This is a genomic window from Ruegeria sp. YTSC199, assembly GCF_059609725.1.
On record NZ_JBXWMF010000005.1, the window covers coordinates 114,122 to 171,320 of the forward strand.

Consider the following 57,199-nt stretch of genomic DNA (forward strand, 5'->3'; position numbering starts at 1 on the left):
AAAAACGGATATCTTCAGCCGACGCCAGTCAAATACGGCGAATGGCTGGGCGTTCTGCCCTCCTATCGGCACACAAATGAGGACGGCTCAGTTCAGGGCAGATGCATTCTACCGGGTGAATCCGCAGAAGATTCCCCGAAATTCTGCGGCATTCTGCAAGGGTACTGGGGCTATTCCTCTGTCTTCAAAGAGGAAGTTTCGACCGTTGTCGGAACCCGTCTGGGCCTGACAGGCAGGCTGATGTTCTGGGTGATGTTGCTGATGGTCCCTTCAGCGCTGATCCTTGGCGTTCTTGCTGGTATGAAAGAAGGATCCGCCACTGACCGGACCCTATCGACCTTTGCGATCACCACCACGGCGACACCTGAATACGTGTCGGGCGTGATTTTTATCGCCATTTTCACCTCGTCCGCGGTGGGCCTGAAATGGTTCAAGGGCACAGCGACGCAGGCGATGGAGAACCCGACCTTTGAGAACTTCTTCTTACCGGTTCTAACGATTGCGCTTTACGGGATGGGCTACATCGCCCGGATGACCCGAGCGTCGATGACCGAGGTGATGACGGCACAGTACATCCGGACTGCACGCCTCAAAGGTGTGTCCTTCTCGAATATCGTGATGAAGCACGCGCTGCGCAACGCGTTAATCGCACCGTTTACAGTGATCATGCTGCAGTTCCCGTGGTTGCTGAACGGTGTCGTGATCGTCGAGACCCTGTTCAACTACAAGGGCTTTGGCTGGGCACTGGTTCAGGCGGCGGGCAACAACGACATTCAGTTGCTGCTGGCGATTTCGGTCGTGTCGGTCTTTGTAGTGCTGGTGACGCAGCTGATTTCGGATATCGGCTATGTCTACCTCAACCCGCGCATTCGTATTTCGTAAGGAGAGATAGATCATGGAACCACTTACCTGGACCGGCTCTATCGCCCTCCTGAACCCGTTGCTGATGATCGCGTTGGTGGCACTTCTGGTGTCGATCGTCGTCTGGATCGTAGGCAGCATCGTGCTGCCGGAAACCCCGGTCAGCGTGAATATCGATGGCACGATCAGCTCAGGTTCGGGCATTCGTGGACTAACACAGAAGGCATTGCAATACAGCTTTGCCGCCTGTGTAGCATTGGCGCTGGCCTATATCGTGCTGGGTATCCTCATGGGCACCAGCGCGGGCATCATCGGCGCGATCTCACAGCAGTTCCTGCCGGTCTGGCTGTCGCTCATCATCCTGTTTGCGATGTCGATTGCCTTTAAGCGCAAGCTGGGTCTCTACGGCAAACTGTTCGACAGCCCCATCGGCATGATCGGCTTTGGCCTTGTGATGTTCTGGGTCTTTACAGGCATCTTCGGTGCCATGGACCTGATCATCACCCATGATCCATTGGATCAAGTATCGGGCATGAAAAACAAGGTGCCAGGAACACCCCTGCCGTCCACAGAAGAAGGTGCGTACGCCTGGTACCTGCTGGGCGGTGACAATTTGGCCCGCGATGTATTCAGCCGCATGGTAAAAGGCGCATGGATCGTGGTGCAGATCGCACCCTTGGCGACCATATTTGCCTTCATGGTCGGAATCACTCTGGGGCTGCCCGCCGGGTTCTATGGCGGTCGTCTTGACACGCTCCTTTCGTTCCTTGCCAACCTGATCCTCGCCTTCCCGGTGATCCTGCTGTTTTACCTGCTGGTCACGCCGGAGATCGTGGCAACCGGGGTGCCGAACTATATGGCTGCGGTTCTGTTCGTATTCCCAATCCTGTTCCTGGGCGTTCTGTTGAACTCGCGGTTCTATACAAGACCGAGCTTCCGTACCCCGCTGTTGATCGGAGTATTGGGCATCGCGCTTTGGCTGTATTTGTCGCTGATCACGACCGGTGGCTACATCATCAATACCGACAGCTATCGTATCTGGGGACTGCCGACGTATCTAGACCTGTTCGATATCCCCGGCGGCATTCTCGTGGTGTTCGTTTCGGTGGTCTTCGTGAACTCGCCCACCGTGTTCCGTATCGTTCGGGGCTTGGCCCTGGACATCAAAACGCGGGACTACGTGGCGGCGGCCCAAACGCGTGGCGAAGGTCCGTGGTACATCATGCTGTGGGAAATCCTGCCCAATGCGCGTGGTCCGCTGATCGTCGATTTCTGCCTGCGGATTGGCTACACCACCATTCTTCTGGGGACATTGGGCTTCTTCGGGCTGGGCCTGCCCCCGGAAAGCCCGGACTGGGGCTCGACGATCAACGAGGGGCGTAAACTCTTGTCGATCTACCTGCACCCCGCCCTTCCGCCTGCGCTGGCACTCTTGTCGCTGGTTCTTGGGCTGAACCTGCTGGCCGACGGTCTGCGCGAAGAAAGTCTGAAGGACTGATGTTATCGAGGCCGGGGGGGCAGCCCCCCGGTTCCCCGAGATTTTTAGCCAGATGATGGGGCATCCCTGACTCTCGCGAGGAGAAACACAGATGAGCAAACTGGCGGAATATGACGGGCCAATTCTTGAGATCGACAAGCTGTCGATTTCCTTCTTTACCCGCCTGCGGGAAATCCCTGCGGTGATGGATTTCTCGGTCAGTGTGCAACCCGGCGAAGCCGTGGGATTGGTTGGAGAATCCGGTTGTGGCAAGTCCACCGTCGCGTTGGGCGTCATGCAGGACCTTGGCAAGAACGGACGGATCGTTGGTGGCTCGATCAAGTTCAAGGGGCGCGATCTGTCCGAGATGACAACCGAAGAACTTCGCGACATTCGCGGCAATGAAATTGCGATGATCTACCAGGAACCGATGGCCTCGCTGAACCCGGCGATGAAAATCGGCAAGCAACTGATGGAAGTGCCCATGATCCACGAGGGCGTGAGCACTGAAGAAGCCTACAACCGCGCCCTCGAAGTCGTAACTGACGTGCGCCTGCCCGACCCCGAGCGGATGCTGAACTCCTTCCCGCACCAGTTGTCGGGTGGGCAGCAGCAACGGATCGTCATCGCAATGGCGCTGATGTCGAAACCGGCGCTGTTGATCCTGGACGAACCAACCACCGCCCTGGACGTGACCGTTGAGGCTGCCGTGGTCGAGTTGGTCAAGGACCTGGGTAAAAAGTACGGCACCTCGATGCTGTTCATTTCACACAATCTCGGGCTGGTTCTGGAAACCTGCGACCGGCTTTGTGTGATGTATTCAGGTGAGGCGGTCGAGCGCGGCTCGATCCACGATGTATTCGACGAGATGCAGCACCCCTATACGCAGGCGCTGTTCCGCTCGATCCCGTTGCCGGGGGCAGACAAGAACGCGCGGCCTTTGGTGGCCATCCCCGGGAACTTTCCCCTGCCTCACGAACGCCCGCCGGGATGTAATTTTGGCCCGCGCTGCGATTATTTCGAGGAAGGCCGCTGCGACGCCCAAAGCATTCTGATGGAGCCTGTGCCCGGCAATGACCGCCACCACACGCGCTGTTTGAAGTTCCAGGAGATCGACTGGAACGCGCCGATCACCTTGGCCGAACAGAAGGATAAAGGTGAAATTGGCCGCGTTGTCCTAAAAATGGACAACCTCAAAAAGTACTATGAGGTCGCTGCCAACGCCCTGTTCGGCGGTGGTGAGAAGAAGGTTGTCAAAGCCAACGAGACGCTCAGTTTTGAGGCTCACGAATCCGAAACGCTTGCCATCGTGGGCGAATCCGGATGCGGTAAATCTACCTTTGCCAAGGTATTAATGGGTCTGGAAACGGCGACGGACGGGCAAATCCTGCTGGATAATCGCAACATTGAAGATGTCCCGATCGAAGAGCGGGATGCCAAGACCGTGGGCGAAGTTCAGATGGTGTTCCAGAACCCGTTTGACACACTGAACCCATCGATGACCGTTGGGCGGCAGATCATCCGCGCGTTGGAAATCTTTGGTATCGGCAAATCAGAGGCCGAACGAAAAAAGCGCATGCTGGAACTCTTGGACCTAGTCAAACTGCCTCGCGCCTTTGCCGAGAGGATGCCGCGTCAGCTATCGGGTGGCCAAAAACAGCGCGTCGGTATCGCGCGCGCCTTCGCCGGGGATGCCCGGATCGTCGTTGCGGATGAGCCTGTGTCAGCTCTGGATGTGTCCGTGCAGGCGGCGGTGACAGACCTGCTGATGGAGATTCAACGCGAACACAAGACGACGCTACTGTTCATCAGCCACGACCTGTCGATAGTGCGCTATCTCAGCGACCGAGTGATGGTGATGTATCTGGGACATGTGGTCGAGTTGGGTACCACCGATCAGGTGTTCTCGCCACCCTACCACCCCTATACTGAGGCTCTGCTGAGTGCAGTTCCCATCGCGGATACGTCGGTTGAAAAAGAGCATATCGTTCTGGAAGGCGACATCCCCTCGGCCATGAATCCTCCTCCGGGGTGCCCATTCCAGACGCGCTGCCGCTGGAAATCCGAAGTACCGGGCGGTCTGTGCGAGAAAGATGTGCCGCCGGTAAAAACTCTGGAGGACGGGCATCAGGTCAAATGCCATCTGTCCGAAGAAATACTGGCCCGCATGGAACCGGTGATCAAGATCGCGGCTGAATAAGCCAGTCAACCGCAGTTCAGGGGCGCCAGAAATGCACCGACGCCCTTGTCATACTTCTTTTCCGTAGCTCAAATAGCGAGCGGAGCTGTCGGTTTGTAATCGGCGGTTACAATTTTACAGCGAGCATTTTATGCCGCTCGTCACCGACGGTCGCGCGAGCTGTATTGGGCCTGCTCCTGCCCGACACGTTCTGCACCAACACGTCGGCCCCCGTTCGTTCCGTTCTACATCGTGCAGGAGTTGGGTCGCCCGCCCTGGAAAACCAGTAATTGCAGCGCCTTGGCCATCTTGCCGACAGTCACGCTCGACCTCAGCTTTGCCGCACGGCTGGGCAGCGGTCAGTGATTTGCGCCGCTGATCCATGCATCCGTCGCAGGGTATGTGGTCGCGTTGCTGTTGGTTCCGATCCGGCCGTCTTACCGAATGCAAATCTCGGTCGGTGGTGCTGGCGTTCACCCTTAGCAACCGTTCGTTATCGATGATGTACGGCTTTGGCCGCATCAGTGCCGGACGCTACGGGTTCGATATACCATCACTCAACGCGCGGCTAAGGACGATGACCTCGCTGGGGTGTATGACAGGTCCGGCGCTGGCTTTTTTGCCACTGGGCAATGGGGCGCGGACTGAGGTGGCAACGAAACCACAACAGCCCGGTTCCGTTGTCGACCGGATATTTTGGCTGGTGGTGACGGCTTGCTTGTTCTTTTCGGCGGCGCATGTTCTGTGCAGTAGCGCCCCGCCCCTGTTTTTAAGTGCGCGAGGCCGACCTGCCCGGACTTGCGTCTGGCCTTTCCTTTTCGATCGATACCACGACCGAGATTGTTAACGTTCTGACGGTGCTGATCTTGCTGCGTTGTGTTGCGCCTCTGTGCGGGCTAACCCTGTCCGGAGGGCTTGGTTAATGCTCATTTCTGGTCTTGTCACAGATCTCGGGGCTGGCCGCGATAGCCGTCGGAGTAGAGCTTGAATAACCTATTTCGGCTTGTTTGCCGGTGCCAGCCTGACCTACGTGCAGAGTTTTGCGAACGGGCACAAGGCGCGGGCCAATGCGCATTGAGTCAACAGCCTGTTTATGGGATCCCACGTCGCCAGACCGTCGGCTGGAATGATCACACAGTTCATAAATTGCCAAGCTGCCATCCTTACGGCTTAGCTGCCCATGTGATTACGGCGAAGCGCCGCAAGCGCAGTGAAGTCGGTGCAACATGATCGAAAAGATCGTTTAGCCGCCCCAGATTACTTTCACGTAGTTTTGGGTTTCTTTGTAAGGGGGAACGCCGCCGTGTTTTTCAACGGCTTTTGGTCCTGCGTTATAAGCCGCCAACGCCAGACGCCAGGATTTGAATTTACGGTACTGCCAAGACAGATACCGCGCCCCGCCCTCCAGGTTCTGCTTCGGGTCATGCGGGTTCACCCCCAAAAGCTGCGCAGTGCCAGGCATCAATTGCGCCAGCCCCAAGGCGCCTTTGTGGGATTTCGCGTGTGGATTCCATCCGCTTTCCTGCTGCACCAAACGCAAGAACAGCTCTTCCGGGACATTGTGTTTGCGCGCGGCCTGCCGGGCCAGGGTCATATACTGCCCCCGGTACTTACCCGTGTAGCGTTTGTTGAAACTGGCACTGGACTTTGCTCTCTTCGGTTTCAACCGCTCTGAGTCGCGATACTGGGTTGCAGCACGCGAATCCAAGACCTTAGATTGTTTTAGGAAAATGTCCTTCCGGCTTTTCGTCGACAACGTCTGCGCGGTCACCGGGACCGAGACCAGAGCAAAGCACGCAATCAAAAAACAACTAACCAGAAATCGCATTAACGCCAGTCTCGCTCGTTCAGGAACTCTGTGGAGTATAGATATTTCAGTTAATAATGAAAGCTTGGTAAACCGAGCCTTGGTATATTCTTGCTGAGTGTTACATACATGAACCGTGTTTCAACCACGACGCAGGCCGTATAGGGTCGCTGGGAAACTCTGCGCCAGATTCGGGCGCGCAAACGTCAATTCAGAACGGGGAAATACATGGCGGGTTCAGTCAACAAGGTCATTCTGGTCGGAAATCTTGGCCGCGATCCCGAGGTCCGGACATTCCAGAACGGCGGCAAGGTTTGCAACCTGCGCATCGCCACGTCCGAGACCTGGAAAGACCGCAACACCGGTGAGCGTCGTGAGCGCACCGAATGGCACTCGGTCGCGATCTTCAACGAAGGACTTGTCCGCGTGGCCGAGCAATACTTGCGCAAAGGGTCCAAAGTTTATCTTGAAGGCCAGTTGCAGACCCGCAAATGGCAGGATCAATCGGGTCAGGATCGGTACTCGACCGAGGTGGTCTTGCAGGGGTTCGGTTCGACTTTGGTGATGCTGGACGCCCGCGGTGAAGGTGGCGGCGGCGGTTTTGGCGGCCAGTCGGGCAGCTACGGCGGCGGTCAGGCCGGTGGCGGCTATGGCGACCCTTATGGTGGTCAATCCAGCGCCCCCGCTCCGGCATCCGGCGGTATCGACGACGACGAGATCCCGTTCTAAGACAAACGGAGAGATATCATGACATGGTCCTTCTCACTCGGCCGGATACTAGGGTCGGAACTGAGGGTCCATGTCACCTTCTTCCTGCTGCTGGCCTGGGTAGGTTTCGCCGCCTACTCCAGCGGAGGGCTACCGGCCGCCATCGAAAACCTGATCTTCGTTCTGGCGCTGTTTGCCTGCGTCGTTGCGCATGAGTTTGGCCACGCACTGATGGCGAGACGCTATGGGATCAAAACTCCCGACATCACTCTGCTGCCCATCGGTGGGCTGGCCCGGCTGGAGCGGATGCCGGAGAAGCCAATGCAAGAGGTCTGGGTCGCACTTGCCGGACCTGCCGTGAACATCGTGATCTGGGTGGTACTGGTCGTGCTTGGGGCCGGGATGCCGCTTGAGACGATGGCGCAGATTGACTCGACCGGCCCCGGGTTGTTGAATCGGCTGGCCTATGTGAACCTGCTGCTGGCGGCGTTCAACATGATACCGGCCTTTCCTATGGATGGGGGGCGCGTGTTCCGTGCCCTGCTGTGTCTGAGGATGGACCGGGTCAAGGCCACCAGAGTCGCCGCCCTTGCCGGACAAATCGTCGCTGTCGCGTTCGGTTTCTGGGGGCTGAGCGTGGGCAACCCGATACTGGTTCTGATCGCGGTTTTTGTCTTCATCGCAGCCAATTCCGAAAGCCACGATGTTGCCATGCGCTCGGTCGCGCGGCGGGTTCTGGCCCGGGATGCGATGATCACCGAGTTTCACGCCCTGTCCCCGACCGACACGCTGGCCACCGCAGCGCAGGCCGTCATTCACACCACTCAGCATGAGTTCCCGGTGCTGGACTCAGCGGGCGCTTTGCTGGGGTTCGTTACGCGCAACGGATTGTTCTCGGCGCTGGCCGGAGAAACTCCGCGCTCGGACCCGGCGACCTCGATCATGGTGACGGATATCCCGCAGGTGCAACTGACCAGCGGGCTCGAGACGGTTCTGGAGGGGCTGCACAAAGGTGCTCCGGCCATTGCGGTCTGTACGCAGGCCGGGAACATGGTCGGCTACATCACCCGCGAAAACATCGGCGAACTGATGGTGATCCGCGGCCGGTGATCAGACCGTCGCCAAGGCGTCTTTCAATACTGAAATCACTGTATCACGCGGGACGTCCGAGGTGACAAAGGCCTCACCGATTCCGCGCGCCAAGATGAACCGCAATTGGCCGTCGACAACCTTCTTGTCCTGCGCCATCAGCTCTACCAGTGCTTCGGCTCTCGGCAAATCGCCCGTAATATCGGCCAGATCGGTTTTCATCCCCATTGCCCGCAGATGAGCACGGACGCGGCTTGGATCTTCCTGCGAGCACAGCCCCAGACGCGATGACAACTCGAACGCCAGCGCACAGCCGATGGCCACGCCTTCCCCGTGCAGCAGACGGTCGGAATAGCCGGTCGCGGCCTCAAGCGCGTGACAGAACGTATGGCCGAGGTTCAGAAGCGCGCGGTCGCCCTGTTCGGTTTCATCACGCGCGACAATATCCGCCTTCATCTGAACCGAGCGCGTCACGGCCCGCACCCGCGCGGCCATGTCACCGCCCGAAACGTCCGTTCCGTTACCCTCAAGCCACTCGAAAAACGCGGCATCGCCCAGCAAACCGTATTTCACAACCTCGCCGTAACCCGACAGGAAATCGCGCTGGGTCATTGTGTCCAGAACTGAGGTATCGGCCAGCACCAGCGACGGCTGATGGAACGCGCCGATCAGGTTCTTGCCCTGCGGCGCGTTGATCCCGGTCTTGCCACCCACCGAACTGTCGACCTGTGCCAGCAGCGAAGTTGGGATCTGCACGAACCGAACTCCGCGCCGCAGCACTGCAGCAGCAAAGCCGACCAAATCGCCGATGACACCGCCACCCAAGGCAACAACCACATCCCGGCGCTCGACCTTCTGCGCCAGCAACCACTCCACGGTACGTTCAAAATGCGGCCAGCTTTTGGTTGCCTCGCCCGCAGGCAAGGCCAGGGACGTCATCTCAATACCGGCGGCAGTCAACCCTTCCCGCAGGGCATCCAAATGCAGCGCGCCCACGTTCTCATCAGTGACAACGGCCACTTTGGGGCGGGGCAGCAATGGCGCAATCCGCGCCCCGGCCTGTGCCAGCAGGTCTGGGCCAATTTCCACGTCATATGAGCGTTCGCCCAGCTCTACATGTACGGTTTGGTGCATTTACTTCCGTTCCAAAACATCAGGGCGTGTTGCCAACGCATTCACCACCCGGTTCACCATATTCTCGATTGAGGTTTCGCCGTCCGATTCAGCGATCAGGTCGGCCTGCCCATAGACCGGCACGCGGTCCTCGTACAAGGCGCGCAAGGTCGCATACGGGTCAGCGGTGCGCAGCAAGGGGCGCGTGTCCTTATGCTTGACCCGGTTCCACAGGACCTCAAGATCGGCCCGCAACCAGACGGACACACCACGCTCGGTGATCATCGTACGGTTCTGCTCGGCCAGAAAGGCGCCGCCACCAGTGGACAGGATGCCTTTTTCTTCATCCAGCAGACGCCCGATAACCTGGCTTTCCTTGGCGCGGAAAAACGGCTCTCCGTCGCGAGCGAAAATCTCGGGGATGGTCATGTTGGCCGCCGATTCGATCTCGGCATCACTGTCGAGGAAGGGAACGCCCAGCCGCGCGGCCAACGCACGGCCCACAGCCGTCTTTCCTGCCCCCATCATGCCGACAAGAACCACTGTTTTGTGCAGTTCAAAGCCTGTATCCGGGTCCACGCCCGAAGAGTTATGCTTAATTTCGCTCATTTCACCGTGAATGACGTGATCTTAGGAAAAATGCTAGCTATAACTATGACAAAAGAGAAAATTGGGGCAGCGTTGAGCAATGGGCCGTCTGATCAAGTTCCTGTTATATCTGATTTGCCTGGGTTTCATCGGGCTGGTGGCATACGCCTATCTCGGCCCGTTCTTCGGCGCCGACTTTTCGGCACCGCAAGACGAGATACGAGAGCCGGTAATCCTGAATGTCGAATAAGGCCGCACTGGTTGCGTTGTTTTTGGCCGGATCGGCGCAGGCGCAGCAGGAACCTCTTTCTGTCATAGATTGGCTGAGCGACCCGCCGGAAAACCTGCCGGGGACCGTGTTGCTGGAACCACCTGTGACGGAGACCGGCGTTCAGCCGGACGTGGAGGTCACGCCGCTTGAGGCGCTGTCGCCGCCGCTTGGGCTGGTGTCGTCCTCCGTGACCGGGCTGCCCGTGGACCTGTGGCAAAACAGCGATCCCGCCCGCCTGGCGCAGCTGATCGCCCGTGTGCCCGTCAAATATAACCCGGCGATGCAGCGCCTTCTGTTTACCCTGCTTTTGACCGAGGCCCGCGCACCTGCGGGCCCGAACGCGCAGGAACCTTTGGTGCTGGCAAGACTCGACCGGCTGATGCAACTGGGTGCTGCTGATCCGGTGCAATCGCTGGTGCAACTGGCCGGCCCCACCGACAGCCGCGAGCGATTTCAACGCTGGTTCGATGCAACGCTACTGACCGGTGATGAGGATCGCAGCTGCACTGCGCTGATCGCACAGCCGCATCTGTCCCAGGACTATGCGGCGCAAATCTTCTGCAAGGCCCGCCGGGGCGACTGGAGTTCGGCCGCGCTGACGCTTGAGGCCGCTCATGCGCTGCAAATTTTACCGCCCGAAGACCTGGACGTGCTGGACCGGTTCCTCAGCCCCGAACTCTACGAAGATGCCGAGTATCTACCGCAGCCTGACGACCCAGACCCGCTGAGTTTTCGACTGTTCGAAGCCATTGGTGAGCGTTTGCCCTCGTCCCCGTTGCCGCGCGCCTTTGCAAATGCCGATTTGCGCGATGTGGCCGGTTGGAAGGCACAGATCGAGGCCGCCGAGCGGCTTACGCGGATCGGGGCGCTGACACCCAACCAATTGCTCGGCTTGTATACTGAGCGATCCCCTGCCGCATCCGGCGCGGTCTGGGATCGGGTCGCGGCAGTGCAAAAGTTCGAAAACGCGCTGGAAACTGGCAAACCGGGCGCGGTTGCCAAGGCGCTGCCCAAAGTCTGGGAACAGATGCGCAGCGTTGGGCTGGAAGTTCCTTTTGCCGAACTGTTCGCAGGCCGTTTGTCGCAAATGAACCTGCCCGATGTGGCCGCCGAAAACCTGCGGTGGCGGATTCTGTTGTTGTCCGAGCTTTATGAAACCGCCGCGCTGTCGCCACCGGATCAGTCGGTGAAGACGCAGTTCCTGACCGCACTGGCGCAGGGCGACCCGGGGCGGGCTAAGTCACCATCACCAATCGCCGATGCAGTAGCCGAAGGCTTTGCCTGGGCCGCGCCAGTTCCGTCAGACATTGATGCGATGCTGGCCAACGGTCAGCTGGGCGAGGCCATTCTGGAAACGATGGAATTGTTCGCCCATGGCGCGCGCGGCAACCTTGTCGATCTGACCGCCGCCGTGGCAACCCTGCGCCGTGTGGGACTTGAGGACACCGCCCGTCGTGCCGCTCTGAACCTTCTTATCCTGCAGGACACCTGACTATGGTGGCCCCGGCAACCTCGGATCTGTGGATATCCACATTCCTACAAGCGCAAGCCGCCGAGATGGGGGCGGCCAACAATACTCTGCTCGCCTATGGTCGCGATCTTAAAGATTTTGCGGCCTGGCTGGAGCGCCGAAAAACCGGTTTCGCCGAAGCCGAGCGGGATCGGATTGAGGCCTATCTGATCGACTGTGATGCACTGGGGCTGGCAAAATCCACCCGCGCGCGGCGGCTGTCGGCGATCAAGCAGATCTATCGTTTCGCCTTCGAGGAAGGCTGGCGCGAAACCAACCCCGCAATTCAGATCAAAGGTCCCGGACGACAAAAACGCCTGCCCAAAACGCTGGACGTGCCAGAGGTCGACCGGCTGCTGCAGGCCGCCCGCGAGACCGGGCGCACCAAAGGCGACCGGGTGCGTAACACCTGTCTGATGGAAGTGCTTTACGCCACCGGAATGCGGGTGACCGAGTTGGTTTCGCTGCCGGTCTCATCCGCGCGGGGCGATCCACGGATGCTGCTGGTTCTGGGCAAAGGCGGCAAGGAACGGATGGTGCCGCTCTCCCCCCCTGCCCGCGAAGCTCTGGCTGCGTGGCTTATGGTTCGGGATGAAACCGAGGATCAACTGGTCGCGGATGGAGGCCAACGATCAAAATTTCTGTTCCCTTCGCGCGGAAAATCCGGGCACCTGACGCGCCACATGTTTTTTCTGCTGGTCAAGGAGCTGGCGGTTCAGGGCGGGGTTTCGCCTGAAAAGGTCACGCCGCATACGCTGCGCCATGCCTTCGCCACCCATCTTCTGGCCAACGGGGCCGACCTGCGGTCAATCCAAACGCTGCTGGGCCATGCCGACGTGGCGACCACTGAAATCTATACGCACGTTCTGGATGAACGTCTGGCCGAACTGGTGCTGGAGCATCACCCGTTGGCCAAAGACCCCGAAGACAAGGGCTAACCCCTTGATCCGCAGGGGCCGCGACCCCATAACGAATGCAGCAACACCAACAACCAAGGACCGATGGAACCCTCTTCTTCTCTGATCGACGGCGCATTCTGGTTTACCACTGGCGCCATTCTGCTTTTGCTTGTCCTTTCAGGCTTTTTCTCGGGTTCCGAAACGGCATTGACCGCCTCGTCGCGCGGTAAGTTGCGGGCGCAGGCCGACAAGGGCTCGCGCGGGGCGCAAAAGGCGCTGGATATCACCGATGACAACGAACGGCTGATCGGCTCGGTCCTGCTGGGCAACAACCTGGTGAACATCCTCGCGGCCTCGTTGGCGACGGCGCTGTTTACACGTTTGTTCGGTGAAAGCGGCGTGGCGTTGGCGACACTGGTAATGACCCTTCTGGTTCTGATCTTTGCCGAGGTCCTGCCCAAGACCTATGCCATCACCAACGCAGAAAAAGCGGCCGCCGCTGTCGCGCCGATCATCAGCGTTGTGGTGACTGTTTTCTCGCCTATGGTCGCTGCGGTGCGCCTGTTGGTGCGCGGCGTTCTGCGCCTGTTCGGCGTGCAGATCGACCCCGACAGCAACATCCTTGCCGTGCGCGAGGAAATCGCCGGTGCGCTGCATCTGGGGCACTCGGAAGGCGTGGTCGAAAAGGAAGACCGCGACCGTATTCTGGGCGCGCTTGATCTGGGCGATCGCACGGTTGAAGAGATCATGCTGCACCGCTCGAACATCGAAATGATCGATGCCGACGACGCGCCCGAGGCCATTTTGCAGCAATGTCTGAAAAGCCCGCACACTCGCCTGCCCGTGTTCCGGGATGAGCCGGAAAATATCGTCGGCGTGGTGCACGCAAAGGACCTGTTCCGCGCCATGTATGCACATGCAGGTGCAAGCGAGGAAGACAACGATCGACTGAAATCCTTCGACATCTCTAAGGTGGCGAACAACCCTTACTTTGTGCCCGAAACCACTACGCTAGACGACCAGATGCGGGAGTTTCTTCGGATGCACAGTCACTTTGCGCTTGTGGTGGACGAATATGGCTCACTGCGCGGCCTGATCACGCTGGAGGACATCCTCGAAGAGATCGTTGGTGAAATCGCCGACGAGTTTGATATCGAAGAAGACGTCCCCGTCACCCGCACCGAGGACGGGCAGTTTCTGGTCGAAGGCGCGATGACTATCCGAGATGCCAACCGGGCGATGGACTGGTCGCTGCCCGATGACGAGGCTAACACGATCGCAGGCCTCGTCATTCACGAGGCCCAGATGATCCCGGTGACCGGACAGGTGTTCTCGTTCCACGGATTCCGTTTCGAAGTCACCGCGCGAGAGGGCAATCGGATCACCGAATTGAAAATTCGCCCCCTGTGACCTTCGGTCAGCGACAGGTAGTGTCGCGAACGAAGCAGTCAGCCTTGCCTTACGCTTGCAGTCTTTGACCAAAATGAATGGGAGGCCGACAAATGAAGACCACAACTCAGGTAGCCGTCATCGGGGGCGGTGTTGTCGGGTGTTCGGTGCTCTACCACCTGACCAAGCTGGGTTGGTCGGATGTCATGCTGCTGGAGCGGTCGGAACTGACCAGCGGGTCAACGTGGCACGCTGCCGGAGGGTTCCACACTCTGAACGGCGACACCAACATGGCCGCGCTGCAGGGTTATACGATCCGCCTTTATAAAGAACTGGAAGAGATCACCGGCATGTCCTGCGGCCTGCATCACGTGGGCGGCGTGACCCTGGCCGACAATCAGGACCGGTTCGACATGTTGCTGGCCGAGCGCGCCAAGCACCGGTTCATGGGGCTTGAGACTGAGATTGTCGGGCCTGAGGATATCAGGAAGATCGCTCCGATCACCAATACCGACGGGATCATCGGCGCGCTATACGATCCGCTGGACGGGCATCTTGATCCGTCGGGCACCACCCATGCTTATGCCAAAGCGGCCCGGATGGGCGGTGCAACGATCGAAACGCATTGCATGGTGCGCGAAACCAACCAACGCCCCGATGGCACCTGGGACGTGGTCACCGACAAGGGCACCATTCACGCGGAACATGTGGTCAACGCGGGCGGCCTTTGGGCGCGTGAGGTGGGCGCAATGGCAGGCGTTTACTTCCCATTGCACCCGATGGAACATCAGTATCTAGTGACGGACTCGATCCCTCAGATCGAAGCGATCATCGATGCGGGGGGCGAGCACCCGCATGTGATGGACCCTGCCGGGGAAAGCTATCTGCGGCAGGAAGGGCGCGGACTGTGCATCGGGTTCTATGAACAGCCCTGCAAACCGTGGGCGGTTGACGGAACCCCGTGGGAGTTTGGTCACGAGCTGCTGCCCGACGATTACGATAAGATCACGGACAGTATCGAATTCGCCTATAAACGCTTCCCCGTTCTGGCTGAAGCTGGCGTGAAATCGGTGATCCACGGGCCGTTTACTTTTGCGCCGGACGGGAACCCCTTGGTCGGGCCGGTGCCGGGGATGCGCAACTACTGGTCGGCCTGCGGTGTGATGGCCGGGTTCAGCCAGGGTGGCGGTGTTGGCCTGACACTAGCGCAGTGGATGATCGAGGGCGAACCCGAACGCGACGTCTTTGCCATGGATGTGGCCCGGTTCGGCGACTGGATAAGCCCGGGCTACACCCGTCCAAAGGTGATCGAGAACTATCAGAAACGTTTCAGCGTCGCCTACCCCAACGAAGAGCTACCTGCCGCGCGTCCCAACCGCACAACCCCGATGTACGACATCTTCAGCGATCTGGGCGCGGTCTGGGGTCAGCAATATGGGCTTGAGGTGCCGAACTACTTCGCGCAGGACGGCGAACCCGGATACGAGACACCGTCATTCCGCCGATCGGATGCGTTCGACGCAACGGGCCGCGAGGTGCGCGCGGTGCGCAATGGCGTCGGAATCAACGAGGTCCACAATTTCGGCAAGTACCGCATCACCGGCCTCGCAGCCCGCGCCTGGCTCGATAGGCTCATGGCCGGGCGCGTCCCGCAGCCCGGGCGAGTGTCTTTGACACCTATGCTATCCCCCAAGGGTAGGTTGATCGGAGATTTCACCGTCTCCTGCCTGAGTGAGACCGAGTTCCGACTGACCGCCTCATACGGCGCACAAGACTTTCACATGCGCTGGTTCCTGCAACATCAACAAGACGGTGTGACCATCGAAAACGCCAGTGATCGCCTGAACGGATTTCAGATCGCCGGACCACAGGCTACTGACGTGCTGGCCGCATCTACCCGCGACGATACCTCGGACCTGCGTTTCCTTGACGTGCGGCGTATGACGGTTGGCATGACCGACTGTATCGTGCAGCGCGTCAGCTATACCGGCGACCTGGGATATGAGATTTACTGCGATCCTATGGCGCAAAGGCAGCTCTGGTGGACGCTGTGGCAAGCCGGGCAACCGCACGGCATGGTGCCCTTTGGCATGCGTGCGATGATGAGCCTGCGTCTGGACAAGTTTTTTGGCTCGTGGATGCGGGAATTCTCGCCCGATTACACCGCCTCCGAAACGGGGCTGGATCGGTTTATTGCGTATTCTAAAACCGCCGATTTCATCGGCCGGGCCGCTGCCGAACAGGAACGGACCCAACCAACGGCACGCAAACTGGTGGCTTTCGAAGTCGAAGCGGACGACGCCGATGTGAACGCGTATGAGCCGATCTGGCTGGGCGGCAAAGTTGTGGGATTCTGCACATCGGGCGGGTATTCGCACCATGCCGAAAAATCGATTGCGCTCGGGTTCCTGCCTACAGATCGGGCAACGGACGGTTTGGAGGTTGAAATCGAAATCCTCGGCCAATTGCGTAAAGCCAAGGTGATCTCTGAACCTCTGTTCGATGCGGACAGGGCGCGTATGCGGGGATGACACCGCTAGGATACAGCGGCATGGTGGCGGCATGACGGATATACCCATCCTCTTGCTGGCCGCAGGTCAATCCAGCCGCATGGGCGGCAAGGACAAACTGCTACAGAACGTGGACGGCCAGCCTTTGTTGCGCCGCGTGGCAACGGTTGCCTGTCGCGCGGCACCGGTGATCGTCGCTTTGCCTCCAGCGCCGCATCCGCGGCATGACGTGTTGGACGGGTTGGACCTACGCCGGATCGACATCCGGGATTCCCACGAAGGCATGAACGCCAGCCTGCGTGGAGCCCTCGCGCATGTATCAGCCGATGCGCGCGCTGCGATGGTTTTGCTGGCGGACTTGCCCGACATCACAACCGAGGATCTGACAGCCGTTCTCGGTTCGGTTCAATCCCACCCGGGTAAACTGATCTGGCGTGGCGCGGCAACTAGCGGCAAACCGGGCCACCCGGTCGTGTTCGATCGCAGCCTGTTTGCTGATCTCAATCGTCTGACGGGCGACGAAGGCGCAAAGTCCGTCATCCGCGCCAATGCCGACAAAGTGCATCTGCACACCCTACCCGGTCAAAACGCCCTGCTGGATCTGGACACACCAGAAGATTGGGCAGAGTGGCGCGCAAAACGCAGCACCTGAAAGTAACACGGCCCGGTCGATGTCGACCGGGCCGGTACCCAAAACAGGACTACCACTTTTCATCAATCCCGGAAACGCGGCCAACAATGCCTAATGACATCCTGGCTATTCCGCCGCCGAACCTAAACAAGACCCCCTCGTTAACATGCCGCTCAGCGTTTCCAGTGACTGTGACAAGCCTGAGGCACCCCCTAGTGCCACTGGCTCCCCCTCGCTTGGGCACCTTCATCGTCACCGATCCGATGCGATCAAACAACGTAAAATTGGAGAGAACGGTTATTTTTGCATCCCTGAGGATGGTTTTTGCGCAACATTCCCCGGGTAAAGATCAACTTAAAGGTGAGTATGTGTTTTGACTGACGTCACATCATTTCCGATTAAGCGCAAACCTATTGGGAAATATGACGCATTTGCTATAAAATGTTTTCAAAAATCTGGTCCAAGATTAGACATTGTCACAACCCAGAGGGGAGGGTCAAATATCGAAAATAATTTGCCGCTGCTTTGTTAACAAAATTGATTCAATTCAACTCTTTTCGCATCCAAGAGCCCAAACCGGCAACAATCCACCGATTCGTGCTCGTTGATTCGCACAAATCCTCCGATTCCTGCCTTTGGTCTGGCGGCATAGAACCGTCCGTTTGTGGCAAAATTAAGATTTCTTAACATTTCGCTCAGGAAACACACAGACTGAACGCGCATCTCCTGTTCCAACGCGCGGTCGCAACCGCGTGATGTAAACAGGAGACAAAAATGAGCATCCGCAAATCCTCTCTTCTTTTGCCCGGGACAGCCAGTTGGATTGGCGCCAGCGCGCTGAGCGCCGCATTGCTGACAACCACCGCCCTACCCTCGATGGCCGACGAAGCGCTGGCCGATCTGGTCGAAAACGTTTCGCCTTCGGTTGTCACCATCATCGCGGAACAAGGCGCAACGCCCGTTCCGGCGCAGGGGCAAGAGTTTGACTTTGACCAGCATCCATTTGGGGAATTCTTCAAACGCTTTGGCGCACCCGAAGGATTCAACTCTCCGCAGCGCGGGCCGGCGCAGGGGTTAGGCTCTGGATTTGTCCTGGATGAGGCCGGGTACATCGTCACCAATCACCATGTCGTCGACAATGCCAAGTCCGTGACGGTGCGCATGTCCGATGACCGCTCCTATGAAGCCGAAGTCATCGGCACTGACCCGCTGACCGATATCGCCGTTCTGAAGATCGACGCGGAAGAGGCGCTGCAGGCCGTGCAACTGGGCGACAGCGACGTTATCCGTGTGGGCGAGGACGTTGTGGCCATCGGCAACCCGTTCGGGCTGCATTCGACGGTCACCACCGGGATCGTGTCGGCCAAGGGCCGCAATATCTCGGCTGGGCCTTACGCGGAATTCATTCAGACCGATGCGGCCATCAATAAAGGCAACTCGGGCGGTCCGCTGTTCAATATGGAAGGCGAAGTGGTTGGCGTGAACTCGGCCATCTACTCACCCACCGGTGGGTCCGTAGGCCTGGGCTTTGCAGTGACTTCGAACATCGTGGAACACATCGCCGCCGACCTGCGCGATGACGGTCAGGTCAGCCGCGGTTGGCTGGGTGTATCGATCCAGAATGTCAGTCCCGAGATCGCCGCAGCCATGGGCATCGATGCCTCGCACGGCGCGCTTGTCGCAGACGTAGTTGATGGCAGCCCGGCGGACGGCGTGTTGAAGCAGGGTGATGTCATCCTGACCTTCAATGACGAGGCCGTCGACTCCAGTAGCGACCTGCCGATCCTTGTCGGCACCACCAAGGTGGGCACTGACAGCGTTCTGACCGTTCTGCGCGATGGCACGGAACAGCAGATCGATCTGACCATCGGTCAGCATCAAAGCGCCTCGGCCGAGTTCGACAAATCGGTGGACGAAACTGTCTCGGGCACCGCATTGGGCGTCACCGTGGCCCCGCTGACCGACACGAACCGTGCCGAGATGGGTGTGAGCGAAAATATCGACGGCGTGATCGTCACCGACCTCAAGCCCGACAGCCCGGCGGCCAAGGCTGGTCTGCAGCGCGGCGATGTGATCGTGAAGCTGGGAAGTCAGGAAACTGCAACTCCGGACGCGTTGAAAGCCGCACTGGACAGCGAAAAGACCGATCCCGCGCTTGTGCTGATCAATCGCGGCGGAAACCAGATCTTCGTGGCGGTGGAAATCGCCTGATCTGACACCAGCGCGCGCCACGTGATGGGGAAATCTGGCGGGCGCCTCCCTGGCGGGTTTGAATTGTCCGCAAACCGCCGGGACTGCCGGGTGCGCATCTCCGCACCCGGCAGATTACTTAGCAAAACCATGTGCTTTGCCTGAGATTTGTGTTTAACTCCCGAGAGAAAGGAACTCGCATCATGAGCCGCCGCCTGCTGATCGTCGAAGATGATGAAGACACCCGGGAGTTCATCGCCAAGGGATTTGGCGAGGAAGGTTATGTTGTCGAGGCGGCCGAGGACGGCCGCGAGGGTCTGTACCATGCCACCGACGGCGGATTTGACGCTGTGGTTCTGGACCGAATGTTGCCGGGGCTGGACGGGCTGTCCCTGATCAAATCGATGCGCGCGGCGGGTGTGAAAACGCCAGTTCTGATGCTGACCGCGATGAGCGCGGTGGATGAACGCGTCAAAGGGCTGCGTGCCGGGGCCGATGACTATCTGGTCAAACCGTTTTCATTTCAGGAGTTGCACGCCCGGATCGAGGCCCTGTTGCGCCGCCCGCAGGAGGCCGAGGAAAGCCCCACCCTGACCTGCCGTGACCTCGAGATGGACCTTTTGACCCGCAAGGTCACCCGCAACGGGCGCGAGATCACGCTAACCCCGCGCGAGTTCCAGATCCTCGAATTCTTCCTGCGCCGAAAGAACCGAGTGGTGTCACGCACCATGCTCCTGGAAGGCGTTTGGGATTACCACTTCGACCCGAATACCAATGTGGTCGACGTCCATATCTCAAAGCTGCGGCGTCAGTTGGACGAAGGCGGTGAGGCACCGCTGATCGAAACCGTCCGGGGCGCGGGCTACATGATTTCTGATGGATAACCTACGGCTTTCCTTCAACAATTCACGAACGCGCCTCGTCCTCGCCAGCATGATTCTCAGCACCTTGCTGACGGCCACCGTGCTGGCATTGGTCTATGTCACCGCCAACCGCAGTATCGAGGGCGAGACCCGCTCGGTCGTGTCGGCGGAACTGACGGGGCTGGCGGACGAGTATGAGCGCCGCGGCCTGATCGGGCTGCTGACTGCGATTGAGCGGCGCATTCCCACCGCGTCGGAACGGGATGCCTTGTATCTGCTGACGGATCGGTTCGGTGCCAAACTGGCGGGCAACCTCAAACAATGGCCCGAAGGGATCACAGCGGGCAGCGGCTGGGTCGATCTTGAACTGCGCCGCGCTGACAATGACCAACTGGTGCCCATCTCGGCCGCCTCAGTCCGCCTGCCCGGCGGTGAACGGCTGTTGGTCGGACGCGACGCGTTGGCAAGGCAGCAATTTGACCGGGTGCTGTTGCGTTCGGTTGGCATCGCTTTGGCGATTGCGCTGGCGCTGAGCGTGCTGACCGGCTGGCTGTTCACGCGCTTGGTCTTTTCCCGCTTGTCCGATATCGCCAGCACCGCCGAGAACATCGTCTCGGGTGATCTGTCGCGCCGAATGCCTCTGCGTGGGACCGGCGATGAGTTCGATCAGGTGGCCGGTACGCTCAACACCATGCTGGACCGGATCGAGGAACTGGTCAGCAATTTGCGCACCACGTCGAATTCCATCGCGCATGACCTGCGCTCGCCCCTGTCACGGCTCAAACAACGGGTTGAGGCGCTGTCAGACCCAGGCAAAACGGATCAGGAGCGTGAAATAGATGTTGCGCGGGCCTGCACCGAGATCGACCACGTGTTGCACGTGCTGGGGCAATTGACCGAAATTTCACGCGCCGAGGCCGGTGTTGGGCGGGAACAGTTCGAACCGGTGGACCTGCAGCAATTAGTGGCGGATGTGGCTGAGCTATACGACCCTGTCGCCGACGATCAGAGTATCCGGCTAGAGGTCACGGGCAGCGCTGGTTCCATTCCTGGGCACCGGCCCCTGTTGTCTCAGGCCCTGTCGAACCTGCTGGAAAACGCGCTGCGCTATGCCCCGCAGGACACAACGGTCACGATCAACCTGTCCGAAGACGGCCCCTATACCAGCCTCAGCGTCCGCGACCGTGGGCCCGGCGTACCACAAGAGGACCTGCCACGCCTGCAAATGCCGTTTGTCACGCTCGACCCGGCCCGGACTGAGCGCAATGCCGGGTTGGGGCTGGCCCTTGTTGCCGCAATATCCCGAATGCATGGCGGCGAATTCGAGGCGCATAATTGCAATCCGGGACTTGAAGTGGTGATCAAGCTGGCACGCAAACCTTAGGCAGGAATACCTTTAGTAGCCATCGTCTTGTTTTTATAGCGTTTATCCGCCGTCACGTCGGCGCCAAACCATTCCGGTGGAGTATAGGCTTCGGCCTCGGCTTGGGTCTGAAACTCAACCTCGACCAATCGCAACGGCGCCAGGTCACCCAGAAAAACATCCAGTTCAAACACCCGACCATCCGGCAACTGCCCTGTGTGGCGCTCCTTTTCCACCCGGCGCCCGTCTGTCTCAGGCCAAAAAGTTTCAAACTGCTCGGCCGAGATTTCAGCTTCACGCTCGACCCGCACCATAGCGCCGCCGCCTTTCAGCGTCAGGAAGTACCTATCGTTTTTCTGACGCAGACGGAGTTCCGTGGAGTCGTCAGGTGCCGTCAGATAGCCCTGACGCACGACGGCCTTTTCCGCGCCGCTTAGATCCGGCAGGACCGCAACCAGAAACTTGCGTTCAATCTCGGTGCTCATTTGGTTGAAACCACTCCGTTTTCCAGTTCGTCAAATAGCGCTTGGTAAGCGGCACTTGCGGCGCTGCGACCGGCATAGATGCTGACCGGGGCGCGGTTCTGACCCATACGCTCGATATCCGCGGCAAAGGGAATCTCGGATTGCAGGAACCGCTTTTTGTACGCCTTGCGCATCTTCTCCATTGTTTCCAGATGCAGGGTTTTGCGCCGCTGCACCATTGAGAAAAACGCCTTAAGCTTTTTCTTGGATAACTTGTGATCGTTGAAGAAACTCACCAATTGCTCGAGCGTTCGTTCCGACAAGGTCGTCGGAATAACCGGCACAAGAATCTGGTCAGCAGCCTTGAAGATGTTCTCGGACAAGGTTGAGAAGTTCGGCGGACAATCCAGAATAATCACGTCATAATCACTGCCGGCAGTTGCCAACGCCTTTTTCAACCGTGACCGCTTGTTCCGCATCCGCGAGAGGAACACGTCGAAATCACGAAACGTCAGGTTGGCGGGCAATACGTCCAGCCCGTCAAAATCACTGGCCCGGATCGATTTAGTGAACCGCGCGACATCTTCGAAGAACCGCGCATCCGTTAGCTTTTTCGACGGTTTCACCCGGAAATAAAACCCCGACGCCCCCTGCGGATCGAGATCACACAGCAGCACGGTGTACCCCGCTTGCGCATAGGCATAGGCCAAGTTCACCGAGGTCGCGGTCTTCCCCACTCCGCCCTTGTTGCTGTAGCAGGCAATGATCTTCACTCCTCAATCCTCCTTGTGGTGAAACAGGGTTCGGAACAGGTTCTGGATGTCCGGACTGTCGAAATGCTGGAAATTGGCGATCACACGGTCGCGTTCTGCTTTTTGACGTTGATTAAGCACAGCGATCAGCCCGCCGACGGACATCGCAAGTTGCGCGTTTGCCCGGCCTTGCGCATTGCTTTGGGTCGCAACGAACTCCAGCAGCGCCTCTTGTTGCACCGAGTAGTCGTTAAACAGACCCAAGTTATCCTGCAACTTTTTCAACGGCTTGATGAGCGTTTTGAAATCACTCTTGTCGAACAACGGGCCGAAGAATTCCATCAGGTATCGCAGCTTCTTGCAGTCGATCCGCAGATCATGAACGGCCTCATCCGGCGTTTCCGGAGTGATGCCGCGGGCCAGCTTGCACACCCTGCGATACCGTTTCCAAATCAACGCGCAGGCATAGTTATAGGCTCCACGATCCGCACTTGGACCGGGCTCCAACCCTTTTGTATCAGCGAACAACGCCGCTAACTCATCCATCTTCTTGTCATAGGCCGCACTGCGAAAACGCCGGGTCAGCGCAGCTAGCGCCCGGGCCCGCTCCTTGGCGAATTGGGCAAACATGATCTCAGCGCCTTGATGAAGGCTCGGCGGTATCAAGTTGAAATAAATGTCTTTTTCAAGAAGATAGACATCTAGGTCCCGCACCCGCCCGGTAGGGACCATCAGATCTGAGAACTCGCGTTTCAGCTCTTCGGTCTGTTCCGGGGAAAACACGCCTTTGAACAGGCTCAGCACCGACCGTACCCTGCGCAGTGAGACGCGGTAGTCGTGCAGAAACTCAGTATCGATATCGGCGATCACGCCTGCCTCGTTCCGGCGCGCGACGGACAGATAGGTCTGAATGATATCCCTCGCCACTTCGATCGAGGGCTCTTGAGTACCCAAAATGATATCAGGCTTGGCGTCATAGGGGGTGGTGTCGGGAAACAAGTTAGAAAACACCGTGTCAAATCCAGAGGTCGCCATGTTGCTCAGCGCAGTACAGACGGCGTGAAAGGCGCGATCATAGCCGCGCATGGGCTGAACGTTCAGAAGGGTTGCGTGCCCTTCATCGGTGGATAATTTCAGAACGGTGCCTCGAACCTGTGTCTTTTGCAGATCATCCAGAACCGCAAAAGTGCCGGTTTCAATCAGACCCGAACCGACGTTCATCAACGCGCGCAGTTTGGGGAACCCCTTCAGCGCTGCTTTTACTGGGCCGTCCGGAAGCTCCTGTACGAATTTCCCCTCGCCTATATTGGCTTGAACCAGAATTTCGCCGTCGGCCCGAAGCAACTGCAACGAACCTTTGGCCTCGATTAGCAACCGCCCTTCTGCCCGCAGCGACTGATCGTGACAGTCCAAGAGGTCAAACGGTCGCGCGGCGGCCAGAGCCTCGAACTTGGGAGTCAGGCCTTTGAGTGCATCAGAAAACCCCACAAGATCGAACTTGCCCGGAACGATGAAAAACCTGCTTTTCTGCCCCATCACGAATGACCCTTTTTCGGCGTATCAAGATAGCCATTCACCAGTGTCTCGATTGTCTTCTGGACGTTGGTTCCCTCTTCGGTTGCCCGGATCTTGAGGGTATTCAGCGTTTTGCCATCCAGCCGCAACGAGGTGTTCTTTTTGCCTTTGTCGGGCTTGCCTTCGGTTTCCTTGTTCTTTGACATGGTCAACCTCATGGCAGCATGACGTCATGAAATCGCACGTCATCCCATCTGGCAAGTCCGATGTTGCGCTAACACGGCGTAAGGTCGACATCACTGCACCACAGGGCTAGAAGTTGGGCATGTCCGATCCCGTCTCCTCGATCCGTAACCTTGGCCCCGCTTTCGAACAGGCGTGTGCCCGCGCCGGAATCCACTCGGCGCAGCAACTGCGTGAGTTGGGCCCGGATGAGGCCTATGCCCGCTTGGTGCGCGCCGGAACCCGGCCGCATTTCATCGGCTATTATGTTCTGGTGATGGGGTTGCAAGGACGTCCATGGAATGATTGCAAGGGCGATGAGAAAAAGGCCCTGCGTCAGAGGTTTGACGCGATCAAGACCAGTGTCAGCGCCGCACCCGAAACCAAGATGATCTCGGACCTGGATGCGGTCGGCGTTCGGGTGTCAGTAGACGACCTAAAGTCTTTATAAAAAAGGCCGCACCCATTGCCGGGGGCGGCCTTAAATTCGGATCTGACGGCAGATTAGCCGACCAGTTCGATGCCCGAGAAGAAGTAGGCAATCTCAACAGCTGCGGTTTCCGGAGCATCCGAACCGTGGACCGAGTTTTCGCCAACCGATTCAGCGAACTCCGCGCGGATGGTGCCGGGGGCTGCGTCTGCAGGGTTGGTTGCACCCATGACTTCGCGGTTCTTGGCAATGGCGCCTTCGCCTTCCAGAACCTGAACAACGACCGGAGCCGACGACATGAATTCGCACAGCTCGTCATAGAACGGACGTTCGGCATGTACGTCATAGAACTTGCCGGCTTGAGCTTTGGTCATGTGGATACGCTTTTGCGCAACAATGCGCAGACCAGCCTCTTCGAACTTGGCATTGATCTTGCCGGTCAGGTTGCGGCGGGTTGCGTCGGGTTTGATGATCGAGAATGTGCGTTCCAGTGCCATGTCGGCCTCTCCTTAACAAAAGGCGCGGTGTCGCGCCGAAATCCATCGCGCGCCGCCTAGCATGGTCTGTCTCATATGAAAAGCACTATGATGCGCTGTCGCTCAGATCGTTTCGGGCAGTGGGTCATGGCGATCGACCCAGCGGACATACAACACCGCCAGAAGCCCGGCGAAACTGCACGCCCACATCATGCCCAGAACCAGGAACGGACCGTTTTCAGGGCTCACCCAAATACCGGTGAGCGAGGTCAGAACGGCCCCCAGCGCCACGATCATTGCGCCGGACAGGCCAGCGGCACTGCCCGCCAGTTTGGGGCGGACGGACATCACCCCAGCAGATGCATTGGCATTGGTCAGGCCATTGCCAAAGCCAACGAAGATCGCCGAACCGAAAAACACCCAGACCGAGCCCAGATCAGCAAGGAACAGAAGCAGACCACCCAGCGGCCCTGTCGATGCAATAATGCGCCCAATCAGAATCATAGTAGTCAGCCGCGTACGCGCGGCGATCCGTCCGGTGATAAAGTTTCCGACCATGAAGCCGCCCGTTATGATGCCAATCCCCAGACCCAGCATCGCAGGGCTCAGATCGAACCACGCGGCTGCGACCAAGGGCGCTCCGGTGATGAAGCTAAAGAACCCTCCGATCGAAAAGGCCGCGCACAGGGCATATCCCCAGAACCGGCGCGCGCGGAACAGATGCGGGTATTCCCTCAGTTGCGCGGCCATGGTCGAGGACTGGTTGAAATTGGTCTCTCCCATATCGACCCAAAGCAACAGAAGCATCCCGGTCCCCAGTACGGAATACAGAACAAAGCCAGCGCGCCAGCCAAACAGACTGTCGAGCGCACCGCCCAGCATCGGCCCCAGCATCGGGGCCAACGCCATCGCCATGGCCACATAGCCCAGTTTGCTGGCAGCTTCGTTTGGTGAGTACATGTCACGGATGGCGGCGCTGGACAGAACGGGCCCGGCTACCACGGCGGCCTGGAGCAGTCGGAAACTCAGAAAAACCCAGATGTCCTCGGCCAGCACGCAGCCGAACGACGCGGCGACGAAGACTACCATACAGATCAGCAGAACAGGTCTGCGGCCAAACCGGTCGGACAACGGCCCCATGATCAGTTGCAGCACGGCAGACACAGCCAGGTACCCCGCCACGGACAGGTTCACCAACGCGTAATCGACCTGAAAGTCTTCTCCCATCCGCGCCAACGACGGCAGGAACATGTTAAGCGACAGCACTGACAACGCAGTCGCAAAAACCAGTGTTACCAGAGATGGCGGTGAGTGTGCCGCGCGCATGAAGAAATCCGGCTAGAAATGCAAATCACGGCAGAGCTAACACAAGGTCCGCGTCATGCCCATGCCAATCACTTGGCGCAAAGCCTGCATGTGTGGACCTCTCGTACAAGGTTAAACGGGCAATGCGCCAAAGGGATAGCGCGTAAGAATGACGCGGTTGAAAGAAACTGATTTTATTACCTGACTTTTTCCATCAGTTATTTTGCCGTGCGGACAGAAAGCGTTAACAAAAAAAGGCCAATCTGATGGCACCGAAACTCGCGGCTATCGCCTGCATCCTTGCCTCACCCGCCATAGCCGATCAGGCGCCCGTGCCGATGAACTACGAATTATTCGAAACAGCGGTTGCTCACACCGATCTGGAAGCGTGCCCGTTGAAACTGTCTCAGTCGGGTGTGTTTTGCCGTGCAACCTTGCACCATGACGAAGTTCACGTCTTTGCATTCAGCGAAGAAGGTGACCAGGTTTTGGTTGGTTTTGCCTCGTACCCCTTTGAAGACGTGGCCGCTGAACTAAACTGACAGGCCATCGGCGATTCACCCCATTGACAAGCGTCAGGCCGTGCCGCAGTGCTCGGCCTATGCTACGGATTGAAGACATCACCTATGCGGTCGAGGGCCGCCCCCTGTTTGACGGCGCCAGCGCCACCATTCCCGACGGCCACAAGGTTGGGCTGGTGGGGAGGAACGGCACCGGCAAGACCACTCTGTTCCGCCTGATCCGGGGCGAGCTGGCGCTGGAATCTGGCAATATCGTTTTACCAAAACGGGCGCGGATCGGGGGTGTGGCGCAAGAGGCACCCTCATCCAATGTGTCGCTGATCAACACGGTGCTGGCGGCTGATACCGAACGCAGCTCTTTGATGTCCGAGGCCGACAGCGCCGAAGATCCCGCACGGATTGCAGAGATTCAGACCCGTTTGGCGGATATCGACGCTTGGTCGGCCGAAGCCCGCGCGGCCTCGATCCTCAAGGGTCTTGGCTTCGACGATGAAGACCAACTGCGCCCCTGCTCCGATTTCTCAGGCGGCTGGCGGATGCGTGTCGCGCTGGCAGCGGTGCTGTTCTCTCAGCCCGACCTGCTGTTGCTGGACGAGCCGACCAACTATCTGGACCTCGAAGGTGCGCTATGGCTGGAGAGTTATCTGGCCAAGTATCCGCATACGGTTATCATCATCTCCCACGACCGAGGGCTGCTGAACCGTGCGGTAGGATCGATCCTGCATCTGGAAGACCGCAAGCTGACCTATTACGCCGTGCCCTATGACAAATTCGCCGAACGTCGCGCTGAACGTCTCGCGCAGGCGGAATCGGAAAACGTCAAGGCCAAAGCCCGCATAGCCCATCTGCAGAGCTTTGTTGACCGCTTTCGTTACAAGGCATCCAAGGCGGTGCAGGCACAGTCGCGACTAAAAATGATCGAACGCATCCAGCTGGTATCGACCCCGCAAGAGGCCGCCCTGCGCGCGTTTTCTTTCCCCGAACCCGAGGAACTGTCGCCGCCGATCATCCAGATCGAAGGCGGCGTGACCGGTTATGGTGAGACCGAAGTGCTGCGTCGCCTGAACCTGCGCATCGACCAAGACGACCGCATCGCCCTGCTGGGCAAAAACGGTCAGGGCAAATCGACCCTGTCCAAACTGCTGTCCGACCGCCTGCCCCTGATGGCGGGCAAGATGACCCGCAGTTCCAAGTTGCGCATCGGCTATTTCGCGCAACACCAGGTGGATGAGCTGCATGTTGACGAAACACCTTTGGATCATCTGCGCCGTCTGCGCCCGGATGAGGCGCCGGGTAAGTGGCGTTCGCGGTTGGCCGGGTTTGGGCTGAACGCGGATCAGGCGGAAACTCTGGTTGGGCGGTTGTCCGGTGGCCAGAAGGCGCGGCTGTCGCTACTGATCGCGACTATCGACGCGCCGCATATGCTGATCCTCGACGAACCAACCAACCATCTGGACATCGAAAGCCGCGAAGCGCTGGTCGAGGCGCTGACCGCCTATTCCGGCGCAGTGGTTCTGGTCAGCCATGACATGCACCTGCTGTCGCTGGTGGCGGACCGGCTGTGGCTGGTCTCGGACGGCACGGTCAAACCCTTTGACGGTGACCTCGAGGCCTATCGCGCCATGCTGCTGGCCCGCGACAAACCGGTCAAAGAGAAGCCGCAGGCCGCTAAACCCAAACGCCCCTCGCGCGAGGCGATGCTGGCCTTGCGCGCCGATCTGCGCAAATGCGAAGACCGGATCGAAAAGCTGACGGACATGCATGATAAGCTATCGGCCAAGCTGGCGGATCCGGCACTGTACGAAGACGACAGGATCAACGATCTGGAAACCTGGAACCGCAAGTTTGCCGAGGTGGTCGACGCGATGAAAAAGGCAGAATCGCTTTGGGTCGCCGCCGCTGAACGCCTTGAAAACGCCGAGAACGCCGCATGATGGATCTGGCTTTTTTTATTACCGCCTTCACCACCTTGTTCGTGGTGATCGACCCGTTTGGCACCACGCCGATCTTCGTGGCGCTGACGCAGGACATGGACGCAAAGACCCGCCGCAGGACAGCGATCCGAAGCTGCCTGACTGCTGTCTGCATTTTGATCGCTTTCGCAGCCTTCGGCGAGGCCGTTCTGGGCTTTGTCGGCATCTCTATGGCCGCCTTCCGTGTTGCCGGTGGTGCTCTGTTGTTCCTGACCGCACTGGACATGCTATTCGAACGCCGCACCAAACGCCGCGAAGACCGTGTCGAAGAGGAAGAAGAACACCCCGACCCCTCTGTGTTCCCACTGGCTATCCCGCTGATCGCCGGACCAGGTTCGATTGCAACGATCATCCTGCTGGCCGGGCAGCACCCCGGTGTTCTGGGGATTGTCGAAGCCTGCATCGTCATGCTGGCGGTGATGGCCGTGGTTCTGACATTCTTCCTGTCCGGCGGTCTGATTGCACGTATTCTGGGCAAGACCGGCCTGAACGTGCTGACCCGGTTGCTGGGCATGCTGCTGGCGGCGCTGTCGGTTCAGTTCATATTGGATGGCCTCAACGCCTTTGGTTTTGCGTCTTAAATCCCCATATACCTTAGAGTGAATTCGGTAAGGGTAACGCTATGGATGGCGACAACATTGGACGTTTGGTGTATCTGGTCGTGCTTGGCGCGGCAGTGGTGTTTTGGTTCGTCTCGCAAAACCGCCAGTCGCTGAACAAAACCATGCAGCAGGCCATGGCCTGGGTGCTCATCTTCGTCGGTGCAATCGCCGTTGTCGGCTTGTGGGAGGATATCCGTTCGACCGTTGCCCCTGCCCCGCAGATGACCGTCACCGGAGAAACCATCGAAGTTCCGCGCGCCTATGACGGCCATTATTACCTGCCCGTTGTCGTGAACGGAGAGCCGATCAACTTCCTCGTCGATACCGGTGCAAGCCAGATTGTGTTCAGCGAACAGGACGCCCGGCGTATCGGCGTTGACCCCGACCAGCTGAATTACCTTGGTCGCGCTGCGACTGCGAACGGGGAAGTGCGCACCGCACCCATCCGGCTGGACAGTCTTGAGCTGGGCCCGATCATCGACCATGGCGTTGCGGCCTGGGTCAATGAAGGCGATTTGCGTCAGTCTCTGCTGGGCATGGACTACCTGCATCGGTTCTCGAACATCCAGTTCACGGATGGCCGCATGATTCTGTCCCGGTAAGGGGTTCACGACAACATTCCCAGATTGAGAACAAAATAAGAACATGCTAGACTGGCGGCATGTCTACAAATCTTCTTGGCCGCAAGCCCGCGCATGAAGCGCCGGGGCTTGCCCTACACTCGCAAATCACCCTGCAACTGGGCCGCGTGCACGAGGCCTGCGGCCCCGCCCGGCGCAGCTTTGCCATGTGGTTGGCGGGTCAGGCACAAGGGCCGGTGCTGTGGATTTCCCCCGCGTGGGAGCCCGGCCAACTGAACCCCGATGGGATGATGCCCTTTGCCGATCCGGCACGGTTCCTGTTCGTCCGCCCCACCCGCGCCGAGGATTTGCTGTGGTGCATGGAAGAGGCGCTGCGCAGCGGAGCGATCCCGCTCATCATCGGCGACCTGCCGGGCGCGCCGGGGCTGACGCCGGTGCGGCGCATGCATCTGGCCGCTGAACAGAGTGGCGCGATGGGGCGGGCTCCGCTAGGTCTGTTGCTGACACCCGGCGACGGCGGCGCGCAAGGGGTTGAGACCCGCTGGCACATGGCGGCGAACCATCAGGGAGAGGCCCGCCGCTGGACCCTGACCCGTCGCCGCGCCCGCGCCCTGCCCCCGGTCAGCTGGCAGGCCACCCAGACCAAACCGCGCGCCGGGCTGAACCTGACCCGGATCGAGACCAAAGATGTTTTGGTGTGACACCTCACAGGGATCACAAAACATGTGACTGGCCAAAGCCCGACCCCGGCCCTAGCGTTTCCGTATGAGCCACCCGATCCATGACAGCCGCTACTCCTGGCTTCGCCTTCTGATCACACTTGGCATCGCGATGGTGGCAAATGCCGGTATGTGGGCGGTGGTCGTTGTGATGCCAGACGTTGAGGCACAGTTCAACGCCGGAAGGGCCGAAGTATCGATGCCCTACACGCTTGCCATGATCGGCTTTGCACTGGGGAACATGTGGCTGGGGCAGCTTGTGGATCGACTGGGCGTGACCAAAGCGCTGATCGGGGCCTCTGTGCTAAGCGCAGCCAGCTATCTACTGGCGACATTGGCCCCGAACATACTGATGCTCTCGGTGGCGCATCTGTTGATGGGTTTGGGCGCTTCAATCGGGTTTGGCCCTTTGATCGCGGACATTTCCCATTGGTTCATGCGGCGGCGCGGAATCGCGGTCGCTCTGGTCGCCAGCGGAAACTACCTGTCCGGAGCGATCTGGCCCACCATGCTGGCCGGAATTCTGGCCCGCGACGGCTGGCAGCAGGTCTATCTGACACTGGCTGTCGTGACGCTGGTCGTTGTCATACCTCTTTCCCTGCTGCTGCGCCGTAAGGTCCCGGACGAAGCCCACAGCACTGCGGCCGCCACTGCTCAGATTAATACGCGCAGCGTAGGAATACCGCCACGCACCCTTCAATACATCTTGGGCCTGGCCGGGATCGGCTGTTGTGTAGCCATGTCAATGCCACAGGTTCATATCGTATCCTATTGCGTCGGTCTGGGCTACGGCCCCGCCGTCGGGGCCGAGATGCTGTCGCTGATGTTGCTAGGCGGCGTTGTCAGCCGGGTCATTTCGGGGTTGGTCGCCGACAAGCTGGGCGGGATCAGGACCTTGCTGATCGGATCCACTCTGCAATGCATCGCTCTGTTCCTGTTTCTGCCCTATGACGGGATGGTCTCGCTTTATGTCATCAGCCTGCTTTTCGGGTTGGCACAGGGTGGGATTGTGCCCAGCTATGCTCTGGTCGTTCGCGAGTACATGCCCCCGCAAGAGGCCGGTGCTCGCGTGGGGTTTGTCCTCATGATGACTATCATGGGCATGGCCTTGGGTGGCTGGATGTCCGGCTGGATTTACGACGCGACCGGCAACTATCAATTGGCCTTCGTCAACGGCCTCTTGTGGAACGGTTTGAACATCGCGATCCTGCTGGTGCTGCTGAACCGCTCGCGCCCCCGCAGGCAGGAGGCCGTGGCATGACCCAACTGACCCGGCGCACACTTCTGGCCGGGCTTGCCACCCTGCCCCTGACCCGCCCGGCCCATGCGGGTCTAAGCCCCTATGTGTTAGTACCCAAGGGCACATCCGTGGACTTTACATTCGACCTGTCGGGCCTTGCCCAATCCGGTACCATGCCAATCCACTCGGCCGATATCCGGATCGACCTAAGCAACCTGACCAACAGCCGCGTCAGTGTCACCCTGAACGCCGCCGAAGCCCGTACCAAACTGCCGTTCGCCCGAAACGCGATGCTGGGTGCAAGCGTATTGGATGTCGCACGGTTCCCAACCATTCACTTCGTATCGACCCGGGTACAGTTGGGTGACGGCGGGCGGATCTCGCGCGGGGCGAAAATCACCGGCGACCTGACCCTGCGAGGCATCACGAAACCGATCGCCTTGCAGGCCGACCTCTTTCGCCCGTCTGGCAGCACCTCTGACAATTTAGACATGCTCTCCATCCGCCTGACCGGCGCGCTGAACCGTCACGATTTCGGCGCGTCCGGATACACCGACCTGGTGCAGGACACCGTTGGGCTGAACATCCAGGCCGAAATCAAAAAGGCAGGATAGCCAAAAAACGACGCCTCCGCGTCGATAAGGCGCGCGCATTGCCGGCATATTGGGTAATGCTTGGCGCATCATGCGCACGATTATTTCTTTTGCCGCCCTCTTTCTTTCAGTCATTCTGCTGCAGCTCTCCACCGGCGGCGTCGGACCGTTGGATGCTATCTCGGGCATCACACTGGATTTCACGACCGAGCAGATCGGTTTGTTGGGATCATCGCATTTCCTTGGCTTTTTCATTGGCTGCTGGTGGGCTCCACGGCTTATGGGGAACGTCGGCCACTCGCGGGCCTTTGCCGTCTGTACAGCCTTGGGGGCGATGGGGCTGATCGGGCATACTCTGACTGACAACCCCTATTTATGGGCCCTGTTGCGGATCGCCTCGGGCACATGCGTTGCGGGCAGCTACACCGTGATTGAGGCATGGCTGAACGCCAAAGTCACCAACGAAACCCGTGGGCGGGCCATGGGGACGTATCGGTTCGTCGACATGGGTGCATCGCTGGGGGCGCAGTTGATCATTGCCGTGCTGCCGCCAGCTTCGTACGTGTCCTATAACCTGTTGGCGATCCTGTGTTGCGCTTCGCTATTGCCGCTGACATTGACCCGTGCCAGCCAACCGATCACACCTGACGCCCCCCGTTTAAGACCCAAATTGGCCTGGCGCAGTTCCCCCTTGGCGGTGGCCGGCGTGATTGTGGCCGCGATCAGTTCGGCCTCGTTCCGCATGGTTGGTCCGGTTTACGGGCAAGAGGTCGGTCTGGGCGTGGATCAGATCGCGTTCTTCCTCGCCTCGTTTGTCCTTGGCGGAGCTTTGGCGCAATACCCGCTGGGATGGTTAGCGGACAAATATGACCGGCGCTGGGTGCTGATCTGGCTCTCGGCCGCTGCTGTGCTGAGTTGCGGCGTAACGATGGCGGCCAGCGGCGCGGGCACGTTGGGTGTAATGCTGGCAGCCGGGTTATTTGGCCTGACGACCTTTCCCATATTCTCGGTGTCTTCCGCACACGCAAATGACTTTGCGACCACTGAGCAGCGCGTCGAGCTGTCTGCTGCCCTGATGTTCTGGTACGCGTTGGGGGCAATCGCCTCGCCCTATGTTTCATCTACGTTAATCCAGCAATTCGGCCCAGGCGCTCTGTTTGCGTTTGTGGCCGTGGGGCATCTGGCGCTAATCGTTTTTGGCGTGGCACGGATGCGCTCACGCCCGACACCGGACGAGCGAACCAACTATGTTTATGCGCCACGCACCTCGTTCACCATCGGGAGGTTGCTGAAACGATCGCGCGAGGAATAGAGCTCCGAACGCTACTCCGGCGGCGGCGCGGACGGAATCATTTCATCGAGAAGCGAGCCTGCTTGATAGCCCAGTAGATCAACCTCCATGCGTCCCGGATCCCCGAAAGCCCAAGCGCCCACAAGACGTTGCATTTTCTCATAGCCGACGTAATCGGCCATTGCCTTGTTGCCATGCACATTTTTGGCAAACATAACCTGACCGGCCGCAACTTTCTGCGGCATCACAGGCTCCAGATACAGTTCGACGACATTGATCCCCGTTACATTGGAACCGCCTTGATGAAAGATATACATTTCGTCCCAGTCTTCCTTACTGACCGCCGCACGCGCGTCAGACACGGCTTTATGTAACGAGGCAAGCTCGGCCCGCGTCGCTTCGCGCATGTTGGCCGCCCGGATGGGACGCATGTCATTGACGGCGCTTGACACGTCTTGCCGCGTAAGGGTCCCGCGCGGGACCGCCATACTCGTAAAGGTTCGCGCAGCCTCAAGCATCTGTCGTTGCCGGGCAATCTCCTCTTTTGGCAGGTCGAGCTTCTCTATCCACGGCATCAGCGTATCGATTTCCTGCGCGATGGCCGCAAAGTCCTTTTCCCTCTTGCGCCATCGGCATTTTTCGTGGGCCATGGGGTCACGGCACCGATAATCCCCAGAAGAATGTGGGATGTGGATTTGAAGATCAGATATTTTGGCGCGTCCCTGGGAAATGACACCTGACCGTTCTCTGACAGGACCGTAACATCCCGGGCGATCGCAATAACCGGCCGAGTCTGCAATGTCAGCGCATCCTGACCACGGCGGAATATCGACAGCATCGCCATGTCAAAGCTGTCAATCGCACCCATGACATTGTCTTGGTCTGCCTGAACGATCGGCACCAGAAAATTGGTCAGACAGGGAATTGCGGTCACCTGTATCAGGCGATGAACCAAGAATAGCTTCGTTTATCCCCCGTGAACAATTTGCGCGCCCGTCATATAAGGTCAGGGGCCATCACGCGAAAGCCACGCGGCACATGCACATACACGTCTTTTCGGGCGTTTATCAGAGAAACCGGGCTTTTGCTGGCGGGTCACATAAGGTAGACGGGCGCGCAGATAGATACTTGGAAGCGCAAAATGGCCCGGATTCTCATCACCTCGGCGATCCCTTACATCAACGGGATCAAGCACCTCGGCAACCTGATCGGCTCGCAATTGCCTGCCGATCTATACGCGCGCTACCAGCGTGGCCGGGGGAACGAGGTCATGTTCCTGTGCGCGACCGATGAACATGGTACTCCGGCGGAACTGGCTGCTGCCAAGGCGGGCAAGCCGGTGGCCGAATACTGCGCCGACATGTATGCAGTTCAGGCGGATATCGCCAACCGTTTCGGCCTCAGTTTCGATCACTTCGGCCGCTCTTCCAGTGATCAGAACAAACGTCTTACACAGCATTTCGCGGGTAAGCTGGATGATGCCGGACTGATCCGTGAAGTCAGTGAAAAACAGGTCTATTCCAACGCCGATAAGCGTTTCCTGCCTGATCGCTATATCGAAGGTACCTGCCCCAACTGCGGTTATGAGCGCGCGCGTGGCGACCAGTGCGAAAACTGCACTAAGCAGTTGGACCCGACTGACCTGATCGAACCGCGCTCCGCCATTTCCGGTTCAACCGATCTGGAGGTGCGAGAAACCAAGCACCTGTATCTGCGGCAATCCTCGATGAAGGATCAGTTGGATGCGTGGATCGATGGCAAGAAAGACTGGCCGATCCTGACCACCTCGATTGCAAAAAAGTGGCTGCATGACGGCGACGGACTGCAGGACCGCGGCATCACCCGCGATCTGGATTGGGGTGTGCCGGTCAAGAAAGGTGATCAGGATTGGCCGGGCATGGAAGGCAAGGTCTTTTACGTCTGGTTTGACGCGCCGATCGAATACATCGCCTGTGCCAAGGAATGGGCGGACGCCAGTGGCAAGTCCGATGCCGAGTGGGAGCGCTGGTGGCGTACCGACAAGGGCGCCGATGACGTGCGCTATGTTCAGTTCATGGGCAAGGACAACGTGCCATTCCATACACTGTCCTTCCCGGCCACCATTCTGGGATCGGGCGAGCCGTGGAAGATGGTCGACCACCTGAAATCCTTCAACTACCTGAACTACGACGGCGGTCAGTTCTCGACCAGCCAAGGCCGTGGCGTGTTCATGGACCAGGCGCTGGAGATTCTGCCCGCCGATTACTGGCGATGGTGGCTGCTGAGCCACGCGCCGGAAAGCAGCGACAGCGAATTCACGTGGGAAAACTTCCAGCAGTCGGTGAATAAGGATCTGGCCGACGTTCTGGGGAACTTCGTCAGCCGGATCACCAAATTCTGCCGTTCGAAATTCTCCGAAGCCGTGCCCGAAGGCGGAAGCTATGGCGAGCGTGAACAGGCGCTGATCGAGGAACTTACCCGTCGCGTCCGCGCCTACGAAGGGCATATGGAAGCAATGGAGGTCCGCAAATCCGCGCAGGAACTGCGGGCGATCTGGGTGGCGGGCAACGAATACCTGCAAGCCGCCGCCCCGTGGTCGACCTTCAAGGAAGACCCGGAACAGGCCGCAGCTCAGGTACGTCTGGGTTTGAACCTGATCCGTCTCTATGCCGTTCTAAGCGCCCCCTTCATCCCCGAAACCTCGGCCAAAATGCTGAGCGCGATGAACACGCTGGACACAAGCTGGCCCGATGATGTCGCGGCGGCACTCAGCGCCCTGCCCGCCGGACACGCCTTTACAGTGCCCGACGTTCTGTTTGCCAAAATCACCGACGAGCAGCGCGAAGACTGGGAAAACCGGTTCGCAGGCACGCGCGACTGATCCTGTTCGAAATTTGAATTGGGAAACCGGGGGCCAGACGGCCCCCGTTTTCGTTTCCCTTGCCGGAGATTAGTCATGAGAACTCGAGCACATGGACCTAAGTCAGCTTGCTGACGAGATAATTCCCCCAGGTCCCTTCCCGCGCGTCGCATTCAAGAAGCTTGAGATATAATCCTAAAACGGCCATCCTGACCCGAATTCAATCGACTCGCCGGGGCGCCAATCTGCCCTGGCGCAAAATCCTTAGAATGAACGAGGCGCCTGCCATGTCCCTTGCGTTGAAGAACTTGAATATCCGTCACAGCGGACCGGCTCAGGCCATTGCTGCCCTGATCTGCCTGGGAATGGTGCAAGCGGCATCCGCGCAGGATCAAAGCGACGCCCCCCCGCCCAAAGTGTCGATTGCTGCGGCCTATACCGAGGAGATTACCGAAGAAGCCAGCTTTATCGGCCGCGCCGAGGCGCTGAACAAGGCCGACATCGTGGCGCGCGTCAGCGGGTTTCTGGAAAGCCAGAACGTTGAAGATGGCGCGCTGGTGAAACAGGGTGATTTGCTCTTCACCATTGAACCCGATCTCTATGAGGCGACGGTAGAGGCACGCAACGCCGATCTGGACAAGGCAGAGGCCAATCTGGAACTCGCCAAGGTCGAACTGGCCCGTAAACAAGAGCTGTACGAACGAGACGCCACCCCTGAATCCGAACGCGATATCGCACGCGCAAATGAACTGGTGGCCGAAGCACAGGTCAAGGCCGCCAAAGCTGCGATCCAGCAGGCCGAACTTGATCTGAGTTACACCAAAATTCACGCACCGTTTGACGGGCGCATTGGTCGGGTAGCAATCAGCGTCGGTGACGTGGTCGGTCCGAACAACCCGCCACTGGTCAATATCGTCAGCGAGGCCCCGATCTATGTAAATTTTTCGCTGAATGAAAAGCAGTTTACCTCGGTTCTTGAAACCGTGGGCGAGAACCCTGCATCCCTAAGCGAAAGCGACAAAAGCCCGAACGTTCACATAGATCTGCCGAACGGCTCGGAACTGGATGAAACCGGCAAAATCGTGTTTGTCGACAACCGGATCGACCCTTTGACCGGCGCCATTACAATGCGTGCCGAATTCTCGAACGCCGACCGGCTGATCGTGGACGGCGCTTTTCTGAACGTGCGCATCGAGGCCCTGCAACCCACGCTTGAGGTTCTGGTGCCACAGGCCGCACTGCAACGCGATCAAAGGGGTGAATTCGTACTGGTCGTCAATGACCAGCAAATGGTCGAACAGCGTTACATCACCACCGGCGACAACGAAGGCACGGCAGTGATCGTCAAAGACGGCCTGCGCGAAGGGGAAAGTGTCATCGTCGAGGGCCTGCAAAGGGTCCGCCCCGGCGTCGCTGTTGACGCCGTCGTGGCGTCTGAGCAGCCGGGAGAGTAACAGATGTTCTCAGCCCTATTCATCAGCCGGCCCAAGCTGGCGCTAGTTATATCGCTTGTCCTGACAATCATGGGCGGCATCGGTTATCTGGTTCTGCCGGTGGCCCAGTTCCCTGACATCACACCACCGGTGGTCAGTGTAACCACCACCTACACCGGCGCCAACGCCGAGACGGTGGAAAACACCGTCGCCGCGCCGATCGAGGCTCAGGTGAACGGTGTGGATGACATGATCTACATGACGTCCACCTCGTCTGATAATGGTTCTTATTCGTTGAATATTACCTTTGAGGTCGGCACCGACCCTGATATCGCCTCGGTGAACGTGCAGAACCGCGTGGCACAGGCCATGTCTTCGCTGCCGGCCGAGGTGACGTCTTCGGGCGTGGTGACGCAAAAAGCGTCGACAAACATGCTGCTGCTGGTGACGCTAACCTCGCCTGATGGCACGTATGACAGTGTATTTCTGTCGAACTATGCCTCGATCAACCTGAAAGACGCGCTGGCGCGGGTTCAGGGTGTTGGTAAAGCAGACGTTCTGACCAATCTGGAATACGCCATGCGGATCTGGATGGACCCGGATCAGATGGCCGCCCTGTCCATCACGCCCGGGGATGTGATCAACGCCATCCGCGAGCAGAACGTCGAAGTGTCAGCAGGCTCGATCGGTGCCCCACCAGTGCCGGAAGGGCAAACATTCCAATACACGATCAAGACCAAGGGCCGCCTGACTTCGGCCCAGGAGTTCGGCGACATTGTCATCCGCACAGGCGATGCAGGGTCCATCGTTCGCGTCAAAGATATCGCACGGGTGGAACTGGGCGCGGAATACTATGCGGCCTCTGGTTACTTTGACAGTGTTCCGGCAACCGTCATCGGCATCTATCAGGCCCCCGGCGCCAACGCGCTGGCAGTATCTGATCGGGTCGAGGCCGAACTGGAGCGGTTGTCGCGCAGCTTTCCCACGGATGTGGAATATGCCGTGCCGTTTAACACAACTGACTTTGTGGAACAGTCGCTGAATGACGTGGTCACAACACTGATCATGACCTTCACGCTGGTGATCACGGTTGTTTTCATCTTCCTGGGTAGCTGGCGGGCCACGATCATTCCCGCCGTCGCGATCCCGGTTTCTCTGATCGGTACATTCGCCTTCCTGCTGCTCTTCGGCATGTCGCTGAACACGATCTCATTGTTCGCGCTGGTTCTGGCCATCGGGATCGTGGTGGATGACGCCATTGTTGTGGTTGAAAACGTCGAACGGATCATTGCAGACGAGGGGCTGCCCCCTGCCGAGGCAACCCGCAAGGCCATGGGTCAGATCACTGGCCCGGTCATCGCGACCACGCTGGTTCTGCTGGCCGTGTTCGTGCCGGTGACCTTCATGCCGGGTATCTCTGGGCGGCTTTATTCGCAGTTTGCTGTGACGATCTCAACTGCCGTTGTGATCTCGTCAATCAACGCGCTGACCCTGTCACCGGCCTTGTGCGGGCTGGTTCTGCGTGCTCGCTCGGGCCCGCCAAAGGGGCTGTTGGCGGTGTTTGAGAATTTCATCGGCACCATTCGCGGCGGCTATGTGGCCATCGTGCGCAAGCTGCTGATCCTGCCGGTCATTGGCCTCGGTGTGATCGTCGCGCTGGCAATGGGTACTGGGACCATCATGTCCAATACGTCCAGCGGGTTCCTGCCGCTTGAGGACAACGGCTATCTGTTTGCCGACATTCAGCTGCCCGATGCGGCGACGCTGGAGCGTACCGAGATTGTCTCGGCCCGGGTCGATGATCAGATTCAGCAGATCCCCGGCGTGGCCAGCACTGTTCTGATCAACGGGTTCTCGATCCTGAACGGCACTACGACTAACGGCGCTGCGATCTTTGTGAACCTGGATAACTGGGATGAGCGTCAGGAAGACGACCTGAGCGCGGACGCGATCCTGCAAAAGGTACTGGCCATCGCCAATGGTGAGTCCGCGGCCTCGATCGTGGCCTTCAACCCGCCGCCCATTCAAGGCTTGGGCATGTCTGCAGGTGTCGAGATGGAGGTTCAGCAGACCGGGGGCGGAACGCCTCAGGATCTGGCCTCGGCCGTGGGATCGTTCGTCTATGCGGCGAACCAGCGGCCCGAGATCGGACAGGCCTACACCACTTTCCGAGCAAACGTGCCGCAGCTTTTCGTCGATCTGGACCGTGAGAAGGCCAAGACGTTGCAAGTATCCGTGGCCGAAGTGTTCCAGACCATGCAGGCGCAGTTGGGGTCCTACTACGTGAACGACTTCAACCTGTTCGGCCGTGTCTATCGCGTGATGATCCAGGCCGACGGCAGCTATCGCGACAACGTCGAGGACATTTCAAACCTCTATGTCCGCTCGCAACAGGGTGAGATGGTTCCGCTCGGAACGCTGGTCGATGTTGAAAACGTGCTGGGTCCGGTGCTGCTGAAACGCCATAATCTGTTCCGCTCGGCGACTGTGACAGCGGTTCCTGCGCCGGGGCTTTCGACGGGCGACGCGATCAATGTCATGACCGAGGAATCGGCAGCCGCCCTACCCCCGGGCTATGCGTTCGAATGGACAGGGACGGCGCAGCAGCAGTTGGCTTCCGGCAGTCTCGTGATCGTCATTCTGGGTCTGGCAATCCTCTTCGGCTATCTGTTCCTTGTCGGACAATACGAAAGCTGGACGATGCCGGTTTCGATCCTGCTATCGGTGATTGTCGCCCTTTTCGGGGCCGTAGCTGCCGTGGCCATCGTGGGCAGTGACATCAACCTCTATACGCAGATCGGGATGATTATGCTTGTCGGTCTGGCCTCGAAAAACGGCATCCTGATCGTTGAGTTTGCGATGGAGCAGCGGGCCAACGGCCTTTCGATCAAGGACGCCGCCGCCGAGGCCGCATACCAGCGGTTCCGCGCGGTGATGATGACCGCACTGTCCTTCCTGCTGGGTGTTGTACCGCTGCTGGCAGCGAGCGGCGCAGGTGCGGCCAGCCAGAAAGCCATCGGCGTCGCCGTGTTTGGTGGCATGTTGGCGGCCACGCTGGTCGGTGTCATTCTGGTTCCGGTTCTGTATGCCCTGATGCAAAGCCTCAGGGAATGGATTAAGGGCACAAAGAAAGATCCGGGACCTTCCGAGGAAGCAGCGTAAATCAAAGAAAAGCCCCGCCAGACAGGCGGGGCTTTTTCTTAGGCAGCAGCTTGCGCGCTGCGCTGCGACATCCATTCTTGGATCCGGGCAATCTGATCGGCAGTCAGCCGTAGGCCCAGCTTGTTCCGGCGCCAGACGACATCATCGGCCTTGCGCGCGTATTCCTTATCCATCAGCCATTCCAGCTCCTGCGCGGTCAGAGTGGAGCCAAAGTCCTCGCCCAAGTCGCCCGAGGATTTTGCGTCGCCCAGAATAGTGCGGGCCTCGGTGCCATAAGCCCGTACAAGACGTTCAGCCCAGGCGCGATCCAGAAAGCTGAAATCAGCCTCGAGACCGGCCACCAGATCCTGCACCCCATCGACAGGGAAATCCCCGCCAGGCAAGGCAACCCCGGCCGTCCAGGCACCGGGTAGGTCTGCGAAATGCTCGGCAACTTTCTCTAGCGCGCTCTCCGCCAAACGCCGGTAGGTCGTGATCTTGCCACCAAAGACGTTCAGCACCGGCGCTCCGCCCTGCGCGTCGACCTTCAACGTATAATCCCGCGTCGCTGCAGTCGCGCTGCTGGCCCCGTCATCGTACAGGGGCCGCACGCCGGAATAGGTCCAGACGATGTCGTCGCGGGTCACCGGTTTCTTGAAATACTTCGTCGCAAAGGTGCACAGATAGTCCTGCTCAGCCTCGGTACAGATCGGAGGCTCGGACGGGTCCGGATGGTCCTGGTCCGTGGTGCCAATCAGGGTGAAGTCGCGCTCATACGGGATGGCAAAGATGATGCGACCATCTTCTCCTTGGAAGAAATAGCATTTGTCGTGGTCGAACAGCCTGCGGGTCACGATATGGCTGCCGCGCACCAGCCGAACGCCTTCGCGCGAGTTCACGCGGATTTTCGTCTGGATGATGTCCCCGACCCACGGACCGCCCGCGTTGATCAGCATTTTAGTCCGGACAACACGTGTCTCATCGCTGTCGCGATCCCGGACCGTCACCTCCCAAAGGTCGCCCAGACGTTCCGCCGACAGAACCTCGGTACGGACCATGATCTTCGCTCCGCGCGCCTCGGCATCGCGGGCGTTGAGGACAACCAGCCGGGAATCCTCGATCCAGCAATCCGAATACTCATAGGCCGTCTCGAACTTGCCCTGCAGCGGCCGCCCCTCGGGTGCGGTTTTCAAATCCAGCGCGTCCGTGCCCGGCAAGATTTTACGCCCGCCCAGATGATCATACATGAACAGACCGAGTCGGATCAGCCACGCCGGGCGTCGCCCCTTCATCCACGGCATCACCGTGCTGAGCAGGCGTGAGGTCGGGGTTTCCGAGTCAAATCGCATATCCTCGTGATACGGCAGCACAAACCGCATTGGCCAACTGATATGCGGCATTGCTCGCAGCAGGGTTTCGCGCTCGATCAATGCCTCACGCACAAGGCGGAACTCGAAGTATTCCAGATACCGCAACCCGCCGTGAAACAGCTTGGTCGAGGCCGAAGACGTGGCCGAGGCCAGATCGTTCATCTCGGCCAATGTCACCGACAGCCCGCGCCCCGCCGCATCGCGGGCGATCCCGCACCCGTTGATACCGCCGCCGATAATAAAAAGATCGGAAGCCTGATCCTGTGTCTGTTTCATTTCCGAATGATTCCCCATTTGGTGGAAAACGCGCGCCCATTAACCTTGCGCGCCCTCGTTTCGTCAACGTTTGTTTTCGTTTATGTTCGTTTTGTCACATATTGGAATGGATGGTCGTTTTCCACCCCTCACGGAGTTGAAAACTTCTAAAAACAGAACAAAAACGAAAACACCTTATTCGGAGCCAAAACGTGTCCCTATCCTTTCGCCAATCAGATATCCTGAACATCGCCAGACAGGATGGCCGCGTGATGGTCGAAGATCTGGCTACGCGGTTCGAAGTCACGGTTCAAACCATCCGCCGTGACCTGTCCGAACTGGCCGACATGGGTAAACTCGACCGGGTACATGGTGGCGCGGTCCTGCGCTCGGGTGTGTCAAATATCGGCTATGAGGATCGCCGCGCCCTGAACGCCGACACCAAGGCGCGCATCGCTCAGACATGTGCGCAGGATATCCCAGACGGTGCGTCCGTGTTCCTGAACATCGGCACCTCGACCGAGGCCGTTGCCCGGCAACTGCTGAATCACAAAGACCTGATGGTAGTGACCAACAACATGAACGTCGCCAATATTCTGGTCGACAACCCAAACTGTCAGATCGTTGTGGCGGGCGGCGTGCTGCGCCGTTCGGATGGAGGGTTGGTCGGCAACCTGACGATTGCAACTATCGAGCAGTTCAAGTTCGACTATGCCATCATAGGGTGTTCAGCATTGGATGCCGAAGGTGATCTGATGGATTTTGACTTTCAAGAAGTTCGGGTCAGTCAGACCATCATTGCCCAAGCCCGCCGAACCTGCCTGGTGGCCGACCACTCCAAATTCCAACGCACAGCCCCCGCCCGAATTGCCTCATTGTCCGATGTCGATGTGTTCTATACCGACAAAGCCCTTCCCAATGCACTGACCAAGAAATGTTCCGAATGGCGAACACAATTAAAGCTGTGCGCCTGACCCCAAGTAATTCGCATTAAACGGGAATTTCCTTCGCGAGTTCTTGCCAGAACCAAATTCACCTGACACACTCCCCCATATTGCAATCGTCGCACGGGAGGGGAGAACCGAGCCATGATAGCGCTTTTATTTGCGTTACTTACAGCCACGATGGGGCTGAATTATTTTCAACGAACCACCGCGGCCAATGCGCTGTTCTTTTTCACGCTGGCGTTGAGTGTATATTGGCTGAAATTTCACGCCACCAGTCAACTGACCATCCAATTGTAGGGGGCAGTGATGACGCCGGAACTTTCACGCAATCTCAACGCTCTTGGTATGTTGGCCGTCAGTCTGGTGTTGGTGCTGGCCTATGTCTACCAACTGAAACTCTATGAACTTCCCTGCCCTTTGTGCCTGTTGCAAAGGGTTGGGTTTGTGGCCGTCGGGGTTGGGCTGGGCCTGAATTTGCTGTACGGCGCGCGACCGCAACACTATGCCATCATGTTGCTTGCGGCGCTGTTCGGCGGCAGTGTGGCCGTGCGCCAGATTCTGCTGCATATCGTACCGGGGACTGGTCACTATGGCTCGCCGGTTTTGGGGCTGCACTATTACACCTGGTCTGCGATCTGCTTTTTCCTGATCTTGCTGGGCACAGCCTTCATGCTGTTGTTTGACCGGCAATACGCCGAAAACTCCCAACAACCGCGTTTTGGTGGAAGCATTTTGGCCAAAAGCGCGTTTTTCATCATGCTGGGGCTGGCGGTGCTGAATGCGGTGTCGACCCTAGTGGAATGCGGGCCAGGAATTTGCGCAGACCCTCCCACCAGCTACAAATTGATTGACGAACTGGGCACCAACGGCTGAGGATAGGGTAACCTTCCCAAAAGGAGGCACGAGCATGGGACTATTGGGGCAGCCGCTGGGCTATTACGACTACCTGACTTTCGTGGCATTGATCCTGCTTCTTGCGGCGGTGATGGCGCTGATCCTGTTCATCATGGGGTTACCGGGGCGGATCGCAATTAAACGCAATCACCCCCATGCCGAAGCCGTCAAGATCATGGGGTGGATGGGTTTTCTGGCTGTTGTGCCGTGGGTGCATGCCTTTATGTGGGCCTTCCACGATGGCGTCACAGTCGACATTCGGCGCACACCCGATGACGAAAAAGATGCGATCCGCAAGGAAATCAAGCGGTTGGGCGGAACGGTGAACGAAGAATACAGCGATCCGCTAGACCCTGACGAGAAGCAGAAAAGCTAAGGCCAAAGGAAGTCACAGAATATGTTTGTCGCCCTCGGCATTACGCTGTTCTACATCATTTTCGTCTGGTTCATTTTCTTCAAAGCGAAGTTGCTGAAGTTCAACATCACCTGGGGTGTCGTTTCATTCTGGGTCGGCGCGCATCTGCTGCTGATTTTCCTTGTCGCACTGCGCTTTTTTCAACCGTTTTCGCTCGACAGCCACGTGGTGCGTTCGACCATCCAAATCGTGCCGCGACTGACTGAACCGACGATCCTAACCGAGGTGCTGGTCGAGCCGAATACCGAGGTGAAAAAGGGCGACCCCCTATATCGCTTTGACGCCACAGTGTTCGCTTTGGAAGTTGAAGAGGCGACCGCTCAGCTGGTGGCAGCCGAGCAGAATGCCAAAATCCTGGAACAGGACGTGATCGCGGCGTCCGAGGCCATCGAGCGCGCAAATGCGCAGCTGGCTTACGCCCTGACCCAACAGGCGCGGTACGAGAACCTCGTGCCCGCTGGTGGCGCAAGGCAGGACGAATTAGATCGCTGGGATGAGCAGGTCACCGAGGATCAGGCACAGGTCAAAGAGGCCGAGGCCAATCTCGAAAAGGCTCAACTGGCGCTGGATTCCCAGATTGACGGGGTCAATACCGGCATCCTTCAGGCGCAGGCACAGCTGGATAAAGCCCAGTATTTCCTTGATAACACGACGATCTATGCACCCGAAGACGGCATGATCGTCTCGCAACAGGCGCGTCCCGGTCTGGTTGTTGGCGATATCCGGCTGGGTGCAATTGCCAGTTTCGTGACCAAGGACAATCCTTACATTCTAGCCACCTATCGTCAGCAGAACCTGAAATTTGTCGAGCCCGGTCAGGAGGTAGAGGTCGCGCTGGACCTTTATCCCGGCGAGATTCTAACCGGCAAGGTCGAAGCAATCTGGTGGGCTACGCGTCAGGGTCAGTACCTGCCCTCAGGCCGCCTGCCCGGCTTTGAGTTTCCAAAACTACCGGGTCGCATCGCGGTGCAGATCTCGGTTGAGATTCCGGATGGTCACACCTTTCCCGCAGGCGGCCACGCGGCGGTGGCAATCTACACCGGTCAGGGCAAAAGCTTTGAGTTTCTGCGGCGCATCAACATCCGCCTCTACTCCTTCGCCAACTTCATCAGACCATTGGATATCTGAGGACGCATGACATGACCCGGGCCAAGTTTCACCGCACACTGATCAGCACCGCCCTATGCGCGGCCCTGCTGGTCGGCTGCGCCCCAGTCGGCCCGGATTTTGTACGTCCGAATTCTCCGGTCGTGAAAGAATGGATTGAGGTCAACAGCCCCAGCGCCGGACCCAGCGGCCTAACCTCGCGCAGCGCGCCGGTGGTGAAATGGTGGGAGACGTTCAACGATCCCACCCTGAACAAACTGATCGCCGAGGCTTATGCGCAGAACCTCGATCTGCAGGTCGCCGGAGCCCGCGTTCTGCAGGCGCGCGCGCAATTGGGGATCGCGTTCGGAGAATTGTACCCGCAATCGCAAGCCATCGGAGGATCGATCGAGCGGCGGCAGATCAGCGATAACCTCGGACCGATTTCCGATATCCAACGGATCATTCCCTTGGATACCGAGTTTTCGACCTCGCAAGTTGGTTTCGACGCACAATGGGAACTGGACGTCTGGGGCCAACAACGCCGCGGCGTTCAGGCCGCACGCTCAAATCTGGCGCTGCAGGTGGCAAACTATGACGACGCACTGGTAACGCTGACCGGCGACGTTGCGGCGCTGTACGTTAATATCCGCGCCTTGCAAGAGTCCCTGGCCGTCGCACGCGAAAACATCAAATTGCAACAGGACTCCGCTGACCTGACCGAATTGCGTTTCGACAACGGAGTAACGACCGAGTTGGACGTGCAGGAGTCCACGGCCCTGCTGAACAACACTAAGGCTCTGGTGCCCGAAATTGAGAGCGACATTCAGCAAGCTAAGAATGCGCTAGCCGTGTTGCTGGGCACCACTCCGTCGCGGATGACCGGTCTGCTGGGTAATTCCGGTCGCATCCCCTCGGCCCGCTCCAACGTCGCCGTTGGCGTTCCGGCGGAATTGTTGCGCCGCCGTCCGGATGTGCGCGCAGCCGAACTGGCGGCAGCCACGCAGTCCGCTCAGGTGGGTATCGCGATAGCCGACCTTTACCCTCAGTTTATCCTGTCGGGGTCCATCGGCCTGCAAGCCTCGGGCGGGCGGGACTTGTTTACCTCAGCCAGTTCGACAGGCTTGGCCAATGCCGGGGTGGTCTGGAACGTGCTGAATTACGGTCGGATCAAGAACAACGTCCGTGCACAGGATGCGGCCTATCAGGCGCTGATCGCCAACTACCAGAACACTGTCTTGACTGCCTATTCCGAGGTTGAAAGTGCGATGGTTGCCTATGTGCAGTCACGCAAACAGGTTGGCTTTTATGAGAACAGCGTCACTGCATCGCGCAAGGCTGCCGAGATCGCAGTGGACCAATATCGCGACGGTATTGCCGACTATTCCCGCATCCTGAACACGCAGACTGCGCTGCTGCGGTCGCAGGCCAATCTGATCGAGGCGCGACAGCAGGTGTCGAGCAATCTGGTAGCGGTGTACAAGGGTCTGGGCGGTGGCTGGCAGATCCGTCAAAATCAGGAATTCCTGCCCGAGACCGTTCTGGCCGAAATGGCCTATCGTACAGATTGGGGCGATCTGCTGCAGGAAACCCCGACCGGCGCAACCCTGAACTGACGCCTACTTCGTCAGCCCACGCAGCCCGCCGGATATCAGGATATTGACCTCGTAAAGAATGCGCGGCGCAGCCAAACCGCCCGGGCTGGCCAAGTAGTTCGGGCTCCATTCCGGGTCGAATTTCTGTTTGAACGACCGCAGCCCTTCAAAGTGATAGAATTGCTCACCATGCTCATAAACGAATCCGCCGACACGGTTCCAGAATGACGCCAGCTGCCGGTTCTCGATCCCCGAAAACGGCGCAGCCCCCAGCGAGAACCAGTGGAACCCCTGCTCCGCCCCCCAGGACATCATCTCGGCAAACAGTGCATCCATGATGAAGTTCGAACCGTCCGGTTCATAGCGCATCAGGTCCAACGACAATTCGGATTTGCGCCCGCCCTGAAACAGGTTGGCGAAGGCAACGATCTTGCCTGTGTCGCCATTCCGCAGCACGGCATGATCAAAATAGGACAGGTATTTTTCATCAAAGCCGCCGAGGGCAAAGCCCTTCTCCTCACCCGCCTTTTGTGCAAGCCAATCATCTGAGATTTTGCGCAGCTCGGGCAAGACCGGGGCCAACTGCTCTTTGGGGATGACCTCAAACACATATCCTTCACGCTCGGCCCGGTTCTTGGCCTGCCTGAACCGCTTACGGGATTTGCCGTCAAGCGAGAAGTCTTTCAGCGGCACCCGTGCGACCTCACCGATTTTCAAGATCGACAGGCCAAGGTCCAGAAAGGTCGGCAGGTACTTGGTCGAGACACTGTAAAACGCGCAGAGCTTACCCTCGCGATCCGCCATTTCGCGCAGTTGCCAGACCAGTTGCTGGCCGGCTTTTTCATCGCCAACCGGCTCGCCCTTGGTGATCAGCGCGTTGCCGGTATCGGCATAAGCCAGAAATGCGCTTTCATCCGGTGCGATCAGGAACTGTTTGTCCCCGGTCAGAGAAATCTGTGCCTCGGTATCTTCGCTCTCCAGTGCAAGTCTTTCAACGGCTGGCGGTATTTCGGTGCGCTTCAACTGGGGAATTTCCCGCCCGAACAACGAATTCACCGCCACCACCCCTAGAATGACCGCCACCACGAGACTGGACCGAAGAAAGCGCGAGGCGTCGCCGTTCCATGCAAACTCCCACCACAGTGCGTTCTGGTATTCGACGTGGGAATAGGCGAACAGACCGATCCAGAAAATGACGGCCAGCAAAGCGATGACACTGACCAACCACGGGATGTTCAGACGAAAGATCGAGGCGCCACTGACGCGGTAAAACGCCCCGCGGAAGGTCGCCAACACGGCGATCGAGGCCAACATGCCGATCGCCTCATGCGTATCCAGCCCTTTGGTCAGTGAAGCCACAAACCCGGCCACCATCAGCAACATCGCCACGATCCACGCGCGATAGAGCTTGCGGAACAGCCCGCGCGAAACAAGTATCAGCAGCACACCAACCGCGCTGCCTGCCAGATGGGAGGCTTCGACAAACGACAGTGGCAGGAAGTCCCGCAACGCGCCGAGGTTCTGCGTGCTGGACGGCAAAGCGCCCGAAACCAGCAGGATGATTCCCGCCACCGCGGTTACGCCCGCGGCCACCATCGGAACAATCGGCCGGATTGCACGATAGACCCAAGTTGCCGCTCCGCTGATGTGGTGGCGATGCGTCAACGCCGAGGCGACAGCGATTGACAGGCTGGCAATGGCGAAGGGTAGGAAGGTGTAGACCAACCGATAGAGCAGCAAGGCCGCGATCACGTCAGACCGGCCCGAAGCCCCCAGCCCGGCGATCAGCGTTGCCTCAAACGCGCCGATTCCGCCCGGTGCGTGGCTGACGATGCCAACGGCAATCGCCCCGATATAGATCGTGAAGAAATAGGGATATCCGACCCCAATATCATCGGGCATCAGCGTATAAAGCACCATCGAGGCACCAAACAGGTCTCCGATCGCAGCCAATGTCAGCAAACCGGCCAGCTTGCCACCGGGCAAGTTGAACCCAAGCCCGCCATACGCCAGCCTGCGCCCCCCCTTTGCGAGCCAGAGGAACAGGACAACGACCGCCGTCAGCAGGCACAGACCAATCACGGTTTCAATGGTGTCACTGATCGGCAAAACGTTGGAAATCCCGTCGGGATGCAAGGTCAGAAGGATACCCAGCAACAAAACCAACCCTGACCAGAACGCGATCCACGAGGTGGCTATGACGCCGGCAACACGGCTCAGGTCCAGCCCAAGCGAGGCATAGATGCGATACCGGATGGCCGTCCCGGTAATGTAGGAAAACCCAAGACAGTTGGATACGGCATAACCGCTGGCCCCAGCCAAGCCTGCAACTGGCAAGGGCACTTCTCCGTCCGCCACACTCTGCACGGCCAGCACGTCATACATGGACAGTGACAGAAAGCTGAAACATGTCCAGCAGAAGGCAACGAACAGCAGCTTCCACGAGGTGTTCGCCACATCTGTCTGCACGTCCCCCCACTTCACATGATGAGACAACTCGTGCAGCACCACCAGCGCGATCAGGGTGACCAGGATTGGCACCGCAATCCTAACCAGTGGTTTCTCGAGAAACCCAGTAATCCGCTCAGCCCAGCGTACAGCCCGGAGTTCTTTGCCTGTCTCTTGCATGGTTTTCCCCTGCTCTGAGGTTCTGCAATGATCCCGCGCGCGGGTTGGCCGCGCGAGGAAACTCTTGCACATTTTCCTTGAACCTCAAAGCACTATGGGTGGATCAGACGCGACCCTTGCGCGTGGACAGCAACAGATTGGTCTCGGACTTGGTGATCCCTTCCATCCTCCGGATCTGAAACAGAACCTCATCCAATTCGGCTAGCGTTTCGGTTCCAATTTCGGCGATCAGATCCCAACTGCCATTGGTCGTATGCACGGCGCGGACCTGACGTAGGGCGGCGATGCGGGCCATCGTCCGTTCGGTCCCACGCCCTTCGATCTCCAGCATCATCAACCCTCGCACCGGGCTTTCCGCAATGTCCTGCCGGGTCAGGACGGTAAAGCCCACGATCTCACCGGATTGCTTCAGACGTTGCAGGCGGCTGCGGACAGTCGTCCGGGTGACGCCCAGCGTCTCGGCCAGTTCAGACAGCGAGGCGCGCGCGTCCCGGTGTAACGCGTTGAGCAGCCTACTATCCAAATCGTCCATAGATATTTCTCATTTTGTCATTTGACGTTTCATTTTGAACATTTTGTCCTCTTTTCGCAACCCGCCTTGCTGACTTAAACAAACATATGGACAACAAACACGTTATATTGGTCGGCGTTCCGATGGACGCTGGCAAGCGCCGTCAGGGCTGCCGCATGGGGCCTGACGCCTATCGGGTGGCCGGTCTGGATCAGGCTTTGGCCGATCTGGGTCACCAAGTATCGGATATCGGTGATATCTCACCGGACGATACGGATGTGCCCGAAGACTTGCACCTGTTCGCCCTGCCCGAAGTCATTGGCTGGACCAACGCGCTAAGCCGTACGGCGCAGGAAACCGCCCCCAACGGTCTGCCGATATTCATGGGTGGTGACCACGCGCTGTCGATGGGAACCGTTGCCGGGATAGCCGCCCATGCCCAGCAGATCGGACGCCCCCTGTTCGTGCTCTGGCTGGACGCCCATAGCGACTTTCATACCCCCGACAGTACCGGCAGCGGCAATCTGCACGGCACTCCGGTCGCCTATTTCACCGGCCAGTCCGGCTTTGACGCCTTTCCGCCCTTGCGAGGTCATGTTCCGACTGACCGTGTTGGCATGATCGGCCTGCGCTCGGTCGACCCGGCCGAACGCGCCCGGCTTGAACAGGACCATGCCATGCTGGCCGATATGCGCAGCATTGACGAGCACGGGATAAAAGCGCCTCTAATAGCCTTCCTGGATCGGGTTCGGGCTGCCAATGGCATCCTGCACGTGTCGCTGGATGTCGATTTCCTCGATCCTTCCATCGCCCCCGCCGTCGGCACCACCGTCCCTGGCGGCGCAACTGAGCGCGAGGCGCATCTGGTGATGGAACTGCTGCACGAAAGCGGCCTCGTCTGTTCGCTGGATCTGGTCGAGTTGAACCCGTTCCTCGACGAACGCGGCCGTACCGCAAAACTGATGGTCGATCTGGCCGCCTCACTGTTGGGGCGCCGCATCTTTGACCGCCCAACCCGGAGTTTCTAATGCAGTCCCTGCAAGCCCCTTCAGCCGTTGTGATGATCCGGCCCCATGCGTTTACCTCGAACCCCAAGACGCAGGGTGACAACGCGTTCCAGACACTCGCCACGCGTTCGACCGAACCCTCAACCGCGGCACGCGCGGAACATGACAAAGCGGTCGCTCAGTTGCGTGATGCCGGCGTGAGGGTTCACGTCTTCGACGATCTCGGCGATCATGACACACCCGACAGCGTTTTCCCGAACAACTGGTTCTCGACCCATCCCGGCGGGCATGTTGCGATCTATCCGATGTACGTTCCGTCGCGCAGACGGGAACGCCGAACGGACGTCATCGAAGTCTTAAAACAGGAATACCGCGTTCAGGACGTGATCGACTATTCCGGTCTGGAGCAAGACAAGCTGGCGCTGGAAGGCACCGGCGCGATGGTTCTGGATCACATCGGTCGCGTGGCTTATACGGTCAAATCCAACCGCGCCGATCCCGTGTTGCTGGAACGGTTCTGCACCCATTTCAACTATGAACCCATCGTGTTCGAGGCAAAGGACGCAATGGGGCGCGACGTCTATCACACCAACGTACTGATGGGCATTGGCACCAACTACGCGCTAATCTGTCTGGACATGATCACAGACCCCGAGCGGCGCGCGACTGTGAAAGCCCGGCTGGAAGAATCCGGTCGCGCGGTTATTGATCTGACCCATGATCAGATCGCCGAGTTTGCGGGCAATGCAATCGAACTCAGCGGTCGTGACGGCCTGGTGCTGGCCCTGTCCAGCCGCGCGCTTGCCGCGCTCACCCCTGAACAAATCGCCGTAATCGAGGCCAGCGCTACGCCGCTGCCGCTCTCAGTTCCGACAATTGAAACTGCCGGTGGATCCGTGCGCTGCATGATTGCAGGCATCCACTTGTCCCGCCGATAGGAGACCCCAATGCAACCTTCAGACAAGGCGCTTGTGCCATTCGTATCCGTCGACAACATGATGCGTCTGGTGCATCACGTCGGGGTCGAGCAGATGATCACGCAGATCGCAGCGCAGATCGAATCCGACTTCAAACGCTGGGAGAGCTTTGATAAAACCCCGCGCATCCCAGCCCACTCGCCGCATGGCGTAATTGAGTTGATGCCCACTTCGGACGGGGAGGCTTACGGCTTCAAATACGTCAACGGCCATCCGAAGAACACCTCAGAGGGGCTGCAGACCGTGACGGCCTTTGGCCTGTTAGCGGATGTTTACACCGGCTATCCTACCCTGCTGACCGAGATGACGATGCTGACCGCGCTGCGAACAGCGGCAACTTCGGCATTGGTCGGCAGCTATCTGGCACCGAAGTCCTCAACCGTCATGGCGATGATTGGCAACGGTGCCCAGTCGGAGTTCCAGTGTCTGGCCTTCAAGGCGATGTGCGGGATCACCACCGTGCGTTTGTATGACACCGACAGCAACGCAACCAGTAAATGTGCCGCTAACTTGCAGGGCAAAGGCCTGACCGTCGTGCCCTGTGCTACCCCCGAAGAGGCTATCGAGGGCGCGCATATCATCACCACCTGCACGGCTGACAAAAAATATGCCACGATCCTGACCGACAACATGGTCGGCCCCGGTGTACACATCAACGCCATCGGCGGTGACTGCCCCGGCAAAACGGAGCTGCATCGCGATATCCTTCTGCGCTCGGACATCTTTGTTGAATACCCCGAGCAAACGCGGATCGAAGGCGAGATTCAGGCGCTGGAGGACGAACATCCGGTGACAGAGATTTGGCAGGTCATGACCGGACAGGTCGAGGGTCGCCGCGACGATCGTCAGATCACCCTGTTTGACAGTGTAGGCTTTGCGATCGAGGATTTTTCGGCTCTGCGGTACATCAAATCAGCCATCGAAGACACTGACTTCTTTGAACCTTTGGATATGCTGGCCGACCCTGATGACCCACGCGATTTATTTGGGATGCTCATGCGGGCACGCTGAAGAATCCGCAAATGGCAGTACCTCGCCCCCGGTTACCAACCGGGCGTATTTTTATCCGGCCAGAGATGGCAGGTAGAGAACAATGCTTGGGAACGCCACAAGCAGCGCGATGGTCACACCGTCTGCGATGAAGAACGGCGTGACGCCTTTGAACACATCCTGAACGCTCAGGTCCGGGCGCACACCCGCGACAACGAAACAGTTCAGGCCGATGGGCGGCGTGATCAGGCAGAACTCGGCCATTTTGACTACCAGTATTCCGAACCAGATGGCGCACATCTGGCCGGACATGCCAAAGGTACTGTCCGCTGCGCTGACCGCCTCGCCGCCGTTCAGGGCCATCACCGCCGGGTAGACTACCGGCAAAGTCAGCAGCAGCATACCGATGGCGTCCATGAACATACCCAGCACCGCATAGGCCAGTAGGATGCAGATCAGGATCAGCATCGGTGACATTTCCAACGAGGTGATCCAATCCGAAAACACCCCTGGTAGGTCGGCAAATCCCAGAAAGCGCACATAGATCAGCACACCCCAGATGATCGTGAAGATCATGGCTGTCAACTTGGCGGTTTCCAGAAGCGCGGATTTCAACTCGGTCCACCGCATTCCGTGAAACAGGGCAAAGCAGAAGACGATGAAGGCTCCTATGGCGCCGCCTTCGGTCGGGGTGCCCCAGGCCTGTTCACCGAACGGGTTGTAGACAAAGCAGATGATGATCAGGATCACGGCCACGATCGGGAAGGCCCCGGGCAAGGACGCAAAGCGTTGTTTCCACGTGAAGCCCGTGACAGGGGGCCCGACATTTTTGAAGAACACAGCAATGCCGACGATCAAAAGCCCGTAGATCACGGCCGAGAACGCCCCTGGAATGAAACCGGCCAGCAACAGCTTGCCCACGTCCTGCTCAACGATGATGGCGTAGATCACCAAGATGGCCGATGGCGGAATCAACGACGCCAGCGTACCCCCGGCGGCAACGACTCCGGCGGCGAATTGCTTGTTGTAACCGACCTTCAGCATCTCGGGGATGGCGATCCGGGCGAAGACGGCCGAGGTGGCGACCGACGCACCCGATACCGCGGCGAACCCGGCGGTCGCAAACACGGTCGAGACCGCCAGCCCGCCCGGCACCCAAGCAACCCAACGTTTGGCGGCTTCGAACAGCGCGCGGGTAAGGCCCGCGTAGTAGGCCAGATAACCGATCAGGATGAAGGTTGGGATCAGACTGAGCGTATGGGCGGCTATTTTGGAATGCGGCACCTGCCCGGCGGTTTTGACCGCGACCGTCAGCGCCTTGCCAAAGCGATCGGGGTCGTATCCGAATTTGGCCCAAAAAATCCAGACCAGGCCGACCAACCCGGCAAGCCCCGCCGCAAAGGCTACACGCATTCCTGTGACAACCAATAGCAGCAGGCCACCAGTGACCCACAGGCCAATGTCTATCGTGTCCATACGCTAGTCCTGCCCCTCGAATTGCTCGGCTTCAGCAGCAGCCTGCGCCGCCGCATCTTGGATCAGCGGCACTGCCACAGGGTGCTCAAGACCCAACACAAAGGCGCGCCCATATCCCCAAACCTGTAGCACCAACCGTGCACACAGGACCGAAAAGGCCACTGGCGCCAGTAGCTTGGCGGGCCAGAGCGGGATACCAATGTCTATCGAACTGTCGCGGCTCCACATCGGAGCACCAAAGTCGAAAGAGCGGTCGAAATGGGACCAACTGCCCCAAACCAGCGCCAGCATCAGAACAAGGATGAGGATCACCGAGATCAGCTCGAACAGCCACAACGCCCGGCCATGCAGGCGTGAGATGACAATGTCCATCCGGATGTGGCCGCCTTCGCGCTGCACATAGGAAATACCCAAAAAGGCGATTAGGGGCATGGCCTGCTCGATCCAGTCCACATAACCCGGCAACGGCGCGTTGATCGCATTGCGCCCACTGACCGAGACCACAGCCAACACCATAAGTCCGAACACGGCGAGCCCGCTGATCAGCGCCAGAAACTGCTCTAACTGTAATAGATAGCGGTCCAGCCGACTGAGATGGCTGCCGTCCTCAAGCACCGTGGCCTGTCCTGCCATTCCGGTGATCCCCTGTATTTTGATTGGTGTCCGGGTGCCCGATCAGGCACCCGGATTGGGCAATCAGTTGCCGCCGCGCTGCTGCTTCAGCGTTGTCTGAACCAGATCATAGAGATCCTGTGCCGGAAGCCCCTGAGCGGACATGTCCGCAATCCATTGTTCGCGGATCGGATCAGCGGCCTTGGTGCGGAACTCTTCGATCACGGCGTCGTCGATTTCAACTTTCTGGACACCCTTTTCATCCAGAACGCTGTCCCATTTCTCTAACAGGCCACCGTAATTAGCGAGGTAGTGATCAATTGCCTCGCTGATCGAGCTGTTCAGCGCCTCGCGGTGTTCGGCGGGTAGCGCCTCGTAGGCTTCGATGTTTACCACAACCGGGCAGTTGACGGTGCCGGGGTTCAGGTTGGCGGTCCACCAGTCGGCCTCGTTAATGGTGCCAAAGGACAGGTGGGCGTGCTGCGCAAAGGCGACCGTATCGACAACACCAGACTCCATCGCGTTGAAGGCTTCGGTTGCAGGCACCGAGGTGGGCACACCTCCGACCGCTTCGAACGCCTGACCCAGACCGCCCGTGGCGCGCACGCGCATCCCGTCGAAATCGGCCAGTTCATCGCGCGGATCGCCGGTGCCGACCAGATTATACTGCGGCATGGGTGAGGTCATGATAATACGCGCGTTCCACTGCGCCATCTCATCCTTGACCGCCGGGTGATCATACACGGCGTGACTGACAGCCACCTCTTCGTCCAGTGTGTTTACACCCAGAAACGGCAGTTCCAGCACGGTGATGGCGCGGTTTTTGTCGCGGTGATAACCAGCACAGAACTGGGCCATCTCGAAGGCGCCGATCTCAATCCCGTCCAAGTT

The 57,199-nt window shown here is 58.8% G+C and carries 51 protein-coding genes (2 of these 51 cut by a window edge); 35 read left to right on the top strand and 16 right to left on the bottom strand.

Features of this window, described 5'->3' with window-relative positions; genetic code table 11:
- The 3 genes from AC2FEE_RS06405 to AC2FEE_RS06415 all read left to right on the top strand — a co-directional run.
- Positions 1-882: the 3' portion of an ABC transporter permease gene (locus AC2FEE_RS06405; protein WP_496863839.1), read on the top strand. Its footprint begins 165 nt before the window's first position; only the last 882 of its 1,047 coding nucleotides appear in the window; its start codon lies off the left edge, out of view; the stop codon is at positions 880-882.
- Positions 883-895: 13 nt separating this feature from the next.
- Positions 896-2,359 carry an ABC transporter permease gene (locus tag AC2FEE_RS06410; RefSeq protein ID WP_496863841.1) on the top strand — a complete coding sequence of 488 codons (1,464 nt, stop codon included), beginning with the start codon at positions 896-898 and terminating at the stop codon, positions 2,357-2,359.
- Positions 2,360-2,450: 91 nt separating this feature from the next.
- On the top strand, positions 2,451-4,538 hold the full coding sequence (locus tag AC2FEE_RS06415; protein ID WP_496863843.1) for a dipeptide ABC transporter ATP-binding protein: 2,088 nt from the start codon (positions 2,451-2,453) through the stop codon (positions 4,536-4,538).
- Positions 4,539-5,760: 1,222 nt separating this feature from the next.
- Here AC2FEE_RS06415 and AC2FEE_RS06420 read toward each other — a convergent pair.
- A complete protein-coding gene (locus tag AC2FEE_RS06420; protein WP_496863844.1) occupies positions 5,761-6,345 on the bottom strand; it encodes a lytic transglycosylase domain-containing protein in 585 nt (194 codons plus the stop codon).
- 207 nt (positions 6,346-6,552) lie between these two features.
- Between AC2FEE_RS06420 and ssb the strand changes: the two genes are divergently transcribed.
- Together ssb and AC2FEE_RS06430 are read left to right on the top strand one after the other, a co-directional pair.
- Positions 6,553-7,053 carry a single-stranded DNA-binding protein gene (gene ssb / locus AC2FEE_RS06425; RefSeq protein WP_496863846.1) on the top strand — a complete coding sequence of 167 codons (501 nt, stop codon included), beginning with the start codon at positions 6,553-6,555 and terminating at the stop codon, positions 7,051-7,053.
- An 18-nt stretch (positions 7,054-7,071) separates the two neighbouring features.
- Positions 7,072-8,142, top strand: coding sequence for a site-2 protease family protein (locus tag AC2FEE_RS06430; RefSeq protein WP_496863847.1), 1,071 nt, complete (start codon positions 7,072-7,074; stop codon positions 8,140-8,142).
- Here AC2FEE_RS06430 and aroB read toward each other — a convergent pair whose 3' ends face one another.
- Together aroB and AC2FEE_RS06440 are read right to left on the bottom strand one after the other, a co-directional pair.
- On the bottom strand, positions 8,143-9,255 hold the full coding sequence (aroB, locus tag AC2FEE_RS06435; RefSeq protein ID WP_496863848.1) for a 3-dehydroquinate synthase: 1,113 nt from the start codon (positions 9,253-9,255) through the stop codon (positions 8,143-8,145). It abuts the gene before it with no gap.
- Positions 9,256-9,843: a shikimate kinase gene (locus AC2FEE_RS06440; protein WP_496863849.1), complete on the bottom strand. Its 588-nt coding sequence runs from the start codon at positions 9,841-9,843 to the stop codon at positions 9,256-9,258.
- Positions 9,844-9,922: 79 nt separating this feature from the next.
- Between AC2FEE_RS06440 and AC2FEE_RS06445 the strand changes: the two genes are divergently transcribed.
- From AC2FEE_RS06445 to AC2FEE_RS06485, 9 genes are all read left to right on the top strand, one after another.
- Positions 9,923-10,072 carry a hypothetical protein gene (locus AC2FEE_RS06445; protein ID WP_170348465.1) on the top strand — a complete coding sequence of 50 codons (150 nt, stop codon included), beginning with the start codon at positions 9,923-9,925 and terminating at the stop codon, positions 10,070-10,072.
- Positions 10,062-11,585, top strand: a complete 1,524-nt coding sequence (locus tag AC2FEE_RS06450) for a hypothetical protein (RefSeq protein WP_496863850.1) — start codon at positions 10,062-10,064, stop codon at positions 11,583-11,585. Before AC2FEE_RS06445 ends, AC2FEE_RS06450 begins: the two co-directional genes overlap by 11 nt.
- A 2-nt stretch (positions 11,586-11,587) precedes the next feature.
- Positions 11,588-12,541, top strand: coding sequence for a tyrosine recombinase (locus tag AC2FEE_RS06455; protein WP_496863851.1), 954 nt, complete (start codon positions 11,588-11,590; stop codon positions 12,539-12,541).
- A 63-nt stretch (positions 12,542-12,604) separates the two neighbouring features.
- Positions 12,605-13,912, top strand: coding sequence for an HlyC/CorC family transporter (locus AC2FEE_RS06460; RefSeq protein WP_496863852.1), 1,308 nt, complete (start codon positions 12,605-12,607; stop codon positions 13,910-13,912).
- Positions 13,913-14,004: 92 nt separating this feature from the next.
- Positions 14,005-16,422 carry a GcvT family protein gene (locus AC2FEE_RS06465; protein ID WP_496863854.1) on the top strand — a complete coding sequence of 806 codons (2,418 nt, stop codon included), beginning with the start codon at positions 14,005-14,007 and terminating at the stop codon, positions 16,420-16,422.
- 31 nt (positions 16,423-16,453) lie between these two features.
- A complete protein-coding gene (locus AC2FEE_RS06470; protein ID WP_496863856.1) occupies positions 16,454-17,053 on the top strand; it encodes a nucleotidyltransferase family protein in 600 nt (199 codons plus the stop codon).
- A gap of 753 nt (positions 17,054-17,806) precedes the next feature.
- Positions 17,807-19,243 carry a Do family serine endopeptidase gene (locus AC2FEE_RS06475; RefSeq protein WP_496863857.1) on the top strand — a complete coding sequence of 479 codons (1,437 nt, stop codon included), beginning with the start codon at positions 17,807-17,809 and terminating at the stop codon, positions 19,241-19,243.
- A 182-nt stretch (positions 19,244-19,425) separates the two neighbouring features.
- Positions 19,426-20,106 carry a response regulator transcription factor gene (locus AC2FEE_RS06480; protein WP_496863858.1) on the top strand — a complete coding sequence of 227 codons (681 nt, stop codon included), beginning with the start codon at positions 19,426-19,428 and terminating at the stop codon, positions 20,104-20,106.
- A 49-nt stretch (positions 20,107-20,155) separates the two neighbouring features.
- Positions 20,156-21,469, top strand: coding sequence for a sensor histidine kinase (locus AC2FEE_RS06485; RefSeq protein WP_496863860.1), 1,314 nt, complete (start codon positions 20,156-20,158; stop codon positions 21,467-21,469).
- Here AC2FEE_RS06485 and AC2FEE_RS06490 read toward each other — a convergent pair.
- From AC2FEE_RS06490 to AC2FEE_RS06505, 4 genes are read right to left on the bottom strand one after another with little or no spacing between them, the layout of a single operon-like run.
- Positions 21,466-21,933: a CYTH domain-containing protein gene (locus AC2FEE_RS06490; RefSeq protein ID WP_496863861.1), complete on the bottom strand. Its 468-nt coding sequence runs from the start codon at positions 21,931-21,933 to the stop codon at positions 21,466-21,468. The genes AC2FEE_RS06485 and AC2FEE_RS06490 overlap by 4 nt on opposite strands.
- The gene (locus AC2FEE_RS06495) at positions 21,930-22,685 is read right to left on the bottom strand and encodes a ParA family protein (RefSeq protein ID WP_496863862.1); all 756 of its coding nucleotides are present in this window, start codon (positions 22,683-22,685) and stop codon (positions 21,930-21,932) included. Before AC2FEE_RS06495 ends, AC2FEE_RS06490 begins: the two co-directional genes overlap by 4 nt.
- A 3-nt stretch (positions 22,686-22,688) precedes the next feature.
- Positions 22,689-24,200, bottom strand: a complete 1,512-nt coding sequence (locus tag AC2FEE_RS06500; protein WP_496863864.1) for a CHAD domain-containing protein — start codon at positions 24,198-24,200, stop codon at positions 22,689-22,691.
- Positions 24,200-24,385, bottom strand: a complete 186-nt coding sequence (locus AC2FEE_RS06505; RefSeq protein WP_496863865.1) for a hypothetical protein — start codon at positions 24,383-24,385, stop codon at positions 24,200-24,202. The genes AC2FEE_RS06500 and AC2FEE_RS06505 overlap by 1 nt, the downstream gene beginning before the upstream one ends.
- 119 nt (positions 24,386-24,504) lie before the next feature.
- On the opposite strand from AC2FEE_RS06505, the gene AC2FEE_RS06510 reads away from it, so the two are divergent.
- A complete protein-coding gene (locus tag AC2FEE_RS06510) occupies positions 24,505-24,852 on the top strand; it encodes a TfoX/Sxy family protein (protein ID WP_496863866.1) in 348 nt (115 codons plus the stop codon).
- Between the two features lie 53 nt (positions 24,853-24,905).
- On the opposite strand, the gene ndk is transcribed toward AC2FEE_RS06510, so the two are convergent.
- Both ndk and AC2FEE_RS06520 read right to left on the bottom strand, forming a co-directional pair.
- Positions 24,906-25,328, bottom strand: a complete 423-nt coding sequence (ndk, locus tag AC2FEE_RS06515; protein ID WP_008757405.1) for a nucleoside-diphosphate kinase — start codon at positions 25,326-25,328, stop codon at positions 24,906-24,908.
- 102 nt (positions 25,329-25,430) lie between these two features.
- Positions 25,431-26,633 carry a multidrug effflux MFS transporter gene (locus AC2FEE_RS06520; RefSeq protein ID WP_496863867.1) on the bottom strand — a complete coding sequence of 401 codons (1,203 nt, stop codon included), beginning with the start codon at positions 26,631-26,633 and terminating at the stop codon, positions 25,431-25,433.
- A gap of 245 nt (positions 26,634-26,878) precedes the next feature.
- Between AC2FEE_RS06520 and AC2FEE_RS06525 the strand changes: the two genes are divergently transcribed.
- From AC2FEE_RS06525 to AC2FEE_RS06560, 8 genes are all read left to right on the top strand, one after another.
- Positions 26,879-27,154, top strand: a complete 276-nt coding sequence (locus AC2FEE_RS06525) for a hypothetical protein (RefSeq protein ID WP_496863869.1) — start codon at positions 26,879-26,881, stop codon at positions 27,152-27,154.
- A gap of 59 nt (positions 27,155-27,213) precedes the next feature.
- On the top strand, positions 27,214-29,067 hold the full coding sequence (locus tag AC2FEE_RS06530) for an ABC-F family ATP-binding cassette domain-containing protein (protein WP_496863871.1): 1,854 nt from the start codon (positions 27,214-27,216) through the stop codon (positions 29,065-29,067).
- A complete protein-coding gene (locus tag AC2FEE_RS06535) occupies positions 29,064-29,687 on the top strand; it encodes a MarC family protein (RefSeq protein WP_496863873.1) in 624 nt (207 codons plus the stop codon). Before AC2FEE_RS06530 ends, AC2FEE_RS06535 begins: the two co-directional genes overlap by 4 nt.
- Before the next feature lie 41 nt (positions 29,688-29,728).
- Positions 29,729-30,310: a retropepsin-like aspartic protease family protein gene (locus AC2FEE_RS06540; protein ID WP_496863875.1), complete on the top strand. Its 582-nt coding sequence runs from the start codon at positions 29,729-29,731 to the stop codon at positions 30,308-30,310.
- A gap of 59 nt (positions 30,311-30,369) precedes the next feature.
- Positions 30,370-30,990, top strand: coding sequence for an ImuA family protein (locus AC2FEE_RS06545; protein ID WP_496863877.1), 621 nt, complete (start codon positions 30,370-30,372; stop codon positions 30,988-30,990).
- Positions 30,991-31,054: 64 nt separating this feature from the next.
- Entirely contained in the window at positions 31,055-32,269 is a 1,215-nt protein-coding gene (locus tag AC2FEE_RS06550; protein ID WP_496863879.1) for an MFS transporter, read from the top strand.
- Positions 32,266-32,862 (top strand): YceI family protein, encoded by a 597-nt coding sequence (locus AC2FEE_RS06555; RefSeq protein WP_496863881.1) that lies wholly within the window; start codon positions 32,266-32,268, stop codon positions 32,860-32,862. The genes AC2FEE_RS06550 and AC2FEE_RS06555 overlap by 4 nt, the downstream gene beginning before the upstream one ends.
- A gap of 70 nt (positions 32,863-32,932) precedes the next feature.
- A complete protein-coding gene (locus tag AC2FEE_RS06560) occupies positions 32,933-34,153 on the top strand; it encodes an MFS transporter (RefSeq protein ID WP_496863882.1) in 1,221 nt (406 codons plus the stop codon).
- A gap of 11 nt (positions 34,154-34,164) precedes the next feature.
- On the opposite strand, the gene AC2FEE_RS06565 is transcribed toward AC2FEE_RS06560, so the two are convergent.
- Positions 34,165-34,782 (bottom strand): hypothetical protein, encoded by a 618-nt coding sequence (locus tag AC2FEE_RS06565; RefSeq protein WP_496863883.1) that lies wholly within the window; start codon positions 34,780-34,782, stop codon positions 34,165-34,167.
- A 491-nt stretch (positions 34,783-35,273) separates the two neighbouring features.
- Between AC2FEE_RS06565 and metG the strand changes: the two genes are divergently transcribed.
- From metG to AC2FEE_RS06580, 3 genes are all read left to right on the top strand, one after another.
- Positions 35,274-36,992 carry a methionine--tRNA ligase gene (metG, locus tag AC2FEE_RS06570; RefSeq protein ID WP_496863884.1) on the top strand — a complete coding sequence of 573 codons (1,719 nt, stop codon included), beginning with the start codon at positions 35,274-35,276 and terminating at the stop codon, positions 36,990-36,992.
- Positions 36,993-37,240: 248 nt separating this feature from the next.
- Complete coding sequence (locus AC2FEE_RS06575; protein WP_496863886.1) at positions 37,241-38,425, top strand: efflux RND transporter periplasmic adaptor subunit; 1,185 nt, start codon at positions 37,241-37,243, stop codon at positions 38,423-38,425.
- Between the two features lie 3 nt (positions 38,426-38,428).
- Entirely contained in the window at positions 38,429-41,566 is a 3,138-nt protein-coding gene (locus AC2FEE_RS06580; protein WP_496863888.1) for an efflux RND transporter permease subunit, read from the top strand.
- Positions 41,567-41,604: 38 nt separating this feature from the next.
- Here the strand turns inward: AC2FEE_RS06580 and glpD are convergent, their stop codons facing one another.
- On the bottom strand, positions 41,605-43,191 hold the full coding sequence (gene glpD / locus AC2FEE_RS06585) for a glycerol-3-phosphate dehydrogenase (RefSeq protein ID WP_496863890.1): 1,587 nt from the start codon (positions 43,189-43,191) through the stop codon (positions 41,605-41,607).
- Between the two features lie 191 nt (positions 43,192-43,382).
- Here glpD and AC2FEE_RS06590 point away from each other — a divergent pair, with 191 nt between their 5' ends.
- The 6 genes from AC2FEE_RS06590 (at position 43,383) to AC2FEE_RS06615 (ending at position 48,128) form a co-directional block, all read left to right on the top strand.
- A complete protein-coding gene (locus AC2FEE_RS06590; protein ID WP_496863892.1) occupies positions 43,383-44,144 on the top strand; it encodes a DeoR/GlpR family DNA-binding transcription regulator in 762 nt (253 codons plus the stop codon).
- A 114-nt stretch (positions 44,145-44,258) separates the two neighbouring features.
- The gene (locus AC2FEE_RS06595) at positions 44,259-44,414 is read left to right on the top strand and encodes a DUF5993 family protein (protein ID WP_366550990.1); all 156 of its coding nucleotides are present in this window, start codon (positions 44,259-44,261) and stop codon (positions 44,412-44,414) included.
- 9 nt (positions 44,415-44,423) lie between these two features.
- Positions 44,424-44,990 carry a disulfide bond formation protein B gene (locus tag AC2FEE_RS06600; RefSeq protein WP_366550991.1) on the top strand — a complete coding sequence of 189 codons (567 nt, stop codon included), beginning with the start codon at positions 44,424-44,426 and terminating at the stop codon, positions 44,988-44,990.
- 34 nt (positions 44,991-45,024) lie between these two features.
- Positions 45,025-45,387 carry a DUF3302 domain-containing protein gene (locus tag AC2FEE_RS06605; protein ID WP_496863895.1) on the top strand — a complete coding sequence of 121 codons (363 nt, stop codon included), beginning with the start codon at positions 45,025-45,027 and terminating at the stop codon, positions 45,385-45,387.
- Between the two features lie 21 nt (positions 45,388-45,408).
- Positions 45,409-46,554, top strand: a complete 1,146-nt coding sequence (locus AC2FEE_RS06610) for an HlyD family secretion protein (RefSeq protein ID WP_496863897.1) — start codon at positions 45,409-45,411, stop codon at positions 46,552-46,554.
- An 11-nt stretch (positions 46,555-46,565) separates the two neighbouring features.
- Positions 46,566-48,128 carry an efflux transporter outer membrane subunit gene (locus tag AC2FEE_RS06615; protein WP_496863899.1) on the top strand — a complete coding sequence of 521 codons (1,563 nt, stop codon included), beginning with the start codon at positions 46,566-46,568 and terminating at the stop codon, positions 48,126-48,128.
- 3 nt (positions 48,129-48,131) lie between these two features.
- Here AC2FEE_RS06615 and mprF read toward each other — a convergent pair whose 3' ends face one another.
- Positions 48,132-50,735: a bifunctional lysylphosphatidylglycerol flippase/synthetase MprF gene (gene mprF / locus AC2FEE_RS06620; protein ID WP_496863900.1), complete on the bottom strand. Its 2,604-nt coding sequence runs from the start codon at positions 50,733-50,735 to the stop codon at positions 48,132-48,134.
- Between the two features lie 103 nt (positions 50,736-50,838).
- Complete coding sequence (locus tag AC2FEE_RS06625) at positions 50,839-51,267, bottom strand: Lrp/AsnC family transcriptional regulator (protein ID WP_496863901.1); 429 nt, start codon at positions 51,265-51,267, stop codon at positions 50,839-50,841.
- An 86-nt stretch (positions 51,268-51,353) separates the two neighbouring features.
- Here AC2FEE_RS06625 and rocF point away from each other — a divergent pair, with 86 nt between their 5' ends.
- Genes rocF through ocd form a run of 3 tightly spaced genes read left to right on the top strand, consistent with a single transcriptional unit; the run spans position 51,354 to position 54,241 of the window.
- The gene (gene rocF / locus AC2FEE_RS06630) at positions 51,354-52,274 is read left to right on the top strand and encodes an arginase (RefSeq protein ID WP_496863902.1); all 921 of its coding nucleotides are present in this window, start codon (positions 51,354-51,356) and stop codon (positions 52,272-52,274) included.
- Complete coding sequence (gene ctlX / locus AC2FEE_RS06635; protein ID WP_496863904.1) at positions 52,274-53,191, top strand: citrulline utilization hydrolase CtlX; 918 nt, start codon at positions 52,274-52,276, stop codon at positions 53,189-53,191. Before rocF ends, ctlX begins: the two co-directional genes overlap by 1 nt.
- Positions 53,192-53,200: 9 nt before the next feature.
- A complete protein-coding gene (gene ocd, locus AC2FEE_RS06640) occupies positions 53,201-54,241 on the top strand; it encodes an ornithine cyclodeaminase (RefSeq protein ID WP_496863906.1) in 1,041 nt (346 codons plus the stop codon).
- Between the two features lie 51 nt (positions 54,242-54,292).
- On the opposite strand, the gene AC2FEE_RS06645 is transcribed toward ocd, so the two are convergent.
- The 3 genes from AC2FEE_RS06645 to AC2FEE_RS06655 form a co-directional block, all read right to left on the bottom strand.
- Positions 54,293-55,696, bottom strand: a complete 1,404-nt coding sequence (locus tag AC2FEE_RS06645; protein ID WP_496863908.1) for a TRAP transporter large permease — start codon at positions 55,694-55,696, stop codon at positions 54,293-54,295.
- Between the two features lie 3 nt (positions 55,697-55,699).
- Complete coding sequence (locus AC2FEE_RS06650; RefSeq protein WP_496863910.1) at positions 55,700-56,329, bottom strand: TRAP transporter small permease subunit; 630 nt, start codon at positions 56,327-56,329, stop codon at positions 55,700-55,702.
- 63 nt (positions 56,330-56,392) lie between these two features.
- Positions 56,393-57,199: the 3' portion of a C4-dicarboxylate TRAP transporter substrate-binding protein gene (locus AC2FEE_RS06655; RefSeq protein ID WP_496863911.1), read on the bottom strand. It continues 210 nt past the right edge of the window; 807 of the gene's 1,017 nt are visible here — the last part of the coding sequence; its start codon lies off the right edge, out of view; its stop codon occupies positions 56,393-56,395.

What these genes read in the sequence shown, in the direction of transcription:
- AC2FEE_RS06410 (WP_496863841.1), top strand. Translation starts at nt 896, where the DNA reads ATGGAACCACTTACCTGGACCGGCTCTATCGCCCTCCTGAACCCGTTG.
- AC2FEE_RS06415 (WP_496863843.1), top strand. Translation starts at nt 2,451, where the DNA reads ATGAGCAAACTGGCGGAATATGACGGGCCAATTCTTGAGATCGACAAG.
- AC2FEE_RS06420 (WP_496863844.1), bottom strand. Translation starts at nt 6,345, where the DNA reads ATGCGATTTCTGGTTAGTTGTTTTTTGATTGCGTGCTTTGCTCTGGTC.
- ssb (WP_496863846.1), top strand. Translation starts at nt 6,553, where the DNA reads ATGGCGGGTTCAGTCAACAAGGTCATTCTGGTCGGAAATCTTGGCCGC.
- AC2FEE_RS06430 (WP_496863847.1), top strand. Translation starts at nt 7,072, where the DNA reads ATGACATGGTCCTTCTCACTCGGCCGGATACTAGGGTCGGAACTGAGG.
- aroB (WP_496863848.1), bottom strand. Translation starts at nt 9,255, where the DNA reads ATGCACCAAACCGTACATGTAGAGCTGGGCGAACGCTCATATGACGTG.
- AC2FEE_RS06440 (WP_496863849.1), bottom strand. Translation starts at nt 9,843, where the DNA reads ATGAGCGAAATTAAGCATAACTCTTCGGGCGTGGACCCGGATACAGGC.
- AC2FEE_RS06445 (WP_170348465.1), top strand. Translation starts at nt 9,923, where the DNA reads ATGGGCCGTCTGATCAAGTTCCTGTTATATCTGATTTGCCTGGGTTTC.
- AC2FEE_RS06450 (WP_496863850.1), top strand. Translation starts at nt 10,062, where the DNA reads ATGTCGAATAAGGCCGCACTGGTTGCGTTGTTTTTGGCCGGATCGGCG.
- AC2FEE_RS06455 (WP_496863851.1), top strand. Translation starts at nt 11,588, where the DNA reads ATGGTGGCCCCGGCAACCTCGGATCTGTGGATATCCACATTCCTACAA.
- AC2FEE_RS06460 (WP_496863852.1), top strand. Translation starts at nt 12,605, where the DNA reads ATGGAACCCTCTTCTTCTCTGATCGACGGCGCATTCTGGTTTACCACT.
- AC2FEE_RS06465 (WP_496863854.1), top strand. Translation starts at nt 14,005, where the DNA reads ATGAAGACCACAACTCAGGTAGCCGTCATCGGGGGCGGTGTTGTCGGG.
- AC2FEE_RS06470 (WP_496863856.1), top strand. Translation starts at nt 16,454, where the DNA reads ATGACGGATATACCCATCCTCTTGCTGGCCGCAGGTCAATCCAGCCGC.
- AC2FEE_RS06475 (WP_496863857.1), top strand. Translation starts at nt 17,807, where the DNA reads ATGAGCATCCGCAAATCCTCTCTTCTTTTGCCCGGGACAGCCAGTTGG.
- AC2FEE_RS06480 (WP_496863858.1), top strand. Translation starts at nt 19,426, where the DNA reads ATGAGCCGCCGCCTGCTGATCGTCGAAGATGATGAAGACACCCGGGAG.
- AC2FEE_RS06485 (WP_496863860.1), top strand. Translation starts at nt 20,156, where the DNA reads ATGATTCTCAGCACCTTGCTGACGGCCACCGTGCTGGCATTGGTCTAT.
- AC2FEE_RS06490 (WP_496863861.1), bottom strand. Translation starts at nt 21,933, where the DNA reads ATGAGCACCGAGATTGAACGCAAGTTTCTGGTTGCGGTCCTGCCGGAT.
- AC2FEE_RS06500 (WP_496863864.1), bottom strand. Translation starts at nt 24,200, where the DNA reads ATGGGGCAGAAAAGCAGGTTTTTCATCGTTCCGGGCAAGTTCGATCTT.
- AC2FEE_RS06505 (WP_496863865.1), bottom strand. Translation starts at nt 24,385, where the DNA reads ATGTCAAAGAACAAGGAAACCGAAGGCAAGCCCGACAAAGGCAAAAAG.
- AC2FEE_RS06510 (WP_496863866.1), top strand. Translation starts at nt 24,505, where the DNA reads ATGTCCGATCCCGTCTCCTCGATCCGTAACCTTGGCCCCGCTTTCGAA.
- ndk (WP_008757405.1), bottom strand. Translation starts at nt 25,328, where the DNA reads ATGGCACTGGAACGCACATTCTCGATCATCAAACCCGACGCAACCCGC.
- AC2FEE_RS06520 (WP_496863867.1), bottom strand. Translation starts at nt 26,633, where the DNA reads ATGCGCGCGGCACACTCACCGCCATCTCTGGTAACACTGGTTTTTGCG.
- AC2FEE_RS06525 (WP_496863869.1), top strand. Translation starts at nt 26,879, where the DNA reads ATGGCACCGAAACTCGCGGCTATCGCCTGCATCCTTGCCTCACCCGCC.
- AC2FEE_RS06530 (WP_496863871.1), top strand. Translation starts at nt 27,214, where the DNA reads ATGCTACGGATTGAAGACATCACCTATGCGGTCGAGGGCCGCCCCCTG.
- AC2FEE_RS06535 (WP_496863873.1), top strand. Translation starts at nt 29,064, where the DNA reads ATGATGGATCTGGCTTTTTTTATTACCGCCTTCACCACCTTGTTCGTG.
- AC2FEE_RS06540 (WP_496863875.1), top strand. Translation starts at nt 29,729, where the DNA reads ATGGATGGCGACAACATTGGACGTTTGGTGTATCTGGTCGTGCTTGGC.
- AC2FEE_RS06545 (WP_496863877.1), top strand. Translation starts at nt 30,370, where the DNA reads ATGTCTACAAATCTTCTTGGCCGCAAGCCCGCGCATGAAGCGCCGGGG.
- AC2FEE_RS06550 (WP_496863879.1), top strand. Translation starts at nt 31,055, where the DNA reads ATGAGCCACCCGATCCATGACAGCCGCTACTCCTGGCTTCGCCTTCTG.
- AC2FEE_RS06555 (WP_496863881.1), top strand. Translation starts at nt 32,266, where the DNA reads ATGACCCAACTGACCCGGCGCACACTTCTGGCCGGGCTTGCCACCCTG.
- AC2FEE_RS06560 (WP_496863882.1), top strand. Translation starts at nt 32,933, where the DNA reads ATGCGCACGATTATTTCTTTTGCCGCCCTCTTTCTTTCAGTCATTCTG.
- AC2FEE_RS06565 (WP_496863883.1), bottom strand. Translation starts at nt 34,782, where the DNA reads ATGGCCCACGAAAAATGCCGATGGCGCAAGAGGGAAAAGGACTTTGCG.
- metG (WP_496863884.1), top strand. Translation starts at nt 35,274, where the DNA reads ATGGCCCGGATTCTCATCACCTCGGCGATCCCTTACATCAACGGGATC.
- AC2FEE_RS06575 (WP_496863886.1), top strand. Translation starts at nt 37,241, where the DNA reads ATGAACGAGGCGCCTGCCATGTCCCTTGCGTTGAAGAACTTGAATATC.
- AC2FEE_RS06580 (WP_496863888.1), top strand. Translation starts at nt 38,429, where the DNA reads ATGTTCTCAGCCCTATTCATCAGCCGGCCCAAGCTGGCGCTAGTTATA.
- glpD (WP_496863890.1), bottom strand. Translation starts at nt 43,191, where the DNA reads ATGAAACAGACACAGGATCAGGCTTCCGATCTTTTTATTATCGGCGGC.
- AC2FEE_RS06595 (WP_366550990.1), top strand. Translation starts at nt 44,259, where the DNA reads ATGATAGCGCTTTTATTTGCGTTACTTACAGCCACGATGGGGCTGAAT.
- AC2FEE_RS06600 (WP_366550991.1), top strand. Translation starts at nt 44,424, where the DNA reads ATGACGCCGGAACTTTCACGCAATCTCAACGCTCTTGGTATGTTGGCC.
- AC2FEE_RS06605 (WP_496863895.1), top strand. Translation starts at nt 45,025, where the DNA reads ATGGGACTATTGGGGCAGCCGCTGGGCTATTACGACTACCTGACTTTC.
- AC2FEE_RS06610 (WP_496863897.1), top strand. Translation starts at nt 45,409, where the DNA reads ATGTTTGTCGCCCTCGGCATTACGCTGTTCTACATCATTTTCGTCTGG.
- AC2FEE_RS06615 (WP_496863899.1), top strand. Translation starts at nt 46,566, where the DNA reads ATGACCCGGGCCAAGTTTCACCGCACACTGATCAGCACCGCCCTATGC.
- mprF (WP_496863900.1), bottom strand. Translation starts at nt 50,735, where the DNA reads ATGCAAGAGACAGGCAAAGAACTCCGGGCTGTACGCTGGGCTGAGCGG.
- AC2FEE_RS06625 (WP_496863901.1), bottom strand. Translation starts at nt 51,267, where the DNA reads ATGGACGATTTGGATAGTAGGCTGCTCAACGCGTTACACCGGGACGCG.
- rocF (WP_496863902.1), top strand. Translation starts at nt 51,354, where the DNA reads ATGGACAACAAACACGTTATATTGGTCGGCGTTCCGATGGACGCTGGC.
- ctlX (WP_496863904.1), top strand. Translation starts at nt 52,274, where the DNA reads ATGCAGTCCCTGCAAGCCCCTTCAGCCGTTGTGATGATCCGGCCCCAT.
- ocd (WP_496863906.1), top strand. Translation starts at nt 53,201, where the DNA reads ATGCAACCTTCAGACAAGGCGCTTGTGCCATTCGTATCCGTCGACAAC.
- AC2FEE_RS06645 (WP_496863908.1), bottom strand. Translation starts at nt 55,696, where the DNA reads ATGGACACGATAGACATTGGCCTGTGGGTCACTGGTGGCCTGCTGCTA.
- AC2FEE_RS06650 (WP_496863910.1), bottom strand. Translation starts at nt 56,329, where the DNA reads ATGGCAGGACAGGCCACGGTGCTTGAGGACGGCAGCCATCTCAGTCGG.